We start from the raw sequence: 57,198 nt of genomic DNA, 5'->3' as shown, positions 1-57,198 counted from the left end.
TGCTGGTGGCGCCTGCCGACCCGGAGCGCCGCGCCGTGCTGTCCGACTTCGCGCCCGTGCCCTATGCGGCGCTGCCGTATCGCAGCATCGTGGTGGCCAGCAGCAACGATCCGTTTTGCCCCATTCGCCTGGCGGGTGCATATTCGCGCGCCTGGGGCAGCGAGTTCGTGCGCATGCAGAATGCGGGCCACATCAACATCGATTCGGGGCATGGAGACTGGCCGCTCGGCCTGGCCCTGCTGCAATCGTTGACCGACGAGCCCGCCGCCTGGTCGGCGGGCCGTGAATTTTCAGAAAACTTGGCAATCACATGACTTCCAGAATCAAGACCTTCGTCGCCGTGCTCGCGCTGGCGTCCTCCGCACTCGCCGGCAGCACCGCCTTCGCCCAGGGCACGACGCTGCTGAACGCCTCGTACGACGTGGCCCGCGAGTTCTACAAGGACTACAACGCGGCCTTCGTGGCGCACTACAAGAAGGCGACCGGCAAGGACGTCAAGATCGACCAGTCGCATGGCGGCTCCAGCGCCCAGGCGCGCTCGGTGGCCGACGGCCTCGATGCCGACGTGGTCACGATGAACACCTCGACCGACATCGACTTCCTGGCCAACGCCGGCGTGGTCGCCAAGGACTGGCCCAAGAAATTCCCCGAGAACGCATCGCCCACCACGTCGACCATGCTGTTCCTGGTGCGCAACGGCAACCCGAAGGGCATCAAGGACTGGGACGACCTGATCAAGCCCGGCGTGCAGGTCGTGATCGTCAACCCCAAGACCGGCGGCAATGGCCGCTATGCCTACCTGGCCGCCTGGGGCTACATCAAGAAGAAGGGCGGCACCGATGCGCAGGCTGCCGAGTTCGTCGGCAAGCTGTTCAAGAACGTGCCCGTGCTGGCACGCGGCGGCCGCGACGCCACCACCGCATTCCTGCAACGCAACATCGGCGACGCGCTGATCACCTTCGAATCGGAAGTGGTGTCGATCGACCGCGAATTCGGCACCGGCAAGGTCGATTCGGTGTACCCCTCGATCAGCATCGTGGCGGAGAACCCGGTGGCCGTGGTCGAACGCACCGTCAACAAGAAGGGCACCGGCGAACTCGCCAAGGCCTACCTTGACTGGCTGTATTCCGAAGAGGCGCAGGAAATCGCTGCCAAGCATGCGCTGCGCCCGCGCTCGCAGACGGTGCTCAAGAAGTACGCCGCGACCTTCAAGCCGCTGCAGCTCTTCACGGTGCAGGAACTGTTCGGCAGCCTGGGCGAAGCGCAGAAGGTGCACTTCAACGATGGCGGCCAGTTCGACAAGCTGTACACCCCCGGCGCGAAGTGAAGCGCACCCCCAGTCTTCGCGCATTGCGTGTCGCAACGCCTGCCCCCTTGCAGGGGCCAGCACCTGCGGCCCGGCAAAGCCGGTTCGGCGGTGTTCCACGAAGCGGCCAGAGAATCAATAACGGACCGTTCTCATCATGAGTGGTGTGACTTCTTCGGCGCTCCCAACCGCGGGAGCGCCTTTTTCGCGTGCCAACCGGGCAGGGGGCGCCAAGCGCGTGCTGCCCGGTTTCCACATCACGCTCGGCTTCTCCATCCTCTATCTCAGCCTGATCGTGCTGATTCCGCTGTCGGCGCTGGTCTTCAAGACCTTCACGCTGACCTGGGACCAGTTCTGGGTCGCTGTGACCGCGCCGCGCGTGATGGCCTCGTACCGGCTGACGTTCGGCGCATCGCTGCTGGCGGCCATCGTGAACGCGGTGTTCGGCTTGCTGGTGGCCTGGGTGCTGGTGCGCTACAAGTTCCCGGGCAAGCGCATCGTCGACGCGCTGGTCGACCTGCCGTTCGCGCTTCCCACGGCCGTGGCGGGCATCTCGCTGACCGCGTTGCTCGCAGGCAATGGCTGGATCGGCCAACTGCTCGAGCCGCACGGCATCAAGCTGGCTTTCACGCCGGCCGGCATCGTGATCGCGCTGATCTTCATCGGACTGCCGTTCGTGGTGCGCACGGTGCAGCCGGTGCTCGAGGACACCGAAAAGGAACTCGAGGAAGCCGCCACCTCGCTGGGCGCGACGCGGTTCCAGACCTTCACCAAGGTGATCTTCCCGTCGATCGCGCCTGCGTTGCTCACCGGCTTCGCGATGGCCTTCGCACGCGCCATCGGCGAGTACGGCTCGGTGATCTTCATTGCCGGCAACATGCCCATGATCTCGGAGATCACGCCTCTCATCATCATCGGCAAACTGGAGCAGTACGACTACGCGGGTGCGACCGCGGTCGCGCTGGTGATGCTGGTGATCTCGTTCGTGCTGCTGCTGGTCATCAACGGCCTGCAAGCCTGGCAGCGCCGCAGGGCGGGAGGCTGAGATGAGCGCACCTTCCAAGACCGTTCGCCGCGCAAAAGCCGGCACCACCGAAGCCCCCTGGGTGCGCTGGACGCTGATCGGGCTCGCGCTCGCGTTCATGTTCCTGTTTCTCGTGTTGCCCCTGGCCGCCGTGGCGACAGAAGCACTGCGCAAGGGCGTCACCGCTTACCTCGATGCGCTGAAGGAGCCGGACGCCTGGAGCGCCATTCGTCTCACGCTGATCACGGCCGCCATCGCGGTGCCGCTGAACCTCGTGTTCGGCGTGGCCGCGGCCTGGGCCGTGGCCAAGTTCGAGTTCCGCGGCAAGGCCTTCCTCACCACGCTGATCGACCTGCCGTTCGCGGTATCGCCGGTGGTCGCGGGCCTGATCTACGTGCTGGTGTTCGGCGCGCAGGGCTGGATCGGCCCGTGGCTCGCGGCGCACGACATCAAGATCATCTTCGCCGTGCCCGGCATCGTGCTGGCCACCGTGTTCGTGACTTTCCCCTTCATCGCACGCGAACTCATTCCGCTGATGCAGGCGCAGGGCACCGACGAGGAACAGGCCGCCATCGTGCTGGGGGCGACCGGCTGGCAGACCTTCTGGCGCGTGACGCTGCCCAACATCAAGTGGGGGCTGCTGTACGGCGTGATCCTGTGCAACGCGCGCGCCATGGGCGAGTTCGGCGCGGTGTCGGTGGTGTCAGGCCACATCCGCGGCCAGACCAACACCATGCCGCTTCACGTGGAAGTGCTCTACAACGAGTACCAGTCGGTGGCCGCGTTCGCCGTGGCGTCGCTGCTGGCGATCCTCGCGCTGGTGACGCTGGTGATCAAGTCGGTCATCGAGTGGCGCCATGAGCGCGAGATGAAGGCGATTGCCGAATTGCCGCCCGAGCGACCGACGGCGGCTTGAGAAGGCGTCGAGTGGGGGGAGAACCCTCACCCCGACCCTCTCCCCCGGGGGGAGAGGGGGTAATCAGATGAAGACACAGGCAGAGATCCCATGAGCATCGAAATCCGCAACATCAGCAAGCAGTTCGGCGACTTCCGCGCGCTGCGCGACGTGAGCCTCGACGTCGCCTCCGGCGAACTCGTTGCGCTGCTCGGCCCGTCGGGCTGCGGCAAGACCACGCTGCTGCGCATCATCGCGGGCCTGGAAACGGCCGACACCGGCAGCATCCTGTTCTCGGGCGAGGACACCACCGACGTGCACGTGCGCGAGCGGCAGGTGGGCTTCGTGTTCCAGCACTACGCGCTGTTCCGGCACATGACCGTGTTCGAGAACGTGGCCTTCGGCCTGCGCGTGAAGCCGCGCAAGGAGCGCCCGAGCGACGCACAGATCAAGACCAAGGTGACCGAACTGCTCAAGCTCGTGCAGCTCGACTGGCTGGCCGACCGCTACCCCTCGCAGCTCTCCGGCGGCCAGCGCCAGCGCATCGCACTGGCCCGCGCACTGGCCGTGGAGCCCAAGGTGCTGCTGCTGGACGAGCCCTTCGGCGCGCTCGACGCCAAGGTGCGCAAGGAGCTGCGCCGCTGGCTGCGCCGGCTGCACGACGAGCTGCACGTCACCTCGATCTTCGTCACGCACGACCAGGAAGAGGCGCTCGAGGTGGCCGACCGCGTGGTGGTCATCAACAAGGGGCAGATCGAGCAGGTCGGTTCGCCGCAGGAAGTGTGGGACCAGCCCGCGAGTCCTTTCGTCTATGGCTTCCTGGGCGACGTGAACCTGTTCCATGGCCGCGCCGACAACGGTGCGGTGCAGCTCGACGGCATGCGCCTCGACTCGCCCGAGCACAGCGGAGCGCGCGACGCCAAGGCGCGCGCCTACGTGCGCCCGCATGACATCGACGTGACACCCTACGTGGCCGGCGCCTCCGGCATCGTCGCCACGCTGGCGCGCGCCATCGTGGTCGGACCCATCGCGCGGCTGGAACTTGAGCCCACCGAAACGAATCCAGATAATCCGGGCTCCGGAACCATCATCGAGGCGCAACTCCCTGCGCAACAGTTCCGTGACCTGGGCTTGAAGGAAGGCGACACCGTCGTCGCCAACCCTCGCAAGGCCAGGGTGTTCGTAGAAGAAGATTGGGTGTCTCCTTGATCGATTGGTACTTCGGCGCGCCGCGCCGCGCGTATGGGCTGATCTGCCTCGCCTGCGTTCTCATGCTGGCCTTCGGGCTCTACCTGCAGCACGTGGTCGGACTCGAGCCGTGTCCCATGTGCATCGTGCAGCGGTATGCGCTGGTGCTGGTGGCGCTGTTCACCGGCCTGGCCGGCATGTTCCGCAACCGGGGCCTGCAGGCCGCGGGTGGCGTGCTGGCCCTGGTGTCGGCCGTGGGCGGTGCCTACACGGCGGCCTCGCAGAGCTGGCTGCAGTGGTATCCGCCCGAAGTGGTGTCCTGCGGTCGCGACCTCTACGGGATGATCGAGACGTTCCCGCTGAAGCGTGCGCTGCCGATGATCTTCCGCGGCGGCGGCGACTGCTCCAAGGTCGACTGGTCGCTGTTCGGCCTGACGCTCGCGAACTGGTCCTTCATCGCCTTCGTGGTGCTGTCGCTGATGCTGGTCACGCTGCTGTTGCGCTCGCGCCGCGCGCGCTGAAACGAGAAGGCGGGCATCGGGGAGCAATGCCCCGATGCGGGCCCCGTCTTTAGGGGACCTTCAGGAACCGCCGCTAGGATGAAGCTGCCAGCGCGCCATGTGCGCCGGCGGCGTTTCACTTCATCCTCATTGCATGCAAAACTCCCCCAAGCGGCGCTCGCGCAAGCTCGTCTACGGCGCCGTCGCCGTGGTGGCCCTGGGCCTGCTGTCCCTGTTCTGGCTCAGCCCGCCCAAGAAGACCGACTACCTCACCGCGACGGTGCAGCGCACCGACCTCGAGAACGCCGTGCTCGCCACCGGCGTGTTGCAGGCCCTCAGGCAGGTGGAGGTGGGCGCACAGGTCAGCGGCCAGCTCAAGTCGCTGAAGGTCGTGCTGGGCCAGACCGTGAAGAAGGGCGACTGGCTGGCCGAGATCGATCCCGTCATCTCGCAGAACACGCTCGCGCAGGAGCAGGCCAAGCTCGACAACCTGCAGGCGCAGAAGCTCGCGAAGGAGGTGCGCGTGAAGCAGGCCCAGCTCACGTGGACGCGGCAGCAGGACATGCTCGCCCAGGATGCCGCAGCCAGGCAGGACATGGAAAGCGCCGATGCCGAGCTGCGTGCGCTGCGTGCCGACGCGGTGTCGCTCGAGGCGCAGATCCGCCAGCAGAAGCTGGCCGTGGCATCGGCGCAGACCAACCTGTCGTACACGCGCATCGTCGCGCCCATCGACGGCGACGTGGTGTCGATCAGCACGCTCGAAGGCCAGACCGTGGTGGCCGCCTTCCAGGTGCCCACGCTGATGAAGCTCGCCGACCTCTCGACCATGACCGTGAAGGCGCAGGTGTCCGAAGCCGACGTGGTGCGCGTGAAGCCGGGTCAGCCGGTGTACTTCACCATCCTCGGCGACCCCGACAAGCGCTACCACGGCACACTGCGCGCGGTGCAGCCGTCGCCCGAGAAGATCAACAACGCGGTGTTCTTCAACGCGCTGTTCGATGTGCCCAACCCCGACCGCATGCTGCGCGTGGACATGACGGCGCAGGTGGCGATCCTGCTCGGCGAGGCGAAGCAGGCGCTGACCGTGCCGCTGACCGCGCTCGGCGCCCGCGACAAGGAGGGACGCCAGGAAGTCCGCGTGCTCAAAACCGACCAGACCGTCGAGAAGCGGCTGGTGCGCGTGGGCATCAGCAACAACTTCCAGGCGCAGGTGCTCGACGGACTGAAGGAGGGCGACACCGTCATCACCGGCGACCCTTCCACGGCGCCCGACCGCAACGACAACGGCGAAGGCGGCCCGCGGGGCAAGCGTTCATGACGCAGGCAGTGCCACCGAAGCAACCGCTGCTGTCGCTGCGCGGCATCGGCCGCAGCTTTCCCTCGGGCGAGCAGCAGGTACAGGTGCTGAAGGACGTCGACCTCGACATCGGCAGCGGGGAGATGCTGGCGATCGTCGGTGCGTCGGGTTCGGGCAAGTCGACGCTGATGAACATCCTCGGCTGCCTCGACAGGCCGAGCACGGGCACCTACACCGTGTCGGGCCACGACGTGGGCACGCTCGACAGCGACGCGCTGGCCGAGCTGCGGCGCGAGCACTTCGGCTTCATCTTCCAGCGCTACCACCTGATGCAGCACCTGACGGCCACGGGCAATGTCGAGGTGCCTGCCGTTTACGCCGGCACCGACGGCGAGGCGCGCGACGCGCGCGCGCGCCAGCTGCTCGCGCGGCTGGGCCTGGGCGACCGCACCGAGCACCGGCCCAGCCAGCTCTCGGGCGGGCAGCAACAGCGCGTGAGCATCGCGCGCGCACTCATGAACGGCGGGCAGGTGATCCTGGCCGATGAACCCACCGGCGCGCTCGACAGCCGAAGCGGGCAGGAGGTGATCGGCATCCTGCGCGAGCTGCATGCGCAGGGGCACACGGTCATCATCGTGACGCACGACATGCAGGTGGCGAGCTGCACCGAACGCATCATCGAGATCGCGGACGGCGTGATCGTGGGAGACCGGCCCAACGTGCCGAGCGTGGCGGCTGTGCCGGCGCCCGCGCAGGGTGTGCAGCACGCCGCCGCGCCCGCGACCTTGAGCCGGCCCAGCCTCGGCATCGCGCGCTTCAGCACCGGCTGGGCGCGCTTCGCCGAAGCCTTCCGCATGGCGTGGCGTTCGATGATGTCGCACCGCATGCGTACCGCGCTCACCATGCTGGGCATCGTCATCGGCATCACCTCGGTGGTGTCGATCGTGGCCATCGGGGAGGGTGCCAAGCGATTCGTGCTGTCCGACATCCGGGCGATCGGCACCAACACGCTCGACGTGTACCCGGGCCGCGACTTCGGCGACGACAAGGCCTCGAGCATCCGCACGCTGACGCCTTCCGATCTCGACGCCATCGCCGCCCAGCCTTACGTGCACAGCGTGACGCCATCGACCTCGCGCAGCCTTCGCCTGCGCTATCGCAGCGTCGACATCAACGGCACGGTGAACGGCGTGAGCGACAGTTTCTTTCGCGTTCGCGACATGCAGATGGCCAGCGGGGCGGCCTTCACCGCGAGCGACGTGCGTCACCAGTCCCAGGTGGTGGTGATCGACCAGAACACCCGGCGAAAGCTGTTCCCCGACGGCACCGAGGCGGTGGGCAAGATCATCCTGGTGGGCAACCTGCCGTGCACGGTGATCGGCGTGTCGCAGGACAAGAAGAGCATGTTCGGCGAGAACAAGTCGCTCAACATCTGGCTGCCCTACAGCACCGGCGCGAGCCGGCTGTTCGGGCAGCAGCACTTCGACAGCCTCACAGTTCGCATCCGCGACGACCAGCCGACCAAGGCGGCCGAGGACAGCGTGGTCAAGCTGCTCACCTTGCGCCACGGCAGCAAGGATTTCTTCACCTTCAACATGGACAGCATCGTGAAGACGGCGGAGCGCACGAGCCAGTCGCTCACGCTGCTGCTGTCGCTCATCGCCGTGATCTCGCTGGTGGTGGGCGGCATCGGCGTGATGAACATCATGCTGGTGTCGGTGACCGAGCGCACGCGCGAGATCGGCATTCGCATGGCGGTGGGCGCCCGCCAGAGCGATGTGCTGCAGCAGTTCCTGACCGAGGCGGTGCTGGTGTGCCTGGTGGGCGGGCTGATCGGCGTGACGCTGTCGTACGGCATCAGCTTTCTGTTTTCGCTTTTCGTCAAGCAATGGCAAATGATCTTTTCGATGGGCGCGGTGGTGTCCGCGTTCCTGTGCGCGTCGCTGATCGGCGTGCTGTTCGGCTATCTGCCGGCGCGCAACGCGGCGCGGCTGGACCCGATCGAGGCGCTGGCGCGTGAGTAGGGCGCGCTTTCCTTTCGTCGCCGCGGCTGCCGTGCTGGCGCTCGGCGGGTGCACGCTGTTCCAGCCCGAGCAGCGGGCTCAGCACCCGCTCGAGGTGCCGCAGGGCTGGCAGCAAAGCCAGGGTGGCAGCGCGGCCGCGGTGCTGCCCGCGAACTGGTGGACAACGTTCAACGACCCGCAGCTCGACCGGCTGGTCGATGATGCCCTGCGCACCAACGGCAACCTGGCCACGGCGGCCATCCGCGTGCAACGCGCGCAACTGCAGACGGGTCTCGCGAACACGAACTTCACGCCCGGCGTGGTCGGACAGGCCGCCACCAGCCGCAGCTACGACCTGAAGCGCGGCCGCGTCGCCGGTTCGGCCTCGAGCTCGCTGGTCACGCTGAGCTACGAACTCGACCTGTGGGGCCGGCTCGCGGCGCAGCGCAGCGCCGCCGACTGGGAACTGAAGGCCACCGAATCCGACCGGGAGGCCGCGGCGGTGGCGCTGGTCGGCACCACGGCCGGGCTCTATTGGCAGGTGGGCTACCTGAACCAGCGCATCGCATTGAGCGAGTCCGGCATCGAGGACGGCCGTCGCATCCTGGCGCTGGTGCGCGTGAAGTACGCGGCGGGCGCGGTGTCGGGGCTGGACGTGGCGCAGGCCGGACAGAACCTCGCGACGCAGGAGGCCGCGCACACGCAGCTGCTGCAGCAACGCGTTGAAGCGCGCAACGCCTTGGCGATCCTGTTCGACCGGCCACCGGGGCAGATGGCCGCAGAACCCGCACGCCTGCCCGACATCGACCTGCCGGCGATCGATGCCGGCGTGCCCGCCAGCGTGCTGGCCCGGCGCCCGGACCTGCGCGCCGCCGAGCAGCGGTTGCGCGGTGCGCTGGCCAATGTCGACGCAACGCGCACCGGGTTCTATCCCGCACTGAGCCTGACGGGTTCGCTGGGCACGTCGAGCACGGCGCTGGGCGAGCTGCTGAAGAACCCGGTAGGCACGCTGGGCGCCGGGCTGGCGCTGCCGTTTCTGCAATGGAACACCGCGCGGCTGAGCGTGGCGGTGTCGCAGTCGCAGTACGAAGAGGCGGTGCTCGGTTTCCGCCAATCGCTGTATGCGGCGCTGTCGGAAGTGGAAAACGCGCTCTCATCGCGCACGCAACTGCGTGCCGAAAGCGACAAGCTGGTGCTGGCGCTGCAGGAGGCTCAGCGCGCGGAGCGGCTGTCGGAAGTGCGCTACCGCGCGGGAGCGACCGCACTGCAGCCGGTGCTCGACGCGAAGGACCGGCGCCGCGCGGCAGAGGTGTCGCTGGCGCTGAATCGGTTGAACCAGCTCAATGCGACTATGACTTTGTACAAGGCGCTGGGCGGGGCGGCCGTGGGGGTGCAGGGCTGATTCGAGCACGTGCTTTGTTGAGGGCGCAGCCCTCACCCTAGCCCTCTCCCGCAAGCGGGAGAGGGGACAAGACAGTTTATGGACTGGCGTTGCTCCGGGGTATTGCTCCCTCTCCCGCACGCGGGAGAGGGCTGGGGTGAGGGCAGCAGCATAGACACCACCACCCACCTCGCCACTCCAGGATCAATCCTGAAACGGCGCTTTCTTCATCAGCTTGCGAACCACCAGTCCCGGCAGGCGCAGCACGAACTCGACCATCAATCGCGCATGCATCCACGTCAGCAGCACATTGTCGCGACCGTAGCGGAAGTGCGAAACACCGCCTTCCTCGGCCGTCAGGTACTTCACCGGCGCATCGATGTTCACCGGCTTGACGCCGCGCCAGGCCAGCCGCACGACGGCTTCGGTGTCGAAGTCGAAGCGGCGCATCCACGGCTGGCGGGCCATCACGGCGATCAGGTCGGTCACCGGGTACACGCGAAAGCCGTAGAGCGAATCGCCCACGCCGGCGAACAGCGTCTCGAGCTGGGTCCAGCCGTTGGACACGCGCCGCCCGCGCACGCGCAGCAGCGGCGCGCTGGCGTCGAACACCGGGCGCCCGAGCACCATCGTCTCGGGACGGGCGAGCGAAGCCTTCATGAATTCGGGGATCAGGTCGGCCGGATGCTGGCCGTCGGAGTCCATCGTCAACGCATGCGTGAAGCCGGCGTCCCTGGCGGCGCGAAGTCCGTGCAGCACGGCGGAGCCCTTGCCCTGGTTCTGCGGCAGCACCCACACGCGCAGGCCGGCGTCGCCGGCCGCGATCTGCTGCATCCGCTCGGCGGTGCCGTCGTCGCTGCCGTCGATCACCACCCACACCGGGTTCCATTGCGCGCGCGCGGCGGCAACGGTCGAGAAGAGCCGTTCTCCGGTGTTGTAGCTGGGAATCAGGACAAGGTGGGTGCGCGAGGCGTCTGGCATTCGGGGGACGCGTCGGTGGCGCGCTGTTCCATGTTTTGGCGGAAATATTGTTCGAGCTCGGCCTGCAGCACGTCGCTGTCCTGCGTCGGCGCGAAGCGCTTGCCCAGGCGCAGCGTGAACACGATGGGCAGCGGCGGCACGCGCCACAGCGGCCAGCCCTTGCTGAGGTAGGGCGAGTCGGTGTCGATGAACACCGTCTGGATCGGTGCCTGCGCCAGCTTGGCGATCAGCGTGGTGCCGGGGCGGAACGGGTTGAGCGGCGGCGTCACGGTGCGCGTGCCTTCGGGGAAGATCACCAGCTGCCCGCCGCTGCGCAGGTCGTTCACCGCGAGCCGCACCATGGTGCGGGCCGACTTGTTGCTGATGTAGCGCGCCAGCCGGGCGCCGGCGCCGAGAAAGATGTTGCCCATCAGGTCGGCCTTCATGATGCAGGCGCTGCGCGGCAGCCTCGCCACCAGCAGCAGTGCGTCGAGCATCGTCGGATGGTTGGCCACGAAGATCACGCCGGGCTCCTTGCGCATCGGGTCGAGGCAGGAGGCATCGATGCGCATCATCCCGGTGACCGACGCCAGCCCCCAGAACATGCGGTAGGCGAAGGCGATCGTCATGCGGCCCAGCGCGCGCGCCGGTGTCGCCGGCATGACCGGGTAGATCAGCATGGCTACAAGGTTCCAGACGAGCGAGATCAGGCCCAGGAACAGCAGCAGTGCGTAAAGCATTGCCGCAAGCGGAATCGACGTGAGAATTCGCAGCACGCGAGCCATTGAATCAGCGAGCCGGAAGGCAGGCAGTCGGACGATGGCGGGTCATGCCCGCAGCTGCCCGGCCGCGACCGTGTGGGCCTCGATCTCCACGAGCAGGTCGCTGCGGCAGATGTCGGCTTCCAGATAGACGGCGTGGCGCGTCATCGGCGCGTCGGCACCGATTGCGCCTTCGAGAACGCCGCGCACCGCCTCGGTGTCCGACGGATGCCGCACGTAGACCACGCAGTCGAGCTCGGCCAGCGAGAACTTCGCGGTGCCGCGCTCGTTGGCGGCATCGATCACCGCCTGCAGGTTGCGCAGCGTCTCGCGCGTCTGCTCGAGCACGTCGCCGTGGTGTACGGTCTCATGCCCCACGATGCTCGCCGTGCCCGAGATGAACAGCGCGATGTTGCCGTCGCCGATGTCCGCCAGCGCGGCGCGCGAGAAGGTCGGCGAGCGCGGGCCATAAGTTTCGGGGTAGCGGTAGGCAGACACCTGCCGTGGGTTCTCGACCGGCAGCGGCGCCTGCGGGCCGGCCAGGAAGCGGATCGACAGCGCGCCTTGGTGGATGCCCAGTGCGCAGGCTGCGGGAGCGCCTTCGAAGGCGGCGCGGCCGGCTTCGAGGAAGGCCTCCTGGCGGCCCAGGTTGAACTGTCGGTAGCGCTCGAGCCCGCCGCCGTCGGCGTTGATGCGCGGCAGGTAGTTCCAGATGCGCTGCAGGTGCGGGATGCCGGCCTGGTCGAGTGTCTTGAACAGGTCACGGTAGGCGCGGTGAGCCAGTTCGGACAGGCCCTGCTTCTCGGTGGCTTCATCGAGATCGATGGCGCCGAGCAGCCAGTGGCCGTCGGTGCGCCAGCGCGCGATGCCAGTGGTGCCGGACTCCACGTGCGGCGCGCTTACATGCCACACGTCGGCCATCGCGCCTTGCGGGGACAGAACACGGGCATTGACGGTGGGCATCCATGCCACGCCGTGCGGTGTGCCGTAGCCGAGCGCCGCGAAGGGCGCCTTGGCATGCGTGGCCAGCGCCAGGCTGTCCGGCAATGAAAGGCGCTCGACGCGCAGATGGGAAGAGGTTTCGTCTTTGACTCGCACTGTCAACGGGCCTCTGCGGGTTGTTCGGGTTTGGTGGCGGTGTAGGCGGAGAACACGCCGAGGCTGGCATGCCGTTGCACGTCGCGGAGACCCGCGGCGGCCAGCGCCTGCATCACCCGTTCGGGAGGAATGCAGGCCTCGATCGTGTCCCAGTAGTAGCGCCACAGCTCCGAGGTGTCGCGCTGGCGGCCGACCACGCGGGCAATCAGCGGCACCACGGCACGCATGTAGCCCTTGAGCAGCGCCGTCGCGGCGCGGCCCCCGGGCTTGGTGATCTCGAGCACCACCACCCGCCCTCCCGGGCGCAGCACGCGATGGAACTCGCTGAAGGCCGCCGCCACGTCGCTGATGTGGCGCATGGCGTAGCCCATGCTCACGAAGTCGCAGCTGGCGTCGGGGCGGGGCAGGGCCTCGGCCACGCCGCGCACCAGCTCGACGCCGGGCAGCTTGACCTGGCTCATCATTCCGGGGCTGGGGTCGACGCCCACGAGCTGGCCGGTGGAACCGATGAGCTTGAGCGCTTCGCGCGCGACCAGGCCCGTGCCGATTCCCACGTCGAGCACCTGCGCGCCCGGCATGAGCCCGGCCTGGCGCAGCGCCGCACGGCGGTACGAAGGACCGGTGCCGAAGGCCAGCACGCTTTCGATGCGGTCGTAGTCGGCCGCGGTGCTGTCGAAGATTCGCAGGAGGAGCCTTGTGCTCCGCCTCGTTGCTGTAGTACAGCGGCAGGGGAGCGTGGGGCGGGAGGGTGTCAGGGTTCCCGGGCCCGACGGAAGGCGATGGCGTCATCGAACGATTATCACCAAAAGCCCCGGCCCGAAATCCGATCCGTCGGTGCGGCCGGGCCGTTGCATGCGCCGGACAGTAAACTCGGAGCCTGCTTCGAAAACACAGGACAGCGAGATAGAAAGCCATGGCCGGACATAGCAAGTGGGCAAACATTCAGCACCGGAAGGGCCGCCAGGACGAGAAGCGCGGCAAGCTCTGGACCCGCGCCATCCGCGAAATCACGGTGGCCGCCCGCGCCGGCGGCGCCGACCTGGGCTCCAACCCTCGGCTGCGGCTGGCGGTCGAAAAGGCCAAGGCGGTGAACCTGCCGATCGACACCATCAAGCGCAACATCGACAAGGCCACCGGCAACCTCGAAGGCGTCAACTACGAGGAAATTCGTTACGAAGGGTACGGCATCGGCGGCGCGGCGATCATCGTCGACACCATGACCGACAACCGCGTGCGCACCGTGGCCGAAGTGCGCCACGCCTTCTCCAAGCACGGCGGCAACATGGGCACCGAAGGCTCGGTGGCCTTCCAGTTCAAGCATTGCGGGCAGATCATCTTTGCCCCGGGCACCAGTGAAGACAAGGTGATGGAAGTGGCGCTCGAGGCGGGCGCTGAAGACGTCGTCACCGACGACGACGGCGCCATCGAGGTGATCACCGCCGTGGCCGACTTCGAAGCGGTGAAGAACGCGCTCGAAGCCGCCGGCCTGAAGCCGGATGCCGCCGAAGTCACCATGCGTGCGGAAAACACCGTGGACGTGACCGGCGAGGACGCCGCAAGGATGCAGAAGTTGCTCGACGTGCTCGAGGACCTGGACGACGTGCAGGACGTTTATCACAACGCCTCGCTGTCCGAATGAATGAGTGTCTGTTTGTTGAACCACTGCGAGAAATGAAGGCCCGCGAATGAAGGTATTGGTAATTGGAGGCGGGGGCCGTGAACACGCTCTGGCATGGCGTCTTGCGCAGGCCGACCGGGTGAGCCGCGTTTACGTGGCACCCGGCAACGGCGGTACCGCCAGCGACGGACGCTACGACTGCATCGACATCACCGAGCCCGCCGCGCTGCGCGAGTGGGCCATCAAGGAAAAGATCGCGCTCACCGTGGTCGGCCCAGAGGCCCCGCTGGCCGCCGGCGTGGTGGACGAGTTCCGCGCGCACGGCCTGCGCATCTTCGGTCCGACGCAGGCTGCGGCGCAGCTCGAAAGCTCCAAGGCCTTCTCCAAGGCGTTCATGAAGCGCCACAAGATCCCGACGGCCGAATACGAGGCCTTCACCGACGCCGCCGCCGCGCATGCGTACATCGACGCCAAGGGTGCGCCGATCGTCGTCAAGGCCGACGGCCTGGCCGCCGGCAAGGGCGTGGTGGTGGCCATGACCGCGCAGGAAGCGCACGAGGCCGTCGACTTCATGCTGGTCGACAACAAGTTCGGTGTGTCGCACAACGAAGGCGGCGCGCGCGTCGTCATCGAGGAATTCCTGCAGGGCGAGGAAGCCAGCTTCATCGTGCTGTGCGACGGCAAGAACGTGACCGCGCTGGCCACCAGCCAGGATCACAAGCGCCTGCTCGACAACGACGAAGGCCCCAACACCGGCGGCATGGGCGCGTACTCGCCCGCGCCCGTGGTCACGGCCGAGGTGCATGCCCGCGCCATGCGCGAGATCATCCTGCCGACCATCCGCGGCATGGAGAAGGACGGCATTCCGTACACCGGTTTCCTGTACGCCGGCCTGATGATCGACGCGGCCGGCCACCCGAAGACGCTCGAATTCAACTGCCGCATGGGTGACCCCGAGACGCAGCCGATCATGATGCGCCTGAAGTCCGACCTGTTCGAGGTGTTCTGGCATGCCACCGACGGCACGCTCGACCAGGTCGAGTTGCAGTGGGACCGGCGCGTGGCGCTGGGCGTGGTCATGGCCGCGCACGGCTATCCGCTGTCGCCGCGCAAGGGAGACCGTATCACCGGCATTCCGGCCGAGGCGCCCGATGCGGTGGTGTTCCATGCGGGCACCACGCTCGACAACGGCGAGCTCAAGACCAGCGGCGGCCGCGTGCTCTGTGTGACCGTGCTGGCCGACAGCGTCAAGCAGGCGCAGCAGCGAGCCTACGAGGTCGCGGCGCGCGTCAACTTCGACGGCGCTCAATACCGCAAGGACATCGGATTCCGCGCGGTCCACGCGCGCAACACCCCCAGCGCTTGATGCAGCCCACCACCCCGGCGGCGGTCGGCGACTACCTGCGCGGACTGCAGCAGTCGATCATCGCGGCGGTCGAGCAGGCCGACGGCGGCACCTGCGTGCGCGACGCCTGGCAAAAACCGCCGGGAGAGCCACTGCAAGGCCACGGCCTGACCTGCATCCTCGAGGGCGGTGAACTGTTCGAGCGCGCGGGCTGCGGTTTCTCGCAGGTGCGCGGCCCGAAGCTGCCGCCTTCGGCCACGCAGAACCGGCCCGAACTGTCGGGCGCACCCTTCGAGGCGATGGGCGTGTCGCTGGTGTTCCATCCGCGCAACCCGTATGTGCCGATCGTGCACATGAACGTGCGGATGCTGGCGGCACTCCCGGCAGGCGGCGACCCGGTCTGCTGGTTCGGCGGCGGCATGGACCTCACGCCCTGCTACGGCTTTGCCGAGGACGCGGTGCACTTCCACACGGTTTGCCGCGACGCGCTCGCCCCCTTCGGCGACGACAAGTACCCGCGCTTCAAGACCTGGTGCGACGAGTATTTCTTCCTCAAGCACCGCAACGAGCAGCGCGGCATCGGCGGCATCTTCTTCGACGACTTTTCCGAGGGTGGCCTGGAGAACGGCTTTGCCATGATCCGCTCGGTGGGCAATGGCTTCCTGCCGGCGTACCTGCCGATCGTCGAACGCCGCCGCGCCATGCCCTACACCGAGCGCGAGCGCAATTTCCAGCTCTATCGCCGTGGCCGGTATGTGGAGTTCAACCTCGTCTGGGACCGCGGCACGCATTTTGGCCTGCAGTCGGGCGGGCGCACCGAGTCGATCCTGTTGTCGATGCCCCCGCTGGCCAGCTGGGCCTACCAGCAGCAGCCGGAAGCGGGCAGCCCCGAAGCCGCGCTGTACAGCGACTTCATCGTGCGGCGGGACTGGGTATGACCTCCGGTCTTCGCGCACTTCGTGCCGCTCCGGCAAGTGCCGTTCAGGTCGTGCTGCCAGGCATCCGTCAGGCGACCCGGGTTCCGCGATGCTGCCGTCGATTCCTGGCGTGACGCCGACCAACCCGCATCGCCGCATCGGCATCTTCGGCGGTGCGTTCGATCCGCCGCACAACGCCCATGTGGCGTTGGCCACCGCTGCGCTGGCGCAACTCGGCCTCGACGAACTGCACGTGATTCCCACCGGACAGGCCTGGCACAAGAGCCGGGCGCTCACGGCCAAGGAAGACCGCCTCGCGATGGCACGGCTGGCCTTCGCCGGATTGCAGGGCACCGTCGTCGTCGACAGCCGCGAGGTGCTTCGCGACGGCCCGACCTACACCCTCGATACGCTGCATGAACTGCAGCGCGAACAGCCCGGCGCGCAGCTGGTGCTGATCATGGGTGCCGACCAGGCCAGTGCCTTGCCGACCTGGCATGGCTGGCAGGATATACTCGGCATTGCTATCGTTTCTGTAGCGTATCGCGCACTATCGACGGGCGACACTGCCCGTTTTGATCCGAAAATGCTGCCCGGCCTCCCGGCTGGCGCGCGTTTCGAGGCGCTCGAATTGCCTCCTATGGACACCAGCGCCACCGAAATCCGGCGGCGTGCGGCGCTTGGCGTGGACATTTCCTCGCTGGTTCCGCCCACGGTTGCACGCTATATTGACCAACACCACCTCTACCGCTCTGCCTGATGACCACTGAAGCCGCCGCCAAGAAAGACACCCAGAAACTCCAGCGAGCCATCATCGATGGTCTCGAAGACGTCAAGGCGCAGGACATCCAGGTATTCGACACGGAGCATCTGTCTCCGCTGTTCGAGCGCGTGATCGTGGCGTCGGGCACCTCCAACCGCCAGACCAAGGCACTGGCCGCCAGCGTGCGCGACGCGGTGCGCGAAGCCGGCTTCGGCAAGCCGCGTGTCGAGGGCGAGGACAACGGCGAGTGGATCATCGTGGACTGCGGCGCTGCCGTCGCGCACATCATGCAGCCGGCCATTCGCCAGTACTACCACCTCGAGGAAATCTGGGGCGACAAGCCGGTGCGCGCCAAGCTCGGCGGTGCCAAGCCTGCGGTGGCCACCAGCGTGTCGAAGGACGAGACCGAAGGCAAGAAGAAGGCCGCCAAGGAACCGACGCTGCGCCGCTCGAGCGCCGCCAAGACCGCGATCCGCGCCGCCGAGCAGGAGGCCAAGGCCGCCAAGGCACCGGCCAAGAAGACCGCTGCCAAGAAGGCTCCGGCACGCAAGACGCCCGCGGCGCGCGTGCCGGTCAAGGTGGTCGGCAAGCCCGCCGCGAAGAAGCCTGCAGCGAAGAAGGTGGCCGGCAAGACGGCGGCTGCCAAGAAGGCGCCAGCCCGCCGCGCATGAAGCTGCTGGTGGTCGCCGTCGGGCAGCGCATGCCCGATTGGGCGCAGACCGCCTGGGACGACTACGCCAAGCGCTTTCCGCCCGAGCTCAAGCTCGAGCTTCGCGCGGTCAAGACAGAGCCGCGCGGCTCCAAGACACTGGAAACCCTCTACGCCGCCGAGCGCGAGCGCATCGAAGGCGCGATCGCGCGCGGCATGCGCATCGTCGCGCTCGACGAGCGCGGCACCGCGCTGACCACCAAGGCACTCGCGGCCCGCCTGCAGGCCTGGCAAGGCGAGGGCGACGACGTCGCGCTGGTCATCGGCGGTCCCGACGGGCTTGATCCCGCCTTCAAGGCCGCGGCCCACGAGCGCATCCGCCTGTCCGACCTGACGCTGCCGCACGCCATGGCGCGCGTGCTGCTCGTCGAGCAGCTGTACCGGGCGTGGTCGGTGAACGCGGGTCACCCCTACCACCGAGAATGACGGGCGCCGAAGGGCAGGCCGCGTGGCTCGCACGGAAGGGCTACGCGCTGCTGCCAGGACTGCTGCCGCCCGACCTGCTCGACGATGCGGCACGCATGCTGGACGACCGGCTCGGCACGTCTGCCGGCAGCCGCAACCTGCTGGTGCAGCCCCAGTGCCGTGAAATCGCCCGGACGCTGAAGGCGAGGCTCGTCGCCATCTCGTTGCTCGATGCGTCATCCGTGGCGGTGCAATGCACGCTCTTCGACAAGACGCCATCGCGCAACTGGCTCGTCGCACTGCACCAGGACACGTCGATCCCCGCCTCGGGCGAAGGCGTGGCGGGTGTCGTCAAGGAAGGCGAGCCTTACCTGCAGCCGCCGGACGAAGTCCTGCAGTCGCTGCTGGCGGTGCGCATCCACCTGGACGACTGCGGCGAAAGCGCGGGTCCGCTGCGCGTGGTTCCCGGCAGCCATCGCGCCGGCCGGCTTGGCGACGCCGAAGCGCAGACCCTGCGCGACGAGCATGGCGAAACGGTCTGCACGGCCGCGCGTGGCGACGCCTTGCTGATGCGTCCGCTGCTGCTGCATGCATCGTCCAGGGCGCATGCGCCGCAGCGTCGCCGCGTCCTTCACTTTCTTTTCGGACCCGCGCACCTGCCCCACGGGCTGGTCTGGAACCGCACCGTGGCCGGCACTGAGCCGGCTTCCCAGGAGAACTGAACTTGCCGGACTTCATCTACCTCGCCTCGCAGAGCCCGCGCCGCGCCCAGTTGCTCGGACAGCTCGGTATCAGTCACGCGCTGCTGCTGGCCGACGAAAGCGAAGATGCCGAATCGCTCGAGGCGGTGCTGCCGAACGAGGCTCCCGCCACCTACGTGCAGCGCGTCACCGCACTCAAGCTCGATGCCGCCGTGGCCCGGCTGCGGCGCCGTGGGCTCGCCGATGCGCCGGTGCTTTGCGCCGACACCACGGTCGCGCTCGGCCGCACCATCCTCGGCAAGCCTGAAGACGAACAAGATGCCGCGCGCATGCTGAAGATGCTGTCCGGCACCACGCACCGCGTGCTGACCGCCGTGGCGCTGCAGCACGGCACGCGGCGCCAGGCAGCGCTCAGCGTGTCGCGCGTGCGCTTCGCGGAAATGACCGACGCGCAGGTCGCCCGGTATGCGCAGGGCGGCGAGCCGCTCGGCAAGGCCGGCGCCTATGCAGTACAGGGCGCGGCGGCCGCGTTCATCGAGCACATCAGCGGCTCCTATTCGGGCATCATGGGCCTTCCGATGTTCGAGACCGCGCAGCTGCTTCGAGGCGCCGGTTTCCATACCTGAGAATTCCATGCAAGACATCCTGATCAACTGGTCCCCGCAGGAGACCCGTGTGGCGCTGGTCGAGCACGGCGCGGTGCAAGAGCTGCACGTCGAACGCACGCTCGAGCGCGGCCTGGTCGGCAACATCTACCTCGGCAAGGTGTCGCGCGTGCTGCCGGGCATGCAGTCCGCCTTCATCGACATCGGCCTGGAGCGCACCGCTTTCCTGCATGTGGCCGACATCGTGGCGCCATTCACGCCGGGCTCGCGGCCCAGCGCACCCGCCCCGGAGCGCGACCACCGCAACGGCGGGCCGATGGTGCCGATCGAGAAACAGGTGTTCGAAGGCCAGTCGCTGCTGGTGCAGGTCATCAAGGACCCGATCGGCACCAAGGGTGCCCGCCTGTCGACGCAGATCAGCATTGCCGGGCGGCTGCTGGTGTTCCTGCCGCAGGACAACCACATCGGCGTGTCGCAGAAGATTCCGTCCGACCAGCGCGAGTCGCTGCGCAGCCGCATGCTGTCGCTGATCGAGGCCGCGGCGGCGGCCGACAGCGGCGGCGTGGTGCCGGCCAACACGGGCGGCTTCATCCTGCGGACCAATGGCGAGGATTCCACCGACGCCGAACTGGCCGAAGACATCGCCTACCTGCGCAAGACCTGGTCGCGCATCCGCGAGGCTTCGATGCGCATGGCGCCGATGTCGCTGCTGCACCAGGACCTCAGCCTGCTGCAGCGCGTGCTGCGCGACATGACCATCGAAGACACGCAGACCATCCGCATCGATTCGCGCGAGCAGTTCGAAGTACTGCTGAAGTTCGGCCTCGAGTTCATGCCCAAGGCGGCCGGCAAGCTGCAGCACTACAAGGGCGAGCGGCCGATCTTCGACCTGTACTCGGTCGACGAGGAAATCGCCAAGGCACTGGGCCGGCGGGTGGAGCTCAAGTCGGGCGGCTACCTGGTGGTCGACCAGACCGAGGCGCTGACCACGGTCGATGTGAACACTGGCGGCTTCGTCGGCGCGCGCAACTTCGACGACACCATCTTCAAGACCAACCTGGAGGCCGCGCAGGCCATTGCACGGCAGCTGCGGCTGCGCAACCTGGGCGGGATCATCATCGTCGACTTCATCGACATGGCGCGCGACGACCATCGCGAGCAGGTGCTGGGCGAGTTCCGCAAGCAGCTCGCGCGCGACCGCGTCAAGACGACCGCGGGAGGCTTCTCGCAGCTCGGCCTGGTCGAGATGACGCGCAAGCGCACGCGCGAATCGCTGGCGCACATGCTGTGCGAGCCCTGCGTGGCCTGCGGCGGCCAGGGCATCGTGAAGACCGCACGCAGTGTGGCCTACGACGTGATGCGCGAGATCCTGCGCGAAGCGCGGCAGTTCACGCCGCGCGAGTTCCGCATCGTGTCGTCACCGCAGGTGATCGAGCTGTTCCTCGACGAGGAAAGCCAGCATCTGGCGGGCCTGAGCGACTTCATCGGCAAGCCGATCTCGCTTCAGTCCGAGCCGGCGATCGGGCAGGGGCAGTACGACATCGTGCTGCTCTGACGCCGCAGCGGCAGGTCCGTCAGAGCGTCGGGTCCTGCCCCGGCTGTGCGCTGCGCACGGCGAGCGTCTGCAGCCGTGCATAGAGACCGTCGAGCGCCATCAGCTGCTCGTGGCTGCCCTGCTCGGCAATGCGGCCTTGTTCCATCACGATGATGCGGTCGGCATGCTGGATGGTCGACAGGCGGTGCGCCACGATGAGCGTGGTGCGGTCCTGCATCAGCCGCTGCAGGGCGTCCTGCACCAGCCGCTCCGATTCGGTGTCGAGCGCCGAAGTGGCTTCGTCGAGCAGCAGCACCGGCGCGTTCTTGTAGAGCGCGCGCGCAATCGCCAGCCGCTGGCGCTGGCCGCCCGAGAGCTGGGTGGCGTTGTGGCCGAGCACGGTGTCGACGCCCTGCGGCAGGCTGTCGACGTGGGTGCTCAGGTTGGCGGCGGCGATGCACTGCATCACGCGTTCGCGATCGATTTCCGAGCCCAGCGCCACGTTCGCTGCCAGGGTGTCGTTGAGCATGACCACATCCTGGCTCACCATGGCGAACTGAGCGCGCAGGCTCTTCAGCTGCCATTCGCTGGTGTCGTGCCCGTCGAGCAGCACCTGGCCCGCGCTGGGCTGCACGAAGCGCGGCAGCAGGTTCACGAGCGTGGTCTTGCCCGAACCCGAGGGTCCGACGAACGCGACCACCTGGCCGGGTTCGATGGTCAGGCTCACGCCGTCGAGCGCACGCTGCTCGTCGTCGCCGCGGTAGCTGACGCGCACGTTGCGCAACTCGATGCGCCCCTGCGCGTGCCCGGCCTGGAACGTGCCTTGCGATTCCGGCGCGACGTCGTCGATCAGGATCAGGCCGCGCTCCAGTGCGGCAAGGCCGCGGGTGATCGGACCGGCCACTTCGGCCAGCCGGCGGATCGGCGCGATCAGCATCAGCATGGCGGTGATGTACGCGACGAAACCGCCCACGGTGAAGCCCTGCTTGCCGCTTTGCCACAGCGCGATCATCACGACCACCGACAGCGCGAGCGAGGCCATCATCTGGGTGAGGGGCGTGGTGGCGGCCTGGGCGATGGTCGATTTCACGGCCAGCCGGTTGAGGCGCTGGCTCAGTTGCTCGAACCGATGGCCCTGCGCCTCTTCCGCACCATGCAGGCGCACCACGCGATGCGCGAGCACGTTTTCCTCGACCACGTAGGCCAGCTCGTCGGTGGCCTGCTGGCCCTGCTGCGTGAGCCGGTACAGGCGCTTGGAGAACACCTTCATGATCCAGGAGATGCTGGGCACCAGGAAGGCGACGATCAGCGTGAGCTTCCAGTTCAGGTAGACCAGGTAGCCCAGCAGCGCGATCAGCGTGAAGCCGTCACGCGAGAGACCGAGCAGTGCCTGCACCAGCAGCATGGCGCCGGTCTGCACCTCGTAGACCACGGTGTTCGACAACGCACTGGCCGATTGCCTTGCGAACAGTGCCAGTTCGGCGCCGAGCAGTCGCTCGAACAGCACGCGCCGCAGTTTCTGCATGCCCTCGTTGGCGATGCGCGACAAGGCGTACTGCGAAATGAATTGGGCGATGCCGCGCACCGCAAAGAGCAGCAGCACGGCAGCGGGCACGAACCACAGCGGCATCTCGCCGCGCGTGAAGCCGCGGTCGAGCAAGGGCTTCAGCAGCGCCGCCATGAGCGGCTCCGTGATGGCCGCGAGCATCGCCCCGCTCAATCCGAGGGCCCACCACTGGCGCGAGCCGCCGAACCAGGTCATGAGTCGCGCCAGGCGGCGCATCAGGGGAGGGCGAGGGTTCTCGCCGCCGGGGGAAGCTTGCATGGCGGCGGATTCTACGGGGGGCCCTTTTCGGGGCCTGCCACGGGTGCTTTGCGGCGGTTCTGTAGGACCGCATCGCTGGAAACACGTTTTGTGACGGCGTCAGCGAGCCAGTGTGTAACATGTGGCCCGTCAAGCCGGGGAGAACTTTTTACCCGGAAACCTCTCCGAACCGCATGAACAAGCCGTTGCCAACTCCAATTCCAACTCCTTCTTCATCGCTATTTGCACGCCGCACAGTCATTGCGGCCCTCGCTGCCACTCCCATGATTCCTGCGCTGGCCCAGTTCCGGGTCGAAGTGTCGGGCGTCGGGCTCACGCAGCTGCCGATCGCGCTCGTTCCCTTCAAGGGCCAGGAAAGCTCGCCCCAGAAGATCTCGGACATCGTCCAGGCCGACCTCGAACGCAGCGGCCAGTTCCGCGGCGTCGACGCCTCGGGCCAGGCGCTGGACGAGGCCTCCCGTCCCGACCTGTCGCTGTGGCGCCAGCGCACGGCCGATTCGCTCGTGGTGGGCAGCGTCAGCAAGCTGGCCGACGGCCGCTTCGATGTGCGCTTCCGCCTGTGGGACGTGGTGAAGGGCCAGGACCTCGGTGGCCAGAGCTACACCGTGCCGCAGGGTGACCTGCGCCTGGCGTCGCACCGCATCGCCGACTATGTCTACGAGAAGCTGACCGGCGAAAAGGGCATCTTCTCGACGCGCATCGCCTACGTCACGAAGGGCGGCAGCCGCTATTCGCTGTGGGTGGCCGATGCCGACGGCGAGAACGCCCAAGCCGCACTCGCCAGCCCGGAGCCGATCATCTCGCCGTGCTGGTCGTCCAATGGCCAGCAACTGGCGTACGTGTCGTTCGAGTCGCGCAAGCCCGTCGTCTACGTGCACAACGTGGCCAGCGGCCAGCGTCGCCTGATCGCCAATTTCAAGGGCTCCAACAGCGCCCCGGCCTGGGCACCCGACGGCAACTCGCTGGCTGTCACGCTCAGCCGCGACGGCGGGTCGCAGCTGTTCACTATTCCATCGAGCGGGGGCGAACCGCGCCGCCTCACGCAAAGCTCCAGCATCGACACCGAACCGGTCTACTCGGCCGACGGCAGCACCATCTTCTTCGTGAGCGATCGCGGCGGTGCGCCGCAGATCTACAAGATGGGCGCGGGTGGCGGCAACCCCACGCGCGTGACCTTCAGCGGCACCTACAACATCTCTCCGTCTGTCAGCGGCGATGGCCGGTGGTTGGCCTACATCTCCCGTGTGGGGGGTGCATTCAAACTCCACGTGATGGAGTTGGCGACCGGAACCGTCAATGCCATCACCGACACGACCGCCGACGAAAGTCCAAGTTTTGCACCGAACAGCAAATTGATCGTCTACGCCACGCAACTGCAAGGTCGCGAAGCACTGATGACCACCACGCTCGATGGGAAAATCAAGGCCCGACTGGCAGGACAGGCGGGAGACATAAGAGAACCGGACTGGGGTCCGTTTCAAAAGCAATGACTAAGGTTTATTTGAGGAGTTTGAAATGTTGAAACGTACGATTTATTCGCTGGCCATCGTGGCTCTGATTGCCGGTTGCTCGTCGGGCACCAAGCTCAACGACACCCCGGTGACCGACCGTTCCGGCGGTGCCGGCCAGCAAGGTGGCGCAAGCGCCGTGGCTCCCGTCACCATCGATCCGAACGCGGGTACCGCGCAAGGTCCGGTGGGCGTGGCGCGCATCATCTACTTCGACTACGACAGCTACACGGTGAAGCCCGAGTTCCAGTCGGCCATCGACGGTCATGCACGTTTCCTCAAGGCCAACCCGCAACGCCGCATTTCGATCGAAGGTCACACCGACGAACGTGGCGGCCGCGAATACAACCTGGCTCTGGGCCAGAAGCGCTCGGAAGCCGTGCGTCGCGCACTCACGCTGCTGGGTGTGAGCGACAACCAGATCGAAGCCGTGAGCTTCGGCAAGGAAAAGCCTGCCGTCACGGGTTCGGGTGAAGAAGTGTGGGCGCAGAACCGCCGCGCCGAAATCACGTACCGCCGGTGATGCAACGGGCTGTATTGCGAGGCGCAGCGCTGGCTGCCGCCTTGCTGTGCGCCTCGGTCGGCTCGCAGGCAGCGTTGTTCGAGGATGACGAAGCCCGCAAGGCCATCCTCGACCTGCGCCAGCGTGTCGAGGCCATGCGGCAGCAGACCGACCAGCGCCTGACCGACGAGAACGGTCAGTTGCGTCGCAGCCTGCTCGATCTGCAGAACCAGATCGAGCAGATGCGTGGCGATCTGGCGCGCATGACCGGCCAGAACGAGCAGCTCACGCGCACGCTGAGCGAGATGCAGTCGCGCCAGACCACCATCGACGACAAGCTCAAGCAGAGCGAGCCGTCGAAGGTGTCGGTGGACGGCCGGGAGTTCAATGCCGATCCCAAGGAAAAAGCCGATTTCGATGCGGCCCTTGGCGTGTTCCGCTCGGGCCAGTTCGCGCAGGCGCAGACCGCGTTCGCCGAATTCGTCAAGCGCTACCCGCAGAGCGGCTACAACCCGTCGGCCCTGTTCTGGCTCGGCAATGCGCAGTACGCCACGCGCAACTACAACGAGGCCATCGCGAACTTCCGCTCCATGCTCTCGCTCGCGCCCGACCACGCCAAGGCCCCCGAGGCCGTGCTGTCGATCGCGAACTGCCAGATCGAACTGAAGGACACGCGCGCCGCACGCCGCACGCTGGAAGACCTGACCAAGGCCTATCCGCAGTCGGAAGCCGCGCAGGCCGGTCGCGAGCGTCTCTCGCGACTGCGTTGAGGCCGGCGGAGCATTCCGCTTGAGCACCATCGCCACCGACGCTTTCACACCCTCCGCCGCCGCGGTTGTCCTCACCGACACCGCGGCGCCCGACTTTGCGCGCCGCTTCGGCGGGCTCGAACGCCTGTACGGCGTGCCGGGTGCCGAGCGCATCCGCAACGCCCATGTGGTGGTCGTCGGCATCGGCGGCGTTGGTTCGTGGGCGGTCGAAGCACTGGCGCGCAGCGGTGTAGGGCGGCTGACCATGATCGATCTCGACCACGTATCGGAGTCGAACATCAATCGCCAGATCCACGCGCTGGAAACGACCGTGGGCCAGGCCAAGGTCGAGGCGATGCGCGATCGCATCGCGCAGATCAATCCCGAATGCCGGGTGCAGGCGATCGACGATTTCGTCGAACCCGGCAACTGGGTGTCGCTGCTCGACGCGGCCCAAGCCGCGAACGGACCTGCAACGGCCGTCATCGATGCCTGCGACCAGGTCAAGGCCAAGGTGGCCATGGCGGCGTGGGCGCGTGCATCGCGTGCGGCATTCGTGACTGTGGGCGCCGCAGGCGGCAAGCGGCAGGCGCACAAGGTCGACATCGACGACCTGTCGCTCGTCACGCACGACCCGCTGCTCGCGCAGTTGCGCCAGCGGCTTCGCAAGGAGCACGGCGCACCGCGCGAAGGCCGCAAGATCGGCGTGGCTTGCGTGTTCAGCCGCGAAAGCGTGGCCCCGCCGGATGCGTCCTGCGCGATCGAGGGCGACGGATCGCTGAACTGCCACGGCTACGGTTCGGTGGTCAGCGTGACCGCCACTTTCGGTCAATGTGCAGCAGGTTGGGTTCTGGAAAAAATAGCGTCCAACCTCGCGCTATAATCGCAGGCTTTGCCGGATTCAACTCCGGCAAGAAGTAAGAAAAACAGGTTCGGGACGTTAGCTCAGTTGGTAGAGCAGCGGACTTTTAATCCGTTGGTCACTGGTTCGAATCCAGTACGTCCTACCAGAACCCCCGTTGTGGATATATAAAAGCCAGCTGTCGATGAGATAGCTGGCTTTTTTGTTGGGAATCGAAGGATTCCCTCCTGGCACCACACCACCACCGTTGGACGAACCCGACTGTCATCTGCACAGTGAATACCGCGCCCGCCTTTCTCCCTTCCCATCACAACCTGTGGGTGGTGGCCGCTTCGCTCCTCCTCGCGACACTCGCCTCCTATGTGGCGCTCGACATGTCGCGCCGCGTGCGTGACGTCAGCGGGCGGCCGCACCTGCTGTGGTGGGCGATCGGTTCGTTCGCCATGGGCACGGGCATCTGGTCGATGCATTTCGTCGGGATGCTGGGGTTCTCGCTGCCGATCGCGCTGGGTTTCTCGGGCTCGATGACGCTGATCTCGTGGGTGGCTGGCGTCACCGCATCGGGCATCGCGCTGTGGGTGGCCAGCGAGGCCGACTACAGCGTGCGCCGCATCGCCATCGCGTCGGTGGCGATGGCGGTGGGCATCTGCGGCATGCACTACCTCGGCATGGCGGCGCTCGACATGTCGCCGCCGATCGTCTGGCATTGGCCCACCGTCGGCCTGTCGCTGCTGATCGGGCTGGTCGCCTCCGCGGCAGCACTGGGCATCTTCAAGTTCCTCGGCGACTTGCACAACAAGCGCCGCGTGGCTTTCCAGTTGCTGGCAGCGTTCGTGATGGGCATCGCGATCTGCGGCATGCACTACACCGGCATGGCGGCGGCGAACTTTCCGCTCGATTCGGTGTGCCGCAGCTCTGACGCGCTGTATGGCACGGGGCTCACTGGGATCGTCGTTCTGGCGTCGGGCCTGCTGCTGCTCGGCACGCTGTTCACCTCGATCCTCGAGTCGCGCCTGCAAATGGTTGCGCGGCGCCTGTCGAGTTCGCTCGAGGCGGCCAACGCCGAACTGACGCAGGCCAACCGTGAGCTGCAGAAACGCGCCTTCACCGACGCGCTCACCGGGCTGCCGAACCGGGTGCTCTTCGAAGACCGCCTCCGGCATGCGCTGCTGCGCATGGAGCGGGCCAACCGGCTGCAGGTCGAGGAGCGCATCGCCGTGCTGTTCGTCGACCTCGACGGGTTCAAGCCGATCAACGATTCCTTCGGCCATGCGGCCGGCGACCAGATCCTGCGTGCCGCTGCGCACCGCCTGAGCCAGACGACGCGCAAGAGCGACACGGTCGCGCGCATCGGCGGCGACGAATTCCTGCTGCTGCTCGAAGGCGTGCGCGACCGCGCGGAATGCGCCCAGGCTGCCAACCGGGTGCTGCGCACGATCGGCGAGCCGTTCAACGTGCTCGGCAAGCAGGTCCAGATCGCGTGCTCGGTCGGCATCGTGCTGCACCCGGAGGAGGGCGAACCCCACAAGCTCGTGGCCAATGCCGACGCCGCGATGTACGAGGCCAAGCGCGCGGGCGGCGGCAACTATGTGATGTTCGAGTCGCACATGGGCGCCGACGCGGCCAAGCAGCTGCAACTGCAGAGCGATCTGCGCCAGGCGGTCGAGCTCAGGCAGTTCGAGCTCTACTACCAGCCCAAGATCAACGGTGCGGGCGACAACCTCAGCGGCGTGGAGGCGCTGGTGCGTTGGAACCACCCGCAGCACGGCCTGATCGGGCCGACCGAGTTCATCGGGCTGGCCGAGCGCTTCGGCCTCATCGTGCGTCTGGGCGACTGGATCCTCGACGAAGCCTGCCGCCAGATCGCGGAATGGCGTTCGCGCGGCACGTGGATGTGCGTGGCCGTGAACCTGTCGGTGATGCAGTTGCGCGAGATCGATTTCGTCGAGCGTGTCGAGCAGGCGCTTGCGCGCCACGACGTGCCGGCGTCTCTGCTGCTGTGCGAGATCACCGAGTCGGTGGCCATGGAAGACATCAAGGCGACGCAGCGCACCTTCGAGGGGCTGGCGCGTGTCGGCGTGTTCCTGTCGATCGACGATTTCGGCACCGGCTACTCGAGCCTCAGCCATCTGCGCAAGCTGCCGGCGCGGCAGGTGAAGATCGACCGCAGCTTCGTGCAGGACCTGCAGTTCAAGGACGATGCGCGCGCCGTGGTCGATGCGGTCATCCGGCTGGCCCATGCCTTGGGGCTGACCGTGGTCGCCGAGGGCGTGGAGAACGAGGCGCAGCGCGAGATCCTGCTGGGCATGGGATGCGACGAGCTGCAGGGCTTCCTGTTCTCGCACCCGCTGCCCGCGGGCGACCTGCTGGCCTGGTTCTCCAGGCGCGAGGTCGGCGAACCCACGGCGGACTGAAGCCGCCGAGGCCGCCGGGCCGCCGGGCCGCCGGGCCCGAGGGGCGTCAGGCCTCGGGCGCCACCTTGCCCGGCAGTGCGGGCGGTTCGTGCGCATCGGGTGACCCGGCGGTCTCTTCCTTCTCGTGCCGCGCGGCGATGAACAGGTACATTGCCGGCACCACGAACAGCGTGAACAGCGTGCCGATCGACAGGCCGCTGAAGATTACGATGCCCATCGCCTTGCGTCCCGCGGCGCCTGCACCTGAGGCGATCACCAGCGGCAATACGCCGAAGACCATGGCGGCGGTGGTCATCAGGATGGGGCGCAGCCGCGTGCCGGCCGCCTCGACGATGGCGTCGAGCTTGCTCAGGCCCTGCTTCTGCAGCCGGTTGGCCACTTCCACGATCAGGATGCCGTGCTTGCTGATGAGGCCCATCAGCGTCACCAGGCCCACCTGCGTGTAGATGTTCATCGACGCGAAGCCCCAGAAGATGAAGATCATGGCGCCGAAGAGCGCGAGCGGCACCGACACCAGGATCACCACCGGGTCGCGGAAGCTCTCGAACTGCGCGGCCAGCGCCAGGAACACGATGATCAGCGCGAACAGGAAGGTGATGGCGAAGTTGCCCGACTCCTGCACGAATTGCCTCGACTGGCCCGAGTAGTCGACCGTGTAGCCGCTCGGCGCCAGTTGCTGAACCACGCCGCGCAGGTACTCCAGCGTCTCGCCCTGCGTGCCGCTGGGCACGCCCTGGATGGTGACGGAATTGAGCTGCTGGAAGTGGTTCACCGTCTCGGGCTGCACCGTGTACTTCAGGCTGGCCACGGTGCTGGCGGGCACCACGCCGTTCGGCGTCTTGATGTAGAAGTTCAGCACGTCCGACGGGTTGAGCCGGTCGACCTGCTGCACCTGCGGAATCACCTTGTACGAGCGTCCCGAGATCGAGAAGTAGTTGACGTAGCCGCCGCCCAGCGCCGCACCCATGGCGTTGCCCACGTCCTGCTGCGTGATGCCCAGCGTGGCGATCTTGTCGCGGTCGACCACCACGGTGGCCTGCGGCAGGTCGATCTTCAGGTCGGCGTCGATGTAGTAGAACTTTCCGTCCGCGCGCGCCTTGTCCATGATCTGCTGCGCCAGCGCATTCAGGTTCTCGAAAGGCTCGGTCGTCTTGATGACGAACTGCACCGGCAGGCCCGACGCACCCGGCAGCGCCGGAAACTGGAAGGCCACCACCTTGGCGCCGGCAATGCCGTTCCAGCGCTTCTGCAGGTCGGTCTGGATGTCGTGCGCGCTGCGCGTGCGCTGGTCCCAGGGCTTGAGCAGCACGCCCGCGATGCCCGCGTTGGTGCTGGGCACGCCGGTGAGCTGGAACAGCTGCTCGTACTCGGGCGTGTCGTGCGCGACCTTGAAGATCTGGTCGGCGTAGGTCTGCATCTGGTTGATGGTGGCCGTGGGCGCACCGACCACCTGCGACAGCACGATGCCCTGGTCTTCCTCGGGCGCCAGCTCCGACTTCGACATCTTGAACATCACGAACAGCAGCGCCACCAGGATGGCGCCCATCACGATCATCACCGGCCAGGTCTTCAGCACGCCGCGCAGGATCAGCTGGTAGCGGTGATGCACGCGCTCGAAGGTGTGCTCGATGAAGGTCGCGAACTTGCCGCTGTCCTGCTCGGGCTTGAAGAAGCGCGAGCACATCATGGGCGACAGCGTGAGCGCGACGATGCCCGACACCACCACCGAGCCCGCGAGCGTGAAGGCGAACTCGGTGAAAAGCGAACCGGTGAGCCCGCCCTGGAAGCCGATGGGCACGTACACCGCCACCAGCACCACGGTCATCGCCAGGATGGGCCCGCCCAGCTCGCGCGCGGCCAGGAGCGACGCCTGCAGCGGCGACTTGCCCTCGCGCATGTGCCGGTCGACGTTTTCCACCACGATGATCGCGTCGTCCACCACCAGCCCGATGGCCAGCACCAGCGCCAGCAGCGTGAGCAGGTTGATCGAGTAGCCCAGCATCAGCATCACGAAGAAGGTGCCGATGAGGGACAGCGGCATTGCAATCACCGGCACCACCACCGCGCGGAAGCTGCCCAGGAACAGATAGATCACCACCGTCACGATGATCAGCGCCTCGACCAGCGTCTTGATCACTTCGCTGATCGAGGTGTTGATGAAGTCGGTGGAGTCGTAGACGATCTTGCCGGTCAGGCCCGTGGGAAGCTGCGACTGCAGGTCGGGGAACACGGTGCGCACCTGCTTGGCCACGTCGAGGATGTTGGCCTCGGGCGCGACCTTGATGCCGATGAACACCGAGCGCACGCCGTTGAAGGCCACGTTGAAGTCGTAGTTCTCCGAGCCGAGCGTGACGTTGGCCACGTCCTGCAGCCGCACGATGGCGCCGTTGCTGCTCTTAACCGACAGCTGCTTGAATTCGTCCACGCTGTGTAGCGACGTGCCGGCCGTGAGCGGCACGCTCACCATCTGGCCCTTGCTGGTGCCGACGGCCGCGAGGTAGTTGTTGGCTGCAAGCGCCGCGCTCACGTCGGTGGCGGTCACGCCGTAGGCGGCCATCTTCTGCGCATCGAGCCAGGCACGCAGCGCGAAGGTGCGCGCGCCCAGGATCTCGGCCGTCTGCACGCCGGGAATCGCGTTGAGTTTGGGCTGCACCACGCGCACCAGAAAGTCGGTCACGTTGTTGTTGGGCAGCGTGTCGCTGTAGAAGCCGATGTACATCGCATCGGTGGTCTGCCCGGTGGCCACGGTGAGCACCGGCTGCTGCGCCTGCGGCGGCAGCTGGTTGCGCACCGAGTTCACCTGCGTGTTGATCTCGGTCAGCGCGCGGTTCGAGTCGTAGTTCAGCCGCAGCGTGGCGGTGATGGTCGACACGCCCAGGCTGCTGGACGACGAGAGGTAGTCGATGCCCTGGGCCTGCGACACCGCGGCCTCGAGCGGCTGGGTGATGAAGCCCGCGACCGTGGCCGCGTCCGCGCCGTAGTAGGCGGTGGTGATGGTCACCACGCCGTTCTCGGTCTTCGGATACTGGTTGACCGGCAAGCCCGAGAGCGCACGCAGTCCCAGCACCACGATCAGCAGGCTCACCACCATCGCCAGCACGGGCCGGCGGATGAAGATGTCGGTGAAGTTCATGCGGGGCGCCTCACTTTTCCTGCGGCTTCGGGTTCGCGTCGTTGGCCGGCTGGACGCTGTTGTCCACCGTCACGGGCGTGCCGTTCTTCAGCTTGTTCTGGCCGCTGCTGACCACGACCTGGCCGGCCTCCAGCCCCTTGACGATCGAGATCTGGTCGCCGCGTGTCGGGCCGGTCTCCACGAAGACCTGCTGCGCAACGAGCTGCGGCTTGCCCTGTGCGTCGGTGGCGGGTGCGGGCGCAGGCGTTCCGGGCGCAGCCGTTGCACCCGGCTTGGGCGGCTCGGCCTGCTTCACCACGTACACCGTCGAGCCGTACGGGTTGTAGGTCACGGCAGTGGAGGGCAGCGTGAGCCGCTCCTGCGTGCCGCCGATGTCGATCTTCACGTTGGCGAACATGCCCGGCAGCAGTTGCTGCCTGGCGTTGGCCACGGTCGCCTGGATCTGCACGTTGCGCGTGGCGGCATCCACCTTGGGGCTGATCGCATTGATCTTGCCGCTGAAGGCCTGGCCCGGGAAGGTGTCGACCGACAGGTTCACCACCTGGCCCACCTCGAGGCCCGCCAACTGCTGCTGCGGCAGCTGGAAGTCGACATAGATCGGATCGAGCGTCTGCAGCGTGACCAGCTTGTCGCCCGCGTTCACGTACTGGCCCGGGTTCAGGCCCGAGATGCCCAGCCGTCCCGCGAAGGGCGCGCGGATCGACTTCTTCGCCACCAGCGCGGCCTGCTGCTCGACCTGCGCGCGCTTGGCCTTCAGGTCGTTGGTGTCGGCGTCGATCTGCGCCTGGCTCACTGCCTGCACCGCCAGCTGCGCCTGGTCGCGCTTGAGCACCGTGGCGGCCTGCGCGGCGGCGGCTTCGGCCGCGTGCAGCAGCGCGATGTCGGAGTCGGCGTTGAGCTCGACCAGCAGCGCGCCGGCCTTCACGTCCTGGCCCGACTTGAAGTGCACGGTGCGCACCAGGCCGGCCACTTCGGTGCCGAGGTCGGCGCCGCGCACCGGGTTCAGCGTGCCGACGGCAGTGAACTGCGACTGCCACTGCATCTTCTGCACCTCGACCGTGGACACGGTCTGCGGGCCGGGCTTGGGCACGGCCGCGATCAGCGCGCGGATCTGCAGGAACTTGCCGAGCGCGAGCACGGCGACCAGCAGCAGCACGCAGCCGATCATGATGATCATTCTCCGGGTCATAGGTAGGCTTTTCTTGGAGTTTTGGGAGGAGGTGTTCAGTTGCTGGAGCCGGATGGCGCGGGCGCCTGCGATGCGGCGGGCAGCCCCGGCGCGATCGCAGCGTCGGCCAGCGCGCCGCGGTTCCACCAGCCGCCGCCGAGCGCCTGGAAGAGGGCGGCCGTGTCGGCGTACCGCACGGCCTGCGCCTGCACCAGCGCCGTGTGTGTCTGCAGCCAGGCCTGCTGCGCGGTGAGCAGCGTCACGTAGCTCACCGCACCCGCGCGGAACTGCGCGGTCGACAGGTCGAGCGATTGCCTGGCCAGCGATTCGGCGGTGGCTTGGGTCTGCAACGCGACGGCATCGATTTCGAGCGCGCGCAGCGCGTCGGCCACGTTCTGGAATGCGCCCAGCACCGTGTTGCGGTATTGCGCGGCGGCCGAGTCATAGGCGGCCACCGCCGCGCGCTGCTGCGCACGCAGGGCGCCGCCGTTGAAGATCGGCTGCGCGAGCCCGGCGCCCACGTTCCACAGCGTGCTCGGCCCGGTGAAAAGATCGCGTGCGCGCAGCGACGTGTTGCCGTAGCTCGCGCTGAGCTGAAGCTGCGGATACAGGTTGGCCGTGGCCACACCCACCGCGGCGCTCGCCTGGTGCAGCTGCGCCTCGCTGGCCCGCACGTCGGGCCGCTGGCGCGCCAGCTCCGAGGGCAGCGACAGCGGCAGCGCCTCGGGCAGCGAGAGGCTCGCCAGGTCGAACTCGGGCAGGCCTGCTTCCGACGGCAGCCGGCCCGCGAACACGGCGAGCTGGTGGCGCGTCTGCGCGAGGGCCTTTTCGAGCGGAGGCAAGGTCGCCTGCGTCTGCGCCACCTGCGTGCGCTGCTGCAGCACGATCGACTTCGGAATGGCGCCGGTGTCGAACTGCTTTTCGATCACGCCGAGCTGGTCGCTCTGTGCCTGCAGCACCTCGCGCGCGGCCTGCAACTGTGCGCGCAGCGATGCTTCGCGGATGGCCGTAGTGACCAGGTTCGATGTGAGCGTGAGGTACACCGCCTCGACCTGGTAGCGCTGCGCTTCCACCGCGGCCTGTGCGCCTTCGACCTGTCGGCGCGCGCCGCCGAACACATCGAGGTCGTAGCTCACGTTGACCGAGGCGTTGTAGAGCGTCAGCAGCTGTCCGCCCGCCACCCTGGTGCTGACTTCGGAGGCGCGCTCGCGTTGTACGCCGAGCTGCGCCGACACCTGCGGCCACAGCAGGTTGCCCGACTTGGCGTCGTACGTGGCCTCCGCCTGGCGCAGCGCGGCCTGCGCCGATGCCAGCGTGGGACTCTGCGCGAGCGAGGCGCGGATCAGCCGGTCGAGCGGTTCCGAATGGAACACCTCCCACCACTGCGCCGGAATGTCCCGGCCCGGCACCAGCGCCTGCGCCTGGCCGCCCGGCACGTCCGATTGCGCCGTGCGCGCGGGCATCGGCGCCGGCGTGTAGTCCGCGCCCTGTGCGCCGGCCGGAAGCTCGGGCGTCTTGAAGTCCGGCCCGACCGCACACGCGCCCAGCAACAACGTTGCGCCGAGCAACGCGCCGTGGATCGCGAATGTGGCGGACCCTGCGATTCGCCGGCGCACAGGCGCCTCGCGCGATGAACAGGGTGGGTTCTCCGGCGCAGTGTGGTGTCGATTTGGCATGGGGCAGCGTTGTACACCCGGAACGGCCCGAGTGCCTGAGTTGTTTCTGAATGTCGCCGCTCGCGTCTCATCGCGCGAGCGAAATGCGACGAAGCCGGCAGACCGCGGCGCCAAGTGCAGCGCCAAGGCGCCAACCGCACGACGACCTCATTCCAGAAACACCAAGGAACCGGCTTTGCCGGGCCTTCGGTGTTGCCCCCGGTAGGGGGAAGGAGCAGCGACACGAAGTGCGCGAATCCTGGGGGCGAGCCAGGAACACCAAGGAACCGGCTTCGCCGGGCCTTAGGTGTTGCCCCCGGTAGGGGGAAGGAGAAGCGACACGAAGTGCGCGAATCCTGGGGGCGAGTCCAGAAACACCAAGGAACCGGCTCTGCCGGGCCTTAGGTGTTGCCCCCGGTAGGTGGAAGGAGAAGCGACACGAAGTGCGCGAATCCTGGGGGCGAGCCAGGAACACCAAGGAACCGGCTCTGCCGGGCCTTAGGTGTTGCCCCCGGTAGGGGGAAGGAGCAGCGACACGAAGTGCGCGAATCCTGGGGGCGAGTCCAGAAACACCAAGGAACCGGCTTCGCCGGGCCTTAGGTGTTGCCCCCGGTAGGGGGAAGGAGAAGCGACACGAAGTGTGCGCAGCCTGGGGGCGAGCAAAAATCTCGAAAAAAAAGCCCGCACGAAGGCGGGCTGGAAGGTGACCTGCTGGAGGAGGGAGGATCAGAGGATGCAGGCCACAGGGAGAAACTTGAATATCGCTCCCTAACCTGCACGCAACCTGACCTCCCTAGAATTTGCCGATGGTTTTCTACGATCCCGATTACGCACCGGACGCGTTCGAAGTCCGCGTGTCGGAACTGCTCGTGGCCACGCCCGACGGTTCCGACGAACTCATCGACGATTCGATCTCCGAAGTCCTGCGCATGGTGCTCGAGCACCTGCGCATGGATGTGGTCTTCGTGTCCGAATTCACCGAGGGCCGCCGCGTGTTCCGGCGTGTCGAGACCCGGCCCGAAGCGCGGGTGATCGAGCCCGGTCAGTCTGCGCCGCTGGAGGAGTCGTTCTGCCAGCGCGTGGTCGATGGCCGGCTTCCGCGAATGGTGAACGACGTGGCGGCGCTGTCGTCGTTCGACGAACTGCCGCGCACCGGATTTCCCGTCGGCGCACACCTGAGCACCCCCATCGTGCTGGACGACGGCCGCGTCTACGGCACCTTCTGCTGCTTCAGCTTCGCGCCCAACGAGCAGCTGACGCAGCGCGACCTGAAGAAGCTGGAAGTGTCGGCGCAGCTCGCAGCCAAGAAGATCAACCAGCGCCGCGCGAAAGACGCCGAGATGGCAATGGCAGGCTGGACGCTGGCACCGCACGAAGCGCCGCCGCGCGGACGCTGACGTCCGCCGGGTTCACCGAACCCGGCCCGCGCTGGTCAGTCTTCGTCTTCCCACTTGCCCACCACGGTGCCCAGCACCGTGAACGGCAGGCGGATCGGCTCGTGCTTCGGATTGAGCGGCAGCAGCCAGCGCCGCCCGTCCTCGTTCTTGAACACCTTGCAGGTGACTTCGCCGGTGTCGTCGATGCGCGCCACCACGCGCTCGCCGTCTTCGGGGGTCTTCAGCTGCGTGTCGACGAAGATGATCGAGCCCGAGCGGTAGCTCTTGAGCAGTCCATGGTCCGCGGTCATGCTGTCACCCCGGATGCGCAGTGCGTAGGTGTCGAGGCTGTGGTGTGCGATGCACGGGATCCAGCGCTCGGGCTGCGCCTGCTGCGACGACGTGCGGTCATGCCACTCGGCGGCGTCTTCCCAGGTGATGAGCGGCACCGTGTTGGGCGTGCGCGGGTTGAACGACGGCACATGCGGCGGCACGTGAAGCACGCGGTACGCCCCGTGCGGTTCGTTGGCGCTGTCGCGCGACAGGCGTACCTGATCCTCGTCCCACGGCGCCGGGCCGTCGCCGGTGTCGAGCCAGTTCGGATCGACGCGGTAGACGCGGGCCAGTGCCAGCACGCTCATCGACCGGGTCGTGTCGCCCCGCTCGATCTTCGAGATGTTCGATTGCTTGACGCCAGAGGCGGCTTCAGCCTGCTTCTGCGTCATCTTGGCGAATTTACGCGCTGCTTTGGCTCGGGTCCCTATGTTCTCCATCGGCCGAATTTAAGCCCAGATGAATATTCTGAATGGACTCTAGAATATTAGAAAAAGGGAGTGCATGCCATGAAGCCACGCGAGTTGGTGCTGGCGCTGAGAGCCATGGGGCTCACGCAAAAGCAGATCGAGAAAAAGACCGGAATACCCCAGCCGACGGTCAGCAAGATCGGGCTGGGCCGGGTCAATGATGTCATGTCGCGCCATTACGTGGCGCTGCTGCAGGCCTACGAGGCGCAGGTCAAGGAAACACCCGTGCCGCAACCGCCGCTTGCCGGCGGCACGGTGCCTCATGACTGACGCGTGCTCCGTCGCGCGACGCCGGGCCTCTGGCTCGACCGCGCCCTGTGCGCGGTGCTGGCGCTGCTGTCCATCGGGGCGTTGATCGCCGGCTGGGTGGCCGGGCATCCGGCCATTGCCGGGGGCGGCTGCTTCGGGCTGGCGTGCGCCGGATGGGCTGCGCAGGTGCTGTTCGACCGTGAGGCGCTCAGGCGCTCGGCGGCGGTACGGTCCGCGATCAGATCGGGTCGGGCGGTTCGAGGGCGAGCGTCGCGCTGACGCGCACGCAGTCCTTGATGTGCTGCTCGCCCAGCGCGCGCAAGGCTGCATAGCCGAGTGCCGCGGAGACGAGTTGCCCGGCCACGGGTACGTACTTGGTCGCCTGCTTGGCGGTCAGGCGGATGCCTGCGTGCTTTGCCAGCCGGATCAGCAGGTCGCGCGTGACGATCCGGCCGACCAGCAGGGCGCCCAGCGTCGTGGCCGCCTTCTGGATGCGCTCGCGCTGGTGCGGCGCGAGCTTCTCGACCTGGGTGACGGAGAGGCCGAACTCGGCGCTGATCTGCGGCACCAGCCGCGACAGCAGCGCCGCGTCGGCCATCCAGTCGACGCCGGGCAGGGGCACGGCGCTTGCGGCCGCGGCCATCAGCGCCTTGCGGGTGATGAGCTTGCGGCTGCGGTGGACGGCGGCAATGAGCTTCTCGTCACCGCGGGCCAGTTCGATCGCTGAAGGCATCCGGTGCGTCTCCGGCCAAGGGTTTCGCGGCCTCAGGCCGCGAGCGCTTCCAGCTGGTCCGACAGGGCCAGCCAGCGTTCTTCGAGACGGCCGATTTCGTCGTTGAGCGCCTTCAGCCGCTTGCCGACCTCAGCGATCTCGGCGGGCGGCAGCGACTGCGCCAGCCGGGCCTCGAGCGCGGTGCGCTCCGTGCCGGCCGCGGCCAGGCGTTCGTCGATCTGGGCGATCTCGCGCTTGATCGGCTTGGCCTGGTCGTTGCGCTGCTGGCGCTCCTGCGCGTCCTGCTTGCGCTGTTGCGGCGCGGCGGGCGCTGCAACCGGGGCGGCCGCAGCCGCTGCCGCGGCGTCGGCGGCCTCGCGCACCGCGACCTTGGCTTCCTCGCGCAGGCGCTTGGCTTCGTCGAGCAGGTAGCGCTGGTAGTCGTCGAGGTCGCCGTCGAAGTCGCCGACCACGCCGCGGCCGACCAGCCAGAACTCGTCGCACACCGAGCGCAGCAGCGCACGGTCGTGGCTCACCAGCATCAGCGTGCCTTCGAATTCGTTGAGCGCCACTGCGAGGGCCTCGCGGGTGGCCAGGTCCAGGTGGTTGGTGGGCTCGTCGAGCAACAGCAGGTTGGGGCGCTGCCACACCATCATGGCGAGCACGAGGCGCGCCTTTTCGCCGCCGCTCATGGTGCCCACGGGCTGCTTGACCATGTCGCCGCTGAAGTTGAAGCTGCCAAGGAAGCCGCGCAGGGCCTGCTCGCCGGTGGCTTCCCTGGCGTTGCTGCCGAGTTCGCGCGCCATGCGCACCATGTGCTCGAGCGGGGTGTCCTGGGGGCGCAGCACGTCGAGTTCCTGCTGCGCGAAGTAGCCGATGTTCAGGCCCTTGCCTTCGGTCACCTGGCCGGCCAGCGCGCCCATCTCGCGTGCGATGGTCTTCACCAGCGTCGACTTGCCCTGGCCGTTGGCGCCCAGGATGCCGATGCGCTGGCCCGCCAGCACCGAGCGGCTGACGCCGCGCAGGATGGTCTTGGGTTCTTCGTTCTCCACCAGGTAGCCGAAGCTCGCATTGGCGATCGACAGCATCGGATTCGGGATGTTTCCCGGCTCCTTGAACTCGAAGGTGAAGTCGGCTTCCGCCAGCAGCGGCGCCACCTTCTCCATGCGCTCCAGCGCCTTGACCCGGCTCTGCGCCTGCTTGGCCTTGCTGGCCTTGGCCTTGAAGCGGTCGATGAACTTCTGCAGGTGGGCGATCTTGTCCTGCTGCTTGCTGAAGGCCTGCTGCTGCTGCTCCATCTGCAGCGCGCGCATGTCCTCGAACTTGCTGTAGTTGCCGCCGTAGCGCGTGAGCTGCGCGTTGACGATGTGCAGGGTGACGTCGGTCACGGCGTCGAGGAACTCGCGGTCGTGGCTGATGACGATCATGGTCCCGGCGTACTTCTGCAGCCAGGCTTCGAGCCAGACCAGCGCGTCCAGGTCCAGGTGGTTGGTCGGTTCGTCGAGCAGCAGCAGGTCGCTCGGGCACATCAGCGCGCGCGCCAGTTGCAGGCGCATGCGCCAGCCGCCGGAGAAGCTGTTGACGGGTTCCTCGAGTTCGTGCGACTTGAAGCCCAGACCGAGGATCAGCGCCTGCGCGCGCGGCACGGCGTCGTGCTCGCCGGCGTCGGCCAGGTCGGTGTAGGCGTGCGCCAGCTCCATCCCGATGTCGGCGTCGTCCGGGTTCTCGGCGTAGGCGGCCTCGATGGTCGCGAGCTTCTCGCGCAACTCGGCCAGGCGGGTGTCGCCGCCCACCACGAAGGCGGTGGCCGATTCGTCCGTTTCGGGCATGTTCTGCGCCACCTGGGCCATGCGCCACTGCCTGGGCACCGAGAAATCGCCGCCGTCTTCGTGCAGCGTGCCGTTGAGCAGGGCGAACAGGGTCGACTTGCCGGCGCCGTTGCGACCCACCAGGCCGACCTTCTCGCCGGGGTTGAGGATGACGGTGGCGCCGTCGAGCAGGACCTTGGCGCTGCGGCGAAGAATGACGTTTTTGAGAGTGATCATGAAAGAGGAACCGTAGGGGCGATTATCCCGCCCGGCCCATCCGGCTTGGCGAAAAGGGGCAAAGGCAGGGGGACATGGCCCGGAAACTGGAAATCGCAGCCAATGGCTGCGAGAAAGCGGCGGAAGAAGCGAAGCGGCCCGGCGGGTGCCGCTAACGCACGCCAGCGCCGGCCACGAGGGTGGCCATGGCGGCCAGGGCGTCCCGCGTCACGAGCAGGACCTGGTCCTCGCCTGCCGAGGTCTCGAGCCAGACCACCTCGAGCTGCGGGAAAGCCGCCTCGAAATGATCGCGCTCGTTGCCGATCTCGAGCACCAGCACCGCCCGTTCGCCCATTCGCGAAGGCGCATCGGCGAACAACCGTCGCACGAAATCCATGCCGTCGGCGCCACCGGCCAGCGCCAGTTCGGGCTCGGCGAGGTATTCGGCGGGCAGCGCTGCCATGCTCGCGCTGTTCACGTAGGGCGGGTTGCACAGCACCAGGTCGTAGGGGCCGGGCAGGTTCGCGAGACCGTCCGATTCGATCAGCTTCACACGCGCGTCCAGCGCGTGGCGCGTGACGTTGATGGCGGCGACTTCCAGGGCCTCGACCGACAGGTCGGCCGCGTCCACGCTGACCTCGGGGTAGGTCAGCGCAGCCAGCACCGCGAGGCTGCCGTTGCCGGTGCACAGGTCGAGCACGCGCTGCGTGTGCTCGCCCAGCCAGTAATCGATGCTGCCATCGGCGATCAGCTCGGCGATGAAGCTGCGCGGCACGATGGCGCGCTCGTCCACGTAGAACGACACGCCCTGCAGCCAGGCCTCCTTCGTGAGATAGGCGGCCGGCTTGCGCGTGGCGATGCGCTCGGCGACGAGCGCGTCGACCTTGCCGGCGTCGGCGGGCGAAACGGGCGTATCCGCCACGCCGTCCAGGTCGTCCAGCGGGAGCTTGAGGCGCCACAGCACGAGCCATGCCGCTTCGTCGAAGGCGTTGGCCGTGCCGTGCCCGAAAGCCACGCCGGCGTCTTCGAGCCGCTTCGCGCCGGCCTCGATGAGTTCGATGACGGTGCTCATGCGCCCACCGCAGCGAGCGATGCGTCCAGTTGCTTGAGCGTGCGCACGTAGATGTTCTTCAGGGTCTCGATCTCCGCCACGTCGATGTGCTCGTCGATCTTGTGGATGCTCGCGTTGACAGGGCCGAGTTCCACCACCTGGCTGCAGATCTTGGCGATGAAGCGCGCGTCACTGGTGCCGCCGCTGGTCGACAGCTCGGTCTCGATGCCTGTCTCCTCGCGGATCGCACCCTGCACGGCCGCGACGAGTTCGCCCGGCGTGGTCAGGAAGGGCAGGCCGCCGACGGTCCACGCCAGCGTGTAGTCGACCTGGTGCGCGTCGAGCACCGCGTGCACGCGCTGCTGCAGCGACTCAGGCGTGGACTCGGTCGAGAAGCGGAAGTTGAAATCGATCACCGCACTGCCCGGAATCACGTTGCTCGCGCCCGTGCCCGAGTGGAAGTTGCTGACCTGCCAGCTGGTCGGCTGGAACCAGGCGTTGCCCGCGTCCCAGCCGCCGGCCGTGTTGATGGCCACCAGTTCGGCCAGCGCGGGCGCCACCGAATGCACCGGGTTCTTTGCCAGGTGCGGGTAGGCGATGTGGCCCTGAACGCCCTTGACCGTGAGCTTGCCGCTCATGGTGCCGCGGCGGCCGTTCTTGATCATGTCGCCGCAGCGCTCGACGGCGGTCGGTTCGCCGACGATGCAGTAGTCGATCTTCTCGCCGCGGGCGGCCAGCGCATTGCACACGATGACGGTACCGTCCACGCCGGGCCCTTCCTCGTCGCTGGTGAGCAGCAGCGCGAGCGTGAGCTGCGGGTCGGGCACGGCCAGCAGGAACTCCTCGATCGAGACGACGAACGCCGCCACCGAGGTCTTCATGTCGCACGCGCCGCGGCCGTACAGCTTGCCGTCGCGGTGCGTGGGGGTGAACGGATGGCTGGTCCACTGCTCGACGGGACCGGTGGGCACCACGTCGGTGTGGCCGGCGAACACCAGGGTCTTGGTGGCCTTGCCGGAGGCGGGGCGGCGCACGGCCCAGAGGTTGGTCACGCGGAAGTCTGCCGGTCCGCTCTCGATGGTTTCCAGCGCGAAGCCCAGCTGCGACAGCCGCTCGCCCAGGATCTGCTGGCAGCCCGCGTCGTCAGGGGTGACGGACGGGCGCGAGATGAGTTGTTCGGCGAGCTGGAGCGTACGGGACATGGCAGGGAGTGGAGTAGGGCTCTTCCAGGAACGCCACGGAACCGGCCTTGCCGGCCCGCTGGCGTTGCCCCGGGGCAAGGGGCCGGCGGAGCCTGGGAGAAAGTCAGAATTTGACGTCGAGCGTGATGTCGGTGAAGGTGGGCTCGTCGAACTGGTCGGTCAGCTGGCGGTCGTCGACCTGCTGCTTGGGCGCGGCGCGGTTCTGCAGGCGCCACATCAGGTTGGTGGGCGAATCGGCCTGCGAGAGGCCTTCCTCGCGGCTCACGCGGTCTTCGGTGATGAGGCGGGCGATGTCTTCCTCGAAGGTCTGCGAGCCTTCGGCCATCGACTTTTCCATGGCCTCCTTGACGCCGGAGAAGTCGCCTTTCTCGATCAGCTCGGCCACCAGCGCGGTGTTGAGCATGACCTCGAACGCCGGCACGCGTGCGCCCACCGGCGTGCGCAGCAGCCGCTGCGACACGATGGCGCGCAGTGCGCCGCCCAGGTCGCCCAGCAGCGTGGGACGCACCTCGACGGGGTAGAAGCTCAGGATGCGGTTCAGTGCGCGGTAGCTGTTGTTGGCGTGCAGCGTGGCCACGCACAGGTGGCCCGACTGCGCGTACGCGATGGCGGCGGACATGGTGTCGCGGTCGCGGATCTCGCCGATCTGGATCACGTCGGGCGCCTGGCGCAGCGCGTTCTTCAGCGCCGTCTGCAGAGAGCCGGTGTCGCTGCCCACGTCGCGCTGGTTCACCACCGACTTCTTGTTGGTGTAGGTGAACTCGATCGGCTCCTCGACGGTGAGGATGTGGCCGCTGGCGTGCTCGTTGCGATAGTCGATCATCGAGGCCAGCGTGGTGGTCTTGCCGGCACCCGTGGCGCCCACCATCAGGATCAGCCCGCGCTTTTCCATGATGAGCGTCTTCAGGATGTCGGGCAGGTTCAGCTCCGCAAATCCCGGAATGGTCGCGGCGATGTGCCGCACCACCACCGCATAGGTGCCGCGCTGGCGCATGGCGCTGAGGCGGTAGTTGCCGGCGCCCTCCAGGGCGACGGCCATGTTGAGTTCGCCCGTGCTTTCCAGTTCCTGGATGCGTGCGGCGGGCACCACTTCGGACAGCAGCGCCAGCGGCGCGGAGGGCGGCAGCACCTGCGCATTGATGGGCACGCAGTTGCCGTTGATCCGGATGAGCACCGGGGAGTGTGCCGAGAGGTAGATGTCCGAGGCCTTGCGCTCGGCCATCAAACGAAGAATCCGCTCCATCATGTTCATCGGTCTCTCTCCTCGGGTGCTCTTTGAATCATTCTTGCGCCGCGCGCGGCCCCTGGTCTTCGCGGGTAATGCCGCGGAACCGGCTTTGCCGGGCCGCAGGCGTTGCCCCCAGCAAGGGGGTGTGCGAAGCGACGCGAAGTGCGCGCGGCATGGGGGGTATCAGGCTCAGTCGCGCAGCAGGTCGTTCAGGCTGGTCTTGGAGCGCGTCTGCGCGTCGACCGTCTTCACGATGACCGCGGCGTAGGTGCTGTAGTCCTGGCCCGACTTGGTCTTCTTGGGCAGGCTGCCGCTGATGACCACGCTGCCGGCCGGCACGCGGCCGTAGGAGATCTCGCCGGTGTCGCGGTTGAAGATCGGGGTGCTCTGGCCGAGGTACACGCCCATGCCGAGCACGGAGTTCTCTTCGACGATCACGCCTTCGACCACTTCCGAGCGTGCGCCGATGAAGCAGTTGTCCTCGATGATGGTCGGGTTGGCCTGCAGGGGCTCGAGCACGCCGCCCAGGCCCACGCCGCCCGACAGGTGCACGTTGGCGCCGACCTGCGCGCACGAACCCACGGTGGCCCAGGTGTCGACCATGGAGCCTTCGCCCACGTAGGCGCCGATGTTCACGTACGAGGGCATCAGGATCGCGCCCTTGGCGATGAAGCTGCCGCGGCGGGCCACGGCCGGCGGCACGATGCGCACGCCCGATTCCTTGAGCTCGTTGGCCGACAGGTGCGAGAACTTGGTCGGCACCTTGTCGTAGAAGCCGAGCGAGCCGGCCTGCATCTGCTCGTTGTCCTTCAGGCGGAACGACAGCAGCACGGCCTTCTTGACCCACTGGTGCACCGTCCACTGGCCGACGCCTTCGCGGGTGGCCACGCGCAGCTTGCCGTTGTTGAGCTCGGTGATCACGTGCTCGACGGCGTCGCGCACTTCGGCGGGCGCGGCGGAGACCGAGATGTTGGCGCGGTCTTCCCACGCGGCGTCGATGATTTGTTGCAGTTGCTGGGTCATGGAGAAAGTCTCGGGTGAAAAATGGGTGCGCCCCGATGGGGCGCGGGGACTGGGGCCGCGGAAGCCGTTACCTGCCGTCCTTGACGAAGCGGACGATGCGCCCGGCGGCCTCCACGCATTCGGCCGTCTCGGCCACCAGCGCCATTCGGATGCGGCCCCGGCCGGGGTTCGGGCTGTGGGAGGTGTCGCGCGCCAGATAGCTCCCCGGCAGGACCGTGACATTGTATTGAGCGTAGAGCGAACGGGCGAAGGCTTCGTCGTCGCCAGCCCACACTTCGGGCACGCCGGCCCAGAGGTAGAAACTGGCGTCGGGCAGGCGCACGTCGAGCACCGGCTCGAGCAGCGGCGTCACGGCCGCGAACTTGGCGCGGTACATGGCGCGGTTCTCGATCACGTGGGCCTCGTCGCCCCACGCGGCGATGCTGGCCGCGGCCACGGTGCCGCTCATGGCGCTGCCGTGGTAGGTGCGGTAGAGCAGGAATTTCTTGACGATCGCCGCGTCGCCGGCCACGAAGCCGCTGCGCAGGCCGGGCACGTTGCTGCGCTTGGACAGCGAGGTGAGCGCGATCAGGTTTTTGAAGTCGGGCCGGCCGAGCTTCACCGAAGCTTCCAGGCCGCTGAGCGGAGGCTCGTCGCGGAAGTAGATCTCGCTGTAGCACTCGTCGGCCGCGATCACGAAGCCGTGGCGGTCGGACAGCGCGAACAGCTTCTTCCACTCGTCCAGCGGCATCACGGCGCCGGTCGGGTTTCCCGGCGAACAAACGAACACGAGCTGCGTGCGGGCCCAGACGTCGTCGGGCACGCTGTCCCAGTCGACCGCGAAGTTGCGCGCGGGCACGCTCGGCACGTAATACGGCTCCGCGCCCGAGAGCAGGGCGGCGCCCTCGTAGATCTGATAGAACGGATTGGGCGAGATCACCACTGGCGCCGGCGAGACGGTCGGGTCGACCACGGTCTGCGCCAGCGAGAACAGCGCCTCGCGCGAGCCGTTGACCGGCAGCACCTGCGTGGCCGGGTCGAGCGCGAGGCGGTAGCGCGACTGGAGCCAGTCGGTGAAGGCGCTGCGCAGTTTGAGGTCGCCGGCGGTGGCCGGGTAGGCGGCCAGCGCGCCGAGGCTGGCGCTCAGGGCTTCCTTGATGAACGCGGGCGTCGCGTGCTTGGGCTCGCCGATGCCCAGGCTGATGGCAGGGAACTCGGGGTTGGGCGTGACGCCCGCGAACAGTTGCTTCAGCCGCTCGAAGGGATAGGGCTGCAACCTGGAGAGCAAGGGATTCATGCCCGGGATTATCGGCGACGGGGTGGCCGCTTCATGACGGGGCTCACGGCGCCGGCGACATCGCCTCGATCGTGCGCTCGACCAGCGCACGCAGCCGCGCAAGGCGCCGCAGGTCGCGGTGATAGCCCAGCCACACTTCGCGCCCCGGCGGCGGCTCGCCGAGGTCCACGCGGCCGATGCCGGGCGTGGCATCGCCCAATGCCACCGGTAGCACCGCGAGGCCGATGCCCTCGGCGCACAGGCGGGCTTGGGCCGAGCGGTTGTTGCTGCCGAAGGCGGTGCGGGCGTTCGGCAGCATGCGACGCAGCCACGCCACGTCGGGAAAGTCGCGGTAGGCGCTGTCGAGGGTGACGAGCGCGCTGCCCGCGCCGTCGCCGGCACGGGGATGCGGCTGGCCGGCGGCGGCATACAGCGCGTAGTCCATATGCAGCAGCTTGCGCTGGATGATGTACGGCTCCTCGAAGGGCTGGATGCGAAACACCAGGTCCGCTTCGCGGCGCGCGAGGTTCAGCAGGCGTGCGTCGGTCAGCAGCTCGATGCTCACGCGCGGGTGCTCGCGCAGGAAGCCCGCCAGGAGCGGCGAGAGCACGTGCACGCCGAACCAGTCGGACGACGACACGCGCAGCATGCCCTCGAGCTGTTGCCCGCTGCCCGCTAGCTCGCGCTGGAACGCCAGCGCTTGTTCCTCCATGCGCTCGGCATGCCCGAGCACCGATTCGCCTTCGGCCGTGAGCACGAAGCCGTCGCTGGTGCGCTGGAACAGCGTGAGCGACAGCGCGGCCTCGAGGGCCTTCAGGCGGCGGCCCATCGTCGGCTGCGACATGCCGGTCTGCCGCGCGGCGCCCATCAGCGTGCCGCTGCGGGCGATGGCAAGAAACACCCGAACGTCGCTCCATTCCATGCGAGTGGCCGGCGGTTCTTGGAGGGATTCATTCATTTATGAATGATACGACTGCAGTTTTGTCAATTTACTTGCAATTGTGTTGATTGAAGAATCGAGCCATTCATTCACCTTGCAAGGAAATCCAGCCATGACGAACTCTTCGACTTCTCCCCGCACCATGCGCGCCGCCGTCCTCGATGCCGCCGGCCAGCCCTTCCGCATCGCCCGGCTCGATCGCCCCGTGGCGGCTGCAGGCGAGGTGCTGGTTCGCATCCATGCCAGCGGCGTGAACCCGCTGGACACCAAGATCCGCGCCGGCCAGGCCGCCCACGCACAACAGCCGCTGCCCGCGGTTCTTGGCATGGACCTCGCGGGCGTGGTCGAGGCGGTCGGCCCCGGTGTGACGAAGTTCAGGCGCGGCGACGAGGTCTACGGCATGGCCGGCGGCATCGGCGGGCTGCAGGGCACGCTCGCCGACTACGCCGCGGTCGATGCCGACCTGCTCGCGCTGAAGCCGCACAACCTCGGCATGCGCGAAGCCGCGGGCTTGCCGCTGGTGTTCATCACCGCCTGGGAGGGCCTGGTGGACCGCGCGAAGACGCAGGCCGGCCAGAAGGTGCTGGTGCACGGCGGCGCGGGAGGCGTCGGGCACATGGCCGTGCAGCTGGCGGTGTCGCTGGGTGCGGAGGTGTTCGCCACCGGCGCGCCGTCGCATGCCGACACGATCCGCCGCTTCGGCGCCACGCCCATCGACTACACGGCCACGACGGTCGACGAGTACGTCGCGCGATACACCGCGGGCGAAGGCTTCGACGTGGTCTACGACACCGTCGGCGGCGCCGTGCTCGATGCCTCCTTCTCGGCCGCGCGCCGCTACGGCGGCCATGTGGTCAGTTGCCTGGGCTGGGGCACCCACAAGCTGGCGCCGCTGTCGTTCCGCGCGGCGACCTACTCGGGCGTGTTCACGCTGCTGCCGATGATCACCGGCCGAGGCCGCGCCCATCACGGAGAGATCCTCGAGGCGGCCACCCGGCTCGCCGAGGCCGGGCGGCTCGCGCCGCTGATGGATGCGCGCCGCTTCAGCCTGGAGGAGGCCACTTCGGCCCATGAGGCCGTCGAAGCCGGCACGGCCCGGGGCCGCGTCGTGGTCGGCGTGTCGGCCTGAACACGGCGCAGGCGCTGCGCCGGTTCAGCATGTCGGATGGTTGAACTGGCCGATCATGTTGGCGAAGTTCTGGTTGTAGCGGTTGGCGGAGTTCACGATGCTCGAACTGCGCATGTGCGCCGGCAGGCGCGCCATGGCGCCGGTTTCCTTGCGTTTGAACACGCCGTCCTTGATGTCCTTGACCATCGAGCGCGACTGGCCGATGAACTCGTTGATCTGCAGCATGCCGCCGTCGCAGCGAGCGCCGCTCTTGGCCGACTGCTCGCTCATCGTCCGGCTCCAGCCGGCGGCCGAATCGGCCACCAGCGCCAGCGAGGCCTCGAACGCGGCGAGCGCCTGCGGGTCGTTGGGCGATTCGAAGAGGGCGTTGGCGTCGTTGTGGTTGAGCTTGCCGTGGTAGATCAGGCCGGCGCGGTAGTAGGCGGCGGAGTCCTTCGGCGCCTTCTCGAAGGCTTCCCTGGTCAGCGCCTGGTCGCGCGCGCTCAGGCCGTCGTCGAACGCAGCTTCGGCCGTGGCAACGCCGGTGAGCGCGGCCAGATAGTCCTTGTTCAGCCGGCGCGCCTTGTCGCCGTTGTCTGCGAGATAGCCCTTCGAATTCGCGTAGTCGTTCAGTTCGCGGCTCAGCGGCGACAACACCTTGAGCGCGGCCGAAAACGCCTGGGCCGAGGCGTCGATCTCGGGCAGCGGCGCGGCAATGGCCGCGGCAGCGTCGAGCTTCTTGGCCGAGCGGTCGATGAGGATGTCGTTCTGGATGCGCAGGCTGGTCAGCGGCGCCTTGGCCTCGAGCAGCGGCACCTGCTGCGCCACGTACTCCGCGCGCGCCTGCTGGAAAGAGGTGCGCAGGTTGTTCGAGACATCGACGTAGGTGTTGTACTTCTCGACCCGTTGCTGCTCTTCGGCAGCCTGGTCCGGCTTCGCCTGCGAGGCTGGCGATGCCTGCTGCGCACCACCCGGTTTGTCGCTGTCGCCACAACCGGCAAGGAGCGCCGAAGCGGTGACGAATGTGGCTCCCAGGAACGTCCAATATTTCATTTTTACTTTTCCTCCATCTAAGAAATGCGCAGGCAGGCCGCAACCGGCTTGCCGGGAAACCGTCGGGGCCGCGAGGCCTCGGGGAAACATTGGGGAGACAGCCGCGCTGCGGCCGTCGACAGGCGCGGCTCGCTCAGGCCGCGCTGCGGCGATAGAACGCCAGCGAGCCGGCCAGCGCCAGCAGCATGCCGCCGCAGGCGCGGTCGATCCAGCGCGTGGCCGACACCGTGAGCAGGCGGATCGCACGCGCGCCGACGAAGGCGTACGCGAGCATCACCGCCATGTCGAGCCCGGCGAAGATCAGTGCGATCACGATGTACTGCGGCGCCTGCGCGGCAGACGGGTCGATGAACTGCGGCAGCAGCGCCGAGCAGAAGATGTAGCCCTTGGGGTTGGTCACCGCCACCAGGAACGATTTGAAGAAGATCCGCCGGCTTTCGTGCGTGGCGACCGAAGGCGCTGCATCGGCCGCCGGCAGCTGCAAGCCGCCCTTCGAGCGCAGCATGCGCAGGCCCAGCCACGCCAGGTACGCCGCGCCGACCCATTTCAGCATCGAGAACCAGAACTCCGATGCGGCCAGCAGCGCGCCCAGGCCGAGTGCCACGGCGCCGACCAGCACGAAGTCGGACAGCACCGCGCCGAGCATGCCAGGCAGCGCGCGGCGCACGCCGTGGCGCGAACCGTTGCTCAGCGCCAGCAGCACCGTGGGGCCGGGCGTGGCGATGGCGGCGAAGGCCACGATGGCGAAGAGCAGGGCGGTGGCGAGCGTCATCGGGCGTGCTCCGTGGCCGTCAGATCTTCTTGACCAGCACCTGGCTCTTGCGGTCCCAGTTGTACTTGCGCTTGCGCGCCTCGGGGAGCCAGTCGGGGTTGACCTGCTGGAAGCCGCGCTTGAGGAACCAGTGCATGGTGCGGGTGGTGAGAACGAAGATGCTGTCCAGGCCCATGGCCTTGGCGCGGTGCTCGATGCGCTTGAGGATGCGTTCGCCGTCGCCCTGAGACTGCGACTGCGGCGACACCGTGAGCGCGGCCATCTCGGCGGTGCGCGCCTCGGGGTAGGGATAGAGGGCCGCGCAGCCGAAGATCACGCCGTCGTGCTCGATCACCGTGTAGTGGCCCACGTCGCGTTCGATCTCGGTGCGGTCGCGCTTCACCAGGGTGCCGTCGCGCTCGAAGGGCTCGATCAGTTGCAGGATGCCGCCGATGTCGTCCACCGAGGCTTCGCGCAGGCTCTCCAGCTTCTCGTCGATCACCATGGTGCCCACGCCGTCGTGCACGTACACCTCCAGCAGAAGCGAACCGTCGAGCGCGAAGGGCAGGATGTGGTTGCGCTCCACGCCGGCCTTGCAGGCCTTCACGCAGTGCTGCAGGTAGAAGGCCGTGTCCGTCGGCTTCTGCGCGGGCGGCAGCGAAGCCAGCAGCTTCTCGGCGGCGTCCAGCGGCAGCTCGGTGTCGATCGGGTTGTCTTCGCTCTCGGGCAGTTCGCTGTCCATGCGGATGCCCGGGATCTCGGTGAGGAAGATCAGCTTGTCGGCCTGCAGCGAGATGGCGACGCTGGTCGCGACCTCTTCCATCGTCAGGTTGAAGGCTTCGCCGGTGGGCGAGAAGCCGAACGGCGACATCAGCACCATGGCGCCGAAGTCGAGCGTGCGGCGGATGCCGGCCGCGTCGACCTTGCGCACCAGGCCCGAGTGCTTGAAGTCGACGCCGTCGACCACGCCCACCGGGCGTGCAGTGATGAAGTTGCCCGAGATGATGCGCACCGTGGAACCCGCCATCGGCGTGTTGGGAAGGCCCTGGCTGAATGCGGCCTCGATCTCGTAGCGAAGCTGGCCGGCAGCCTCCTGCGCGGAGTCGAGCGCCACCTCGTCGGTGATGCGGATGCCGTGCGAATACTTCGCCTCGTGGCCCTTGGCCGCGAGCTGCTCGTTGACCTGCGGACGGAAGCCGTGAACCAGCACGATCTTGACGCCCATGCTCTGGATCAGCGCCAGGTCCTGCGCGATGTTTTGAAGCTTGCCTGCCGCGATCGCCTCACCCGCGAGCGCGACCACGAAAGTCTTACCGCGGTGCGTGTGGATGTAGGGCGCAACCGAGCGGAACCACGGCACGAAGGTGAAATTGAAGACGGTGGACATGGGGCGTGATTGTGCATTCATGCGACGACGCGTGCCTGACCCCGCCGGTGCGCGGCAGCCGCTGTGCCGCGCACCGATAATCGGCGGTTCGCCCGCCGCGACAGCCAGAAGACTGCCTTCCCTTGACGACCACGACCCCCTCCGCACCCTCCACGCCGCTGCGCATCGAGTTTCCTGAATCGCTCCCTGTGTCCGCCAGGCGCGACGAAATCATGGACGCCATCGCGGCCCATCAGGTCGTGATCGTCTGCGGGGAGACCGGTTCGGGCAAGACCACGCAGCTGCCGAAGATCGCGCTCGCGCTGGGCCGCGGCAAGCTCAACGCCGAGCCGGGCAAGGGCCGCCTCATCGGCCACACGCAACCGCGCCGCATCGCCGCGAGCTCGGTCGCCAAGCGCATCGCCGAGGAGCTGAAGACGCCGCTGGGCGACGTGGTCGGCTTCAAGGTGCGCTTCCAGGACCGCCTGAGCCGCGATGCATCCGTCAAGCTCATGACGGACGGCATCCTGCTGGCCGAGACGCAGACCGATCCGCTGCTGAAGGCCTACGACACGCTCATCATCGACGAGGCCCACGAGCGCTCGCTGAACATCGATTTCCTGCTGGGCTACCTGCGAGAAATCCTGCCGCGCCGGCCCGACCTGAAGGTGATCGTCACCTCGGCCACCATCGACGCCGATCGCTTCGCGCAGCATTTCGCCTCGGCCAGGGGGCCGGCGCCGACCATCTTCGTGTCGGGCCGCACCTACCCGGTCGAGCAGCGCTACCGTCCCTTCGAGGAGTCGCGCGAGCACGACCTGAACGACGCCATCGCCGACGCGGTCGACGAACTCTGGCGCGACCCGCACAACGCGGGCGACATCCTGGTCTTCCTGCCCGGCGAGCGCGAGATCCGCGAGGCCGCCGACCACCTGCGCCGCCACGTCAACCACCAGCCGCTGTTCCGCAGCGCCGAGGTGCTGCCGCTGTTCGCGCGGCTCTCCGGCCCGGAGCAGGACCGCATCTTCGAAAGCCACAACGGCCGGCGCATCGTGCTGGCCACCAACGTGGCCGAGACCTCGCTCACCGTGCCGGGCATCCGCTACGTGATCGATACCGGCACCGCGCGCGTGAAGCGCTACAGCTTCCGCAGCAAGGTCGAGCAGCTGCTGGTCGAGCCGATCAGCCAGGCGGCGGCCAACCAGCGCGCCGGCAGGTGCGGGCGCGTGGCGAACGGCATCTGCATCCGGCTGTACGGCGAGAAGGACTTCGAAGGGCGTCCGCGCTTCACCGACCCCGAAATCCTGCGCTCGTCGCTGGCGGGCGTGATCCTGCGCATGAAGTCGCTGCGCCTGGGCGATGTGGCGCGCTTTCCGTTCCTCGAGGCGCCGTCGCCGCGCGCCATTGCCGACGGCTACCAGCTGCTCAATGAGCTCGGCGCGGTCGACGACGCCAACGAGCTCACGCAGACCGGCGCCGAGCTGTCGAGGCTGCCGCTGGACCCGCGCGTCGGCCGCATGATTCTGGAGGCCCGCGCGCGCGGCGCGCTCGAGGAGGTGCTCGTCATCGCGTCGGCGCTCAGCGTGCAGGACGTGCGCGACCGTCCGATGGAAGCGCAGCAGCAGGCCGACCAGGCGCATTCGAAATTCGACGACGAGAAGAGCGAGTTCAGCGGCTACCTGCGGCTCTGGAAATGGATCGCCGACGCGCGCGGCGGCCACGGGGACACGCACAAGCTCAGCAACCGCCAGTACGAACAGCTGCTGCGGCAGAACTTCATCAACATTCGTCGCGTGCGCGAGTGGCGCGACATCCATTCGCAACTGCTCACGGTGGTCACCGAGCACAAGTGGCGCATCAATTCGGAGCCTGCGGGCTACGAGCCGCTGCACCTGTCGATGCTGTCAGGCCTGCTCGGCAACATCGGCTGGAAACTCGAAGACGACGAGGCCTACCTCGGCGCGCGCGGCATCAAGTTCTACAAGCATCCCGGCGCGCACCTGAAGAAGAAGCCCGGCCGCTGGATCGTCGCGGCCGAACTGGTCGAGACCACGCGGCTGTTCGGGCGCGGCGTGGCCAACATCGAGCCGCAGTGGCTCGAGCAGGTAGCCGGCCATCTGCTGAAGAAGCAGTTGCTCGATCCGCACTGGGAGAAGAAGGGCGCCCAGGTGTCGGCGCTGGAGCGCGCCACGCTCTACGGGCTGGTGGTGTACAGCGGGCGGCGCGTCGACTTCACGCGCGTCGATCCGGTGGCGGCGCGCGAGATCTTCATCCGCGAGGCGCTCGTCGGCGGGCAGTGGGAGACGAAGTTCGCGTTCCTGCAGGCCAACCGGAAGCTGGTGCGCGAGGTCGAGGGGCTGGAGCACAAGTCGCGCCGGCAGGACGTGCTGGTCGACGACGAGCTGATCTTCGCCTTCTACGACGCGCAGCTGCCTGCCGACGTGGCCAGCGGCATCAGCTTCGAGAGCTGGTACCGGCAGGCCTCGAAGGAGCAGCCGCGCCTGCTGTTCCTCACGCGTGACGAGCTGATGCGCCACCAGGCCGCCGGCATCACGACGCAGTCCTTCCCGCCGACGCTGCGGCTGGGCGGCGTCGATTGCGCCGCCACCTACCTGCACGAGCCCGGCGACGCGAAGGACGGCCTGACCGTGAGCGTGCCGCTGTTCGTGCTGAACCAGGTGAGCGAGGAGCGCTGCGAGTGGCTGGTGACGGGCATGCTGAAGGACAAGATCCAGGCGCTGCTCAAGAGCCTGCCGCAGCGTCCGCGTTCGCGGCTGGTGCCGCTGCCCGAGTCGGCGTCGAAGCTGGCCGAAGAGCTGTCGGCGCCCGAGCTGTTCGGCAGCGGCTCGCTGACCGACGTGCTGCTCAAGCGCGTGCGCGACATGACCAGCATCGACGTGAAGCGCGCCGACTTCAAGCTCGACATGCTGCCGCCGCACCTGTTCATGAACCTGCGCGTGGTCGACGAGCATGGCCGCCAGCTGGGCATGGGTCGCAATCTCGGTGCGCTGAAGGCCGAATTGGGCGCACAGGCGCGCGGCGCCTTCCAGGCGCTGGCGGGGTTGAACGTCAAAGCTGCGCCGGAGAAAAAGGCCGACGCGTCGGACGAGCGTGCCAGGACGCCGTCGACGGCGGCACCCGCGCCTGCGCCCGCTGCGCTGCCGGCCGGCCAGCGCTACACGGCATGGACCTTCGGCGAGTTGCCCGAGCTGATGGAGGTGCGGCGCGGTTCGCAGTTGCTCATCGGTTTCCCGGCGCTGCGCGACGAAGGCGATGCGGTGACCATCGAGGTGTTCGACGAGCCCGCCGTGGCGGCAGCGAAGCACCGCGCCGGCCTGCGCCGCCTGTTCGCGCTGCAGCTGAAGGACGCGCTGAAGTACCTCGAGAAGAACATCCCCGACCTGCAGAAGATGTCGGTGGCCTACATGCCGCTGGGCACTTCCGAGGAACTGCGCACGCAGATCATCGACGTGGCGATCGACCGCGCCTTCCTGCAGGAGCCGCTGCCCACCGACGAGTTCGCCTTCAAGAAGCGGCTCGAGGAGGGCCGCGGCCGGCTCACGCTCATCGCCAACGAGGTGGCGCGGCTGGCCGGCACCATCCTCGTCGAGTACGCCGCGGCGGCGCGCAAGATCAAGGACACCAAGATCCAGCCCGACGCGGTGCAGGACGCCGCGCAGCAACTGCAGCGCCTTGTCGGCAAGCGCTTTATTGCCGATGCACCCTGGACGCAGCTGCAGCACTTCGCGCGCTACCTGAAGGCCATCGTGCTGCGCCTGGACAAGCTGCGCGCCGACCCTGCACGCGACGCCGCCAAGCTGGTCGAACTGAAGCCCCAGGACCAGCGCTACTGGCGACTGGTGGCGGAGCGCAAGGGCGTGGTGGACGACCGCATGCTCGAGTTCCGCTGGCTGCTGGAGGAACTGCGCGTGAGCTTCTTCGCGCAGGAACTGCGCACGCCGCAGCCGGTGAGCGTGAAGCGGCTCGACAAGGCGTGGGCGCAGCTTCAGGCCTGAGCAAGGGGGCGCCGCAGACGAAAAAAAGCCCGCTTGCGCGGGCTTCTTTCATTTAGCGTTCCGGCCAAGGTGCGGGCTATATGCGTCCCATGAGCACGAGGATCACGACGATCAGCACGATCAGGCCGACGCCGCCGCTGGGACCGTAGCCCCACGACCGGCTGTAGCCCCAGCTGGGCAATGCGCCGATCAGTATCAAGATCAGGATGATCAGCAGAATGAACGAGAGCGACATGTTTTCTCCAGGGCAGTGGTTGTGATGAGCTTTCATGCTCCTCCCGCCATGTCGAATGGATCGCCGGAGAGCCGCCCCTTCGGCGGTCAGTGAACGTCCTACCGCGGGCGTCGCCGCTGCGGCCACCAGCCGTCGGCGCACGCCCCGCAGGCACTATCGAATGAGTGCCGCGAGCTTCATATTCAGAGCTTGGCCAGCCGGTCGAGCGCTGCCAGCAGGGTCTCGTCCTTCTTGGCGAAGCAGAAGCGCACCACGCGCTGGTCGAAGCCGTTGCCGTAGAAGGCCGACAGCGGAATGGCGGCCACGCCGATCTCGCTGGTGAGCCACAGGCAGAAATCGGCTTCCGACAGGTCGCTCACCGCCGAGATGTCGACGCACTGGAAGTAGCTGCCCTCGCTGCGCAACAGCCTGAAGCGCGTCTTTTCGGCCAGGCCGGCGGCGAACAGGTCGCGCTTGCGCTGGTAGAACGCCGGCAGTTCCAGGTACGGCTTCGGCTCGGCCATGTACTGGGCGAGCGCGTGCTGCATGGGTGTGTTCACCGTGAACACGTTGAACTGGTGCACCTTGCGGAATTCGGCCATCAGCGGTGCCGGCGCCGCCACGTAGCCGACCTTCCATCCGGTGACGTGGTAGGTCTTGCCGAAGCTGCTCACGATGAAGCTGCGCGCCGCCAGGCCAGGGAAGCGGGCCACGCTTTCGTGGCGGGCGCTGTCGAACACCATGTGCTCGTAGACCTCGTCGCTGATCACGAACACGTCCGTCGGCGCGAGCAGTTCCTCGAGCTGGCGCATCTCGGCCTCGGTCCAGACCGTGGCGCTCGGGTTGTGCGGCGTGTTGATGATGATGGCGCGCGTGCGCGGCGTGAGCGCGGCGGCGATCTTGCCGAAGTCGGGCCGGAAGGTGCCGGGCACCAGCGGCACGCGCACCACGCTGCCGCCGGCCAGCTCGATGTTGGGCACGTAGCTGTCGTAGCAGGGCTCCAGCACGATCACCTCGTCGCCCGGGCGCACCACCGCGAGGATGGCCGTGATGATGGCCTGCGTGGCACCGGCGGTCACCGTGATTTCGGTGGCCGCGCTGTAGCTGTGGCCGTACATCGCCGAGAGCTTGGCCGCGATCGCATCGCGCAGCGCCGGGATGCCGGGCATCGGCGGATACTGGTTGTGGCCCGCGGCCATGGCCGCCGTGACGTCCTCGAGCAGCTTCGGATCGCAGTTGAAATCCGGAAAGCCCTGGCCCAGGTTGACCGCGCTCTTCTCGGCGGCCAGCGCCGACATGACGGTGAAGATGGTGGTGCCCACGGAGGGCAGCTTGGTGCCGACGTCGGGCGTGCGTGGGGAGGTGCTCATGATGTACGTGATTTCTTCAACGGTTGGTCCACATTCCACTTGCTCGTCGCTGCCCTTTCCAGAAGCACCGCGGAACCGGCTTTGCCGGCCGAAGGTGTTGCCCCCGGAAGGGGGTTGGCGAAGCGACACGAAGTGCGCGAAGCCTGGGGGTGATCGCGTTATAGCTCGTAGTCCTGCTGGTGGCCGCTCAGCGCCTTGGCGATCAGGTTGCGGTCGAGCCGGTCGCTCAGCAGTTCGGCGAACTTGAAGACGAAGTTGCGCAGATAGGCGCTGCGCTTGAATGCGACCCGCGCGATGTTCTGGCCGAACACATGGCCCATGGGGCGCACCACGAGGTCGGCATTCGACTCGTCGCGCACCGCCATCTCGGCCACGATGCCCACGCCCAGGCCCAGCCGCACGTAGGTCTTGATCACGTCCGAGTCGATCGCCTCCAGCGCGATGCGCGGCGTGAGCTTCTTCTGGGCGAACGCATGGTCGATGCGCGTGCGCCCGGTGAACGAGGGGTGGTACGTGATGATCGGCTCTGTCGCCAGGTCCTCGAGCGAAATGCGCTCCTTGGCGGCCAGCGGGTGGTCCTTGGGCAGCACCAGCACGTGCTGCCATTCGTAGCAGGGGAGCGTGACGAGCT

The 57,198-nt window shown here is 67.5% G+C and carries 49 protein-coding genes, 1 tRNA gene and 1 pseudogene (2 of these 51 cut by a window edge); 28 read left to right on the top strand and 23 right to left on the bottom strand.

Features of this window, described 5'->3' with window-relative positions; all coding sequences use genetic code 11:
- The 9 genes from AACL56_RS16480 to AACL56_RS16440 all read left to right on the top strand — a co-directional run.
- Positions 1-314 carry the 3' portion of an RBBP9/YdeN family alpha/beta hydrolase gene (locus tag AACL56_RS16480; RefSeq protein WP_339090886.1) on the top strand. Its footprint begins 262 nt before the window's first position, so only the last 314 of its 576 coding nucleotides appear in the window; its start codon lies off the left edge, out of view; it ends in the stop codon at positions 312-314.
- Complete coding sequence (locus AACL56_RS16475; protein ID WP_339090885.1) at positions 311-1,327, top strand: sulfate ABC transporter substrate-binding protein; 1,017 nt, start codon at positions 311-313, stop codon at positions 1,325-1,327. Before AACL56_RS16480 ends, AACL56_RS16475 begins: the two co-directional genes overlap by 4 nt.
- 136 nt (positions 1,328-1,463) lie before the next feature.
- Positions 1,464-2,351, top strand: coding sequence for a sulfate ABC transporter permease subunit CysT (gene cysT, locus AACL56_RS16470; protein ID WP_339090884.1), 888 nt, complete (start codon positions 1,464-1,466; stop codon positions 2,349-2,351).
- A 1-nt stretch (position 2,352) separates the two neighbouring features.
- Positions 2,353-3,246 (top strand): sulfate ABC transporter permease subunit CysW, encoded by an 894-nt coding sequence (gene cysW, locus AACL56_RS16465; RefSeq protein ID WP_339090882.1) that lies wholly within the window; start codon positions 2,353-2,355, stop codon positions 3,244-3,246.
- Positions 3,247-3,336: 90 nt separating this feature from the next.
- Positions 3,337-4,434 carry a sulfate/molybdate ABC transporter ATP-binding protein gene (locus AACL56_RS16460; protein WP_339090881.1) on the top strand — a complete coding sequence of 366 codons (1,098 nt, stop codon included), beginning with the start codon at positions 3,337-3,339 and terminating at the stop codon, positions 4,432-4,434.
- Positions 4,431-4,934: a disulfide bond formation protein B gene (locus AACL56_RS16455; protein ID WP_339090880.1), complete on the top strand. Its 504-nt coding sequence runs from the start codon at positions 4,431-4,433 to the stop codon at positions 4,932-4,934. Before AACL56_RS16460 ends, AACL56_RS16455 begins: the two co-directional genes overlap by 4 nt.
- Positions 4,935-5,067: 133 nt before the next feature.
- Positions 5,068-6,231, top strand: coding sequence for a macrolide transporter subunit MacA (gene macA / locus AACL56_RS16450; protein ID WP_339090879.1), 1,164 nt, complete (start codon positions 5,068-5,070; stop codon positions 6,229-6,231).
- 8 nt (positions 6,232-6,239) lie between these two features.
- Positions 6,240-8,234, top strand: coding sequence for a macrolide ABC transporter ATP-binding protein/permease MacB (macB, locus tag AACL56_RS16445; protein WP_339090878.1), 1,995 nt, complete (start codon positions 6,240-6,242; stop codon positions 8,232-8,234).
- Complete coding sequence (locus tag AACL56_RS16440; RefSeq protein WP_339090877.1) at positions 8,227-9,615, top strand: efflux transporter outer membrane subunit; 1,389 nt, start codon at positions 8,227-8,229, stop codon at positions 9,613-9,615. Before macB ends, AACL56_RS16440 begins: the two co-directional genes overlap by 8 nt.
- Before the next feature lie 183 nt (positions 9,616-9,798).
- Here AACL56_RS16440 and AACL56_RS16435 read toward each other — a convergent pair whose 3' ends face one another.
- The 4 genes and pseudogenes from AACL56_RS16435 to AACL56_RS16420 form a co-directional block, all read right to left on the bottom strand.
- A complete protein-coding gene (locus AACL56_RS16435; protein ID WP_339090876.1) occupies positions 9,799-10,575 on the bottom strand; it encodes a glycosyltransferase family 2 protein in 777 nt (258 codons plus the stop codon).
- Positions 10,542-11,339, bottom strand: coding sequence for a lysophospholipid acyltransferase family protein (locus AACL56_RS16430; protein ID WP_339090875.1), 798 nt, complete (start codon positions 11,337-11,339; stop codon positions 10,542-10,544). The genes AACL56_RS16435 and AACL56_RS16430 overlap by 34 nt, the downstream gene beginning before the upstream one ends.
- A 42-nt stretch (positions 11,340-11,381) precedes the next feature.
- A complete protein-coding gene (locus tag AACL56_RS16425; RefSeq protein WP_339090874.1) occupies positions 11,382-12,413 on the bottom strand; it encodes a hypothetical protein in 1,032 nt (343 codons plus the stop codon).
- Positions 12,414-12,415: 2 nt separating this feature from the next.
- A pseudogene (locus AACL56_RS16420) lies at positions 12,416-13,202 on the bottom strand (class I SAM-dependent methyltransferase).
- A 124-nt stretch (positions 13,203-13,326) separates the two neighbouring features.
- Between AACL56_RS16420 and AACL56_RS16415 the strand changes: the two are divergent.
- The 9 genes from AACL56_RS16415 (at position 13,327) to rng (ending at position 21,031) form a co-directional block, all read left to right on the top strand.
- Positions 13,327-14,052, top strand: a complete 726-nt coding sequence (locus AACL56_RS16415) for a YebC/PmpR family DNA-binding transcriptional regulator (RefSeq protein ID WP_339090873.1) — start codon at positions 13,327-13,329, stop codon at positions 14,050-14,052.
- A gap of 46 nt (positions 14,053-14,098) precedes the next feature.
- A complete protein-coding gene (purD, locus tag AACL56_RS16410) occupies positions 14,099-15,397 on the top strand; it encodes a phosphoribosylamine--glycine ligase (RefSeq protein ID WP_339090872.1) in 1,299 nt (432 codons plus the stop codon).
- Complete coding sequence (gene hemF / locus AACL56_RS16405) at positions 15,397-16,314, top strand: oxygen-dependent coproporphyrinogen oxidase (protein WP_339090871.1); 918 nt, start codon at positions 15,397-15,399, stop codon at positions 16,312-16,314. Before purD ends, hemF begins: the two co-directional genes overlap by 1 nt.
- Before the next feature lie 88 nt (positions 16,315-16,402).
- Entirely contained in the window at positions 16,403-17,053 is a 651-nt protein-coding gene (gene nadD / locus AACL56_RS16400; protein ID WP_339090870.1) for a nicotinate (nicotinamide) nucleotide adenylyltransferase, read from the top strand.
- Positions 17,053-17,727 (top strand): ribosome silencing factor, encoded by a 675-nt coding sequence (rsfS, locus tag AACL56_RS16395; RefSeq protein ID WP_339090869.1) that lies wholly within the window; start codon positions 17,053-17,055, stop codon positions 17,725-17,727. Before nadD ends, rsfS begins: the two co-directional genes overlap by 1 nt.
- Positions 17,724-18,191 carry a 23S rRNA (pseudouridine(1915)-N(3))-methyltransferase RlmH gene (gene rlmH, locus AACL56_RS16390; RefSeq protein ID WP_108134357.1) on the top strand — a complete coding sequence of 156 codons (468 nt, stop codon included), beginning with the start codon at positions 17,724-17,726 and terminating at the stop codon, positions 18,189-18,191. Before rsfS ends, rlmH begins: the two co-directional genes overlap by 4 nt.
- Entirely contained in the window at positions 18,188-18,892 is a 705-nt protein-coding gene (locus AACL56_RS16385) for a phytanoyl-CoA dioxygenase family protein (protein ID WP_339090868.1), read from the top strand. Before rlmH ends, AACL56_RS16385 begins: the two co-directional genes overlap by 4 nt.
- Before the next feature lie 2 nt (positions 18,893-18,894).
- Positions 18,895-19,497: a Maf family protein gene (locus AACL56_RS16380; RefSeq protein WP_339090867.1), complete on the top strand. Its 603-nt coding sequence runs from the start codon at positions 18,895-18,897 to the stop codon at positions 19,495-19,497.
- Positions 19,498-19,504: 7 nt separating this feature from the next.
- Positions 19,505-21,031, top strand: coding sequence for a ribonuclease G (gene rng, locus AACL56_RS16375; RefSeq protein WP_339090866.1), 1,527 nt, complete (start codon positions 19,505-19,507; stop codon positions 21,029-21,031).
- Between the two features lie 19 nt (positions 21,032-21,050).
- Here the strand turns inward: rng and msbA are convergent, their stop codons facing one another.
- Positions 21,051-22,835, bottom strand: coding sequence for a lipid A export permease/ATP-binding protein MsbA (gene msbA, locus AACL56_RS16370; protein ID WP_339090865.1), 1,785 nt, complete (start codon positions 22,833-22,835; stop codon positions 21,051-21,053).
- A 263-nt stretch (positions 22,836-23,098) separates the two neighbouring features.
- Between msbA and tolB the strand changes: the two genes are divergently transcribed.
- The 6 genes from tolB to AACL56_RS16340 all read left to right on the top strand — a co-directional run bounded on the left by tolB (position 23,099) and on the right by AACL56_RS16340 (position 28,870).
- Positions 23,099-24,325, top strand: a complete 1,227-nt coding sequence (gene tolB / locus AACL56_RS16365) for a Tol-Pal system beta propeller repeat protein TolB (protein ID WP_339090864.1) — start codon at positions 23,099-23,101, stop codon at positions 24,323-24,325.
- Positions 24,326-24,350: 25 nt separating this feature from the next.
- Complete coding sequence (pal, locus tag AACL56_RS16360; RefSeq protein WP_339090863.1) at positions 24,351-24,866, top strand: peptidoglycan-associated lipoprotein Pal; 516 nt, start codon at positions 24,351-24,353, stop codon at positions 24,864-24,866.
- The gene (ybgF, locus tag AACL56_RS16355) at positions 24,866-25,615 is read left to right on the top strand and encodes a tol-pal system protein YbgF (protein ID WP_339090862.1); all 750 of its coding nucleotides are present in this window, start codon (positions 24,866-24,868) and stop codon (positions 25,613-25,615) included. The genes pal and ybgF overlap by 1 nt, the downstream gene beginning before the upstream one ends.
- 19 nt (positions 25,616-25,634) lie before the next feature.
- The gene (locus tag AACL56_RS16350) at positions 25,635-26,477 is read left to right on the top strand and encodes a tRNA threonylcarbamoyladenosine dehydratase (RefSeq protein WP_425337021.1); all 843 of its coding nucleotides are present in this window, start codon (positions 25,635-25,637) and stop codon (positions 26,475-26,477) included.
- Positions 26,478-26,528: 51 nt separating this feature from the next.
- Positions 26,529-26,604: transfer RNA gene (locus AACL56_RS16345), tRNA-Lys, on the top strand.
- A 175-nt stretch (positions 26,605-26,779) separates the two neighbouring features.
- Positions 26,780-28,870 carry a putative bifunctional diguanylate cyclase/phosphodiesterase gene (locus tag AACL56_RS16340; protein ID WP_339090861.1) on the top strand — a complete coding sequence of 697 codons (2,091 nt, stop codon included), beginning with the start codon at positions 26,780-26,782 and terminating at the stop codon, positions 28,868-28,870.
- A 46-nt stretch (positions 28,871-28,916) separates the two neighbouring features.
- Here AACL56_RS16340 and AACL56_RS16335 read toward each other — a convergent pair whose 3' ends face one another.
- The 3 genes from AACL56_RS16335 to AACL56_RS16325 are packed head-to-tail and all read right to left on the bottom strand — an operon-like array spanning position 28,917 to position 34,739.
- Positions 28,917-32,003 (bottom strand): efflux RND transporter permease subunit, encoded by a 3,087-nt coding sequence (locus tag AACL56_RS16335; RefSeq protein WP_339090860.1) that lies wholly within the window; start codon positions 32,001-32,003, stop codon positions 28,917-28,919.
- A gap of 10 nt (positions 32,004-32,013) precedes the next feature.
- On the bottom strand, positions 32,014-33,180 hold the full coding sequence (locus AACL56_RS16330) for an efflux RND transporter periplasmic adaptor subunit (protein WP_339090859.1): 1,167 nt from the start codon (positions 33,178-33,180) through the stop codon (positions 32,014-32,016).
- A gap of 47 nt (positions 33,181-33,227) precedes the next feature.
- Entirely contained in the window at positions 33,228-34,739 is a 1,512-nt protein-coding gene (locus AACL56_RS16325) for an efflux transporter outer membrane subunit (protein WP_339090858.1), read from the bottom strand.
- 893 nt (positions 34,740-35,632) lie between these two features.
- On the opposite strand from AACL56_RS16325, the gene AACL56_RS16320 reads away from it, so the two are divergent.
- The gene (locus AACL56_RS16320; RefSeq protein ID WP_339090857.1) at positions 35,633-36,223 is read left to right on the top strand and encodes a GAF domain-containing protein; all 591 of its coding nucleotides are present in this window, start codon (positions 35,633-35,635) and stop codon (positions 36,221-36,223) included.
- Positions 36,224-36,258: 35 nt separating this feature from the next.
- On the opposite strand, the gene AACL56_RS16315 is transcribed toward AACL56_RS16320, so the two are convergent.
- Positions 36,259-36,975: a helix-turn-helix domain-containing protein gene (locus AACL56_RS16315; protein ID WP_339090856.1), complete on the bottom strand. Its 717-nt coding sequence runs from the start codon at positions 36,973-36,975 to the stop codon at positions 36,259-36,261.
- 69 nt (positions 36,976-37,044) lie between these two features.
- Between AACL56_RS16315 and AACL56_RS16310 the strand changes: the two genes are divergently transcribed.
- A complete protein-coding gene (locus AACL56_RS16310; protein WP_339090855.1) occupies positions 37,045-37,275 on the top strand; it encodes a helix-turn-helix domain-containing protein in 231 nt (76 codons plus the stop codon).
- A 217-nt stretch (positions 37,276-37,492) separates the two neighbouring features.
- Here AACL56_RS16310 and AACL56_RS16305 read toward each other — a convergent pair whose 3' ends face one another.
- The 8 genes from AACL56_RS16305 to AACL56_RS16270 form a co-directional block, all read right to left on the bottom strand.
- Positions 37,493-37,987: a hypothetical protein gene (locus tag AACL56_RS16305; protein WP_339090854.1), complete on the bottom strand. Its 495-nt coding sequence runs from the start codon at positions 37,985-37,987 to the stop codon at positions 37,493-37,495.
- A 32-nt stretch (positions 37,988-38,019) separates the two neighbouring features.
- Positions 38,020-40,011 (bottom strand): ABC-F family ATP-binding cassette domain-containing protein, encoded by a 1,992-nt coding sequence (locus AACL56_RS16300; RefSeq protein WP_339090853.1) that lies wholly within the window; start codon positions 40,009-40,011, stop codon positions 38,020-38,022.
- Positions 40,012-40,162: 151 nt separating this feature from the next.
- Positions 40,163-41,062: a 50S ribosomal protein L3 N(5)-glutamine methyltransferase gene (prmB, locus tag AACL56_RS16295; protein ID WP_339090851.1), complete on the bottom strand. Its 900-nt coding sequence runs from the start codon at positions 41,060-41,062 to the stop codon at positions 40,163-40,165.
- Positions 41,059-42,243 carry a succinyl-diaminopimelate desuccinylase gene (gene dapE, locus AACL56_RS16290; RefSeq protein WP_339090850.1) on the bottom strand — a complete coding sequence of 395 codons (1,185 nt, stop codon included), beginning with the start codon at positions 42,241-42,243 and terminating at the stop codon, positions 41,059-41,061. Before dapE ends, prmB begins: the two co-directional genes overlap by 4 nt.
- A 103-nt stretch (positions 42,244-42,346) precedes the next feature.
- Positions 42,347-43,495: a PilT/PilU family type 4a pilus ATPase gene (locus AACL56_RS16285; protein ID WP_339090849.1), complete on the bottom strand. Its 1,149-nt coding sequence runs from the start codon at positions 43,493-43,495 to the stop codon at positions 42,347-42,349.
- Between the two features lie 165 nt (positions 43,496-43,660).
- Entirely contained in the window at positions 43,661-44,494 is an 834-nt protein-coding gene (gene dapD / locus AACL56_RS16280; protein ID WP_339090848.1) for a 2,3,4,5-tetrahydropyridine-2,6-dicarboxylate N-succinyltransferase, read from the bottom strand.
- Between the two features lie 67 nt (positions 44,495-44,561).
- On the bottom strand, positions 44,562-45,770 hold the full coding sequence (gene dapC, locus AACL56_RS16275) for a succinyldiaminopimelate transaminase (RefSeq protein WP_339090847.1): 1,209 nt from the start codon (positions 45,768-45,770) through the stop codon (positions 44,562-44,564).
- A 43-nt stretch (positions 45,771-45,813) separates the two neighbouring features.
- Positions 45,814-46,707 carry a LysR family transcriptional regulator gene (locus tag AACL56_RS16270; RefSeq protein WP_339090846.1) on the bottom strand — a complete coding sequence of 298 codons (894 nt, stop codon included), beginning with the start codon at positions 46,705-46,707 and terminating at the stop codon, positions 45,814-45,816.
- 94 nt (positions 46,708-46,801) lie between these two features.
- Here AACL56_RS16270 and AACL56_RS16265 point away from each other — a divergent pair, with 94 nt between their 5' ends.
- The gene (locus AACL56_RS16265; protein WP_339090845.1) at positions 46,802-47,818 is read left to right on the top strand and encodes a zinc-dependent alcohol dehydrogenase family protein; all 1,017 of its coding nucleotides are present in this window, start codon (positions 46,802-46,804) and stop codon (positions 47,816-47,818) included.
- A gap of 24 nt (positions 47,819-47,842) precedes the next feature.
- On the opposite strand, the gene AACL56_RS16260 is transcribed toward AACL56_RS16265, so the two are convergent.
- The 3 genes from AACL56_RS16260 to argA form a co-directional block, all read right to left on the bottom strand.
- On the bottom strand, positions 47,843-48,850 hold the full coding sequence (locus AACL56_RS16260) for a DUF3829 domain-containing protein (protein WP_339090844.1): 1,008 nt from the start codon (positions 48,848-48,850) through the stop codon (positions 47,843-47,845).
- Between the two features lie 133 nt (positions 48,851-48,983).
- Positions 48,984-49,622 (bottom strand): LysE family translocator, encoded by a 639-nt coding sequence (locus tag AACL56_RS16255; RefSeq protein ID WP_339090843.1) that lies wholly within the window; start codon positions 49,620-49,622, stop codon positions 48,984-48,986.
- Positions 49,623-49,641: 19 nt separating this feature from the next.
- Complete coding sequence (gene argA / locus AACL56_RS16250; RefSeq protein WP_339090842.1) at positions 49,642-50,988, bottom strand: amino-acid N-acetyltransferase; 1,347 nt, start codon at positions 50,986-50,988, stop codon at positions 49,642-49,644.
- Positions 50,989-51,200: 212 nt separating this feature from the next.
- Between argA and hrpA the strand changes: the two genes are divergently transcribed.
- A complete protein-coding gene (hrpA, locus tag AACL56_RS16245) occupies positions 51,201-54,983 on the top strand; it encodes an ATP-dependent RNA helicase HrpA (RefSeq protein ID WP_425337062.1) in 3,783 nt (1,260 codons plus the stop codon).
- Between the two features lie 76 nt (positions 54,984-55,059).
- Here the strand turns inward: hrpA and AACL56_RS16240 are convergent, their stop codons facing one another.
- From AACL56_RS16240 to AACL56_RS16230, 3 genes are all read right to left on the bottom strand, one after another.
- The gene (locus AACL56_RS16240; RefSeq protein WP_198082692.1) at positions 55,060-55,218 is read right to left on the bottom strand and encodes a DUF3309 family protein; all 159 of its coding nucleotides are present in this window, start codon (positions 55,216-55,218) and stop codon (positions 55,060-55,062) included.
- A 182-nt stretch (positions 55,219-55,400) separates the two neighbouring features.
- A complete protein-coding gene (locus tag AACL56_RS16235) occupies positions 55,401-56,567 on the bottom strand; it encodes a pyridoxal phosphate-dependent aminotransferase (protein ID WP_339090840.1) in 1,167 nt (388 codons plus the stop codon).
- Between the two features lie 158 nt (positions 56,568-56,725).
- Positions 56,726-57,198, bottom strand: partial view of a CysB family HTH-type transcriptional regulator gene (locus AACL56_RS16230; RefSeq protein ID WP_339090839.1) — the 3' portion only. Its footprint extends 469 nt past the window's final position; only the last 473 of its 942 coding nucleotides appear in the window; the start codon falls outside the window, past its right edge — the gene reads right to left on this strand; its stop codon occupies positions 56,726-56,728.

The organism is Variovorax paradoxus (assembly GCF_902712855.1).
Classification (GTDB): Bacteria; Pseudomonadota; Gammaproteobacteria; order Burkholderiales; family Burkholderiaceae_C; genus Variovorax; species Variovorax paradoxus_Q.
Note: the sequence above shows the minus strand (reverse complement) of the source record. Positions and strands in the feature narration are given on the sequence as shown.

Coding starts and splice junctions, on each gene's coding strand:
- AACL56_RS16475 (WP_339090885.1), top strand. CDS start 311: ATGACTTCCAGAATCAAGACCTTCGTCGCCGTGCTCGCGCTGGCGTCC.
- cysT (WP_339090884.1), top strand. CDS start 1,464: ATGAGTGGTGTGACTTCTTCGGCGCTCCCAACCGCGGGAGCGCCTTTT.
- cysW (WP_339090882.1), top strand. CDS start 2,353: ATGAGCGCACCTTCCAAGACCGTTCGCCGCGCAAAAGCCGGCACCACC.
- AACL56_RS16460 (WP_339090881.1), top strand. CDS start 3,337: ATGAGCATCGAAATCCGCAACATCAGCAAGCAGTTCGGCGACTTCCGC.
- macA (WP_339090879.1), top strand. CDS start 5,068: ATGCAAAACTCCCCCAAGCGGCGCTCGCGCAAGCTCGTCTACGGCGCC.
- AACL56_RS16435 (WP_339090876.1), bottom strand. CDS start 10,575: ATGCCAGACGCCTCGCGCACCCACCTTGTCCTGATTCCCAGCTACAAC.
- AACL56_RS16430 (WP_339090875.1), bottom strand. CDS start 11,339: ATGGCTCGCGTGCTGCGAATTCTCACGTCGATTCCGCTTGCGGCAATG.
- AACL56_RS16415 (WP_339090873.1), top strand. CDS start 13,327: ATGGCCGGACATAGCAAGTGGGCAAACATTCAGCACCGGAAGGGCCGC.
- purD (WP_339090872.1), top strand. CDS start 14,099: ATGAAGGTATTGGTAATTGGAGGCGGGGGCCGTGAACACGCTCTGGCA.
- hemF (WP_339090871.1), top strand. CDS start 15,397: ATGCAGCCCACCACCCCGGCGGCGGTCGGCGACTACCTGCGCGGACTG.
- nadD (WP_339090870.1), top strand. CDS start 16,403: ATGCTGCCGTCGATTCCTGGCGTGACGCCGACCAACCCGCATCGCCGC.
- rsfS (WP_339090869.1), top strand. CDS start 17,053: ATGACCACTGAAGCCGCCGCCAAGAAAGACACCCAGAAACTCCAGCGA.
- rlmH (WP_108134357.1), top strand. CDS start 17,724: ATGAAGCTGCTGGTGGTCGCCGTCGGGCAGCGCATGCCCGATTGGGCG.
- AACL56_RS16385 (WP_339090868.1), top strand. CDS start 18,188: ATGACGGGCGCCGAAGGGCAGGCCGCGTGGCTCGCACGGAAGGGCTAC.
- rng (WP_339090866.1), top strand. CDS start 19,505: ATGCAAGACATCCTGATCAACTGGTCCCCGCAGGAGACCCGTGTGGCG.
- msbA (WP_339090865.1), bottom strand. CDS start 22,835: ATGCAAGCTTCCCCCGGCGGCGAGAACCCTCGCCCTCCCCTGATGCGC.
- tolB (WP_339090864.1), top strand. CDS start 23,099: ATGATTCCTGCGCTGGCCCAGTTCCGGGTCGAAGTGTCGGGCGTCGGG.
- pal (WP_339090863.1), top strand. CDS start 24,351: ATGTTGAAACGTACGATTTATTCGCTGGCCATCGTGGCTCTGATTGCC.
- ybgF (WP_339090862.1), top strand. CDS start 24,866: ATGCAACGGGCTGTATTGCGAGGCGCAGCGCTGGCTGCCGCCTTGCTG.
- AACL56_RS16335 (WP_339090860.1), bottom strand. CDS start 32,003: ATGAACTTCACCGACATCTTCATCCGCCGGCCCGTGCTGGCGATGGTG.
- AACL56_RS16330 (WP_339090859.1), bottom strand. CDS start 33,180: ATGATCATCATGATCGGCTGCGTGCTGCTGCTGGTCGCCGTGCTCGCG.
- AACL56_RS16320 (WP_339090857.1), top strand. CDS start 35,633: ATGGTTTTCTACGATCCCGATTACGCACCGGACGCGTTCGAAGTCCGC.
- AACL56_RS16315 (WP_339090856.1), bottom strand. CDS start 36,975: ATGGAGAACATAGGGACCCGAGCCAAAGCAGCGCGTAAATTCGCCAAG.
- AACL56_RS16310 (WP_339090855.1), top strand. CDS start 37,045: ATGAAGCCACGCGAGTTGGTGCTGGCGCTGAGAGCCATGGGGCTCACG.
- AACL56_RS16305 (WP_339090854.1), bottom strand. CDS start 37,987: ATGCCTTCAGCGATCGAACTGGCCCGCGGTGACGAGAAGCTCATTGCC.
- AACL56_RS16300 (WP_339090853.1), bottom strand. CDS start 40,011: ATGATCACTCTCAAAAACGTCATTCTTCGCCGCAGCGCCAAGGTCCTG.
- prmB (WP_339090851.1), bottom strand. CDS start 41,062: ATGAGCACCGTCATCGAACTCATCGAGGCCGGCGCGAAGCGGCTCGAA.
- dapE (WP_339090850.1), bottom strand. CDS start 42,243: ATGTCCCGTACGCTCCAGCTCGCCGAACAACTCATCTCGCGCCCGTCC.
- AACL56_RS16285 (WP_339090849.1), bottom strand. CDS start 43,495: ATGAACATGATGGAGCGGATTCTTCGTTTGATGGCCGAGCGCAAGGCC.
- dapD (WP_339090848.1), bottom strand. CDS start 44,494: ATGACCCAGCAACTGCAACAAATCATCGACGCCGCGTGGGAAGACCGC.
- dapC (WP_339090847.1), bottom strand. CDS start 45,770: ATGAATCCCTTGCTCTCCAGGTTGCAGCCCTATCCCTTCGAGCGGCTG.
- AACL56_RS16270 (WP_339090846.1), bottom strand. CDS start 46,707: ATGAATGAATCCCTCCAAGAACCGCCGGCCACTCGCATGGAATGGAGC.
- AACL56_RS16265 (WP_339090845.1), top strand. CDS start 46,802: ATGACGAACTCTTCGACTTCTCCCCGCACCATGCGCGCCGCCGTCCTC.
- AACL56_RS16260 (WP_339090844.1), bottom strand. CDS start 48,850: ATGAAATATTGGACGTTCCTGGGAGCCACATTCGTCACCGCTTCGGCG.
- AACL56_RS16255 (WP_339090843.1), bottom strand. CDS start 49,622: ATGACGCTCGCCACCGCCCTGCTCTTCGCCATCGTGGCCTTCGCCGCC.
- argA (WP_339090842.1), bottom strand. CDS start 50,988: ATGTCCACCGTCTTCAATTTCACCTTCGTGCCGTGGTTCCGCTCGGTT.
- hrpA (WP_425337062.1), top strand. CDS start 51,201: ATGGACGCCATCGCGGCCCATCAGGTCGTGATCGTCTGCGGGGAGACC.
- AACL56_RS16240 (WP_198082692.1), bottom strand. CDS start 55,218: ATGTCGCTCTCGTTCATTCTGCTGATCATCCTGATCTTGATACTGATC.
- AACL56_RS16235 (WP_339090840.1), bottom strand. CDS start 56,567: ATGAGCACCTCCCCACGCACGCCCGACGTCGGCACCAAGCTGCCCTCC.